Here is a 53,848-nt window from a genome sequence, read left to right on the forward strand (position 1 = left end):
CAGCATGGCCATTGGACTGGTCAACGGCTGACACGACCAACAGCCGCTTGACCTACAACGCCTCCTACCCATCCTGGTAGGGCGGCGGGCACACCTCGCCCTCGCCGCAGGGTCTCTATGCGGCCCCACCCCCGGTTCGCCGGGGGTGTCTTCTTTGAGGGGTTGCCAGAACTCGACCCTCTTTTACCGTGAAGGAATGCCGACCTATTTCCGCGTTCCTTTCCAAGACAAGAACCACGCCAAGGCATTAGGCGCTTGCTGGTGCCTGGATCACGAACTCTGGTATGCGCCGGATGGCTTCCCTGCCATTGATGCAGCGCTGGCCGAGCATTGGCCCCGAATCACGCCCGTGCCGCCCGTGGAAGTCTTTCCGGGCGAGGATCGGGCATTCGGTTCCAGCATCAAGTTGGCGGTAGACCTGACCCCCACCACCTGTTGGTACACCAACGTCCGCTCATGCGTTGAACCGGACGACTGGAAGCGGATCAGCTTGGGCGTGAAGCTGCGGGCGGGCCGCAAGTGCGAGTTGTGCGGGACGGCGGCCAACCGGGAACAGGACATCCACCTGGAAGCTCACGAGCGGTTCGATTACGTGGATGGCACCCAGGTCTTGAAGCGGCTGGTCTGCGCCTGTAGCCGCTGCCACCACGCCATCCATTACGGCCGCGCCGAGGCACTGAACGAGGAACAGGCTGCCCGCGAGCACCTACGCCAGGTCAATGGTTGGGGCGAGGTGACCTTGGACCAGCACCTGCGGGAGGCCAACGCGCTGTGGAAACAACGCTCAGGCCGGCAGTGGGAGCTGGACCTGTCCATCATCGAGAGCGCTGGCATTTCGGTACGGCTGCCTGACGCGGGCCAGCGGGCCGAAAGAGCCCTCCACTTCAACAAGGTGCGCCCTCCCGGCTCCTCGCTTGACGAGTTTCTGGCCGCGCTGGGATTTCCCGGATGAGCCAGTGGGTGCGGAGATCCCACTTCCAAAAGCGCACCCGCCACCTCTACGCGCTGGTCTTCGACCAGGAGCGGGCTGTGTACATCGGCCAGACCGTCAACCCCAAGCAACGTGCAAGCCAACATCGGGCTTCGGCCGGCGGCTGGCTGAGACCCCACCGGATGGTGTTGTTGGAAGCCATCGTTGGCACCTATGTCCAGGCCGAAGAGCGCGAGTATGTGTGGCGCTGGGTGGCCCACATCAAGGGCTGGAGGGTCTATGTCCAGCCGCCCAACGTGATGGTGGATTTGGGTCGGCGCATGGGGCTGCTACGCCGCCTGGAAGCGTGGCGGACCCGCTGGATCGTGGGGTGGCCGGTCAGTCGCGCCTGATCGCCTTCTCGAAGAAGCTGGGTTCCGACTTCTGATTTGGCTTGGGCTGGCGTTCCTCCCAGGTCAACGTGCACCCGAACCGTTTTGCGCAGTCGTGTTGGGCGTACTTGGCCTCGGCGCGGACTTGCGCCTCAGCGCGATCCCTCATCGCGGTGCCGACATGTTCGATTTGAATTACGCGCGGCGGCTCTGGCAACTGGCAATAATGCAGTTCCAGGTCGAAGACGCCGTCGTTGCGATGCTGGATTACGGCTCGGCACATAACGCCCCCTTTGGCTTGGATCGGCAAAAAGAAGGGGGCCTTGCGGCCCCCATCCCCTGGTGTTGCCAGCCGTCAGAACATTCTGAGGACAGTGAACACCGTCAGCAGAAGTCCGACAGGCAGACCGAGTTTCAGTGCGAACTTCCGACTGAATCCTCGACGGCTTTGCCAGCTGGCTGACACGCTCAATAGAACCATATAGGCCTCCTTGTGTCGTGCTGCCCCGGCCCATTGGACGCGCCTTATGGGGCTCAGCCAGTCGGTGAGATTTTGTCTTTAAACGGAGACAGGGCCTCACCAACCACGCGCCGTTGCCCTTAGATTCTCATAACGCGGTGAGCCGGGAAAGCCCTACCCCGGGCTACGGCTGCATCCCCTGCTGGCGGCGCAGCACCTGGTTGTAGTCCTGCTCCATGGTGGGTACACGCACAGTGGCCCGCTCCTGCCATAGGCCTTCCTGCGTAGCGTTCTGCTTCAAGTGATCCACACCGAGCTTGTTGCGGATCTGATCCAGCTCGATCTCAGAGCCGTACATGCGGAAACGCCCTCCCTTGAGCCGGGTGAAAGCCACCAGCGCCGACTGGTTGTCCATCATCTTGGGGTTGGCGAACAGAAACACGTCATCGACGCCCTGCCCCTGGGCGTCGTGGATGGTGCGGCAGTAGCCTGCCGCCAGGTGGTTGTATTCAGCCGTATCCACCGCCAGGGCGAAACTGGGCTGGCCGCTTCGGGCCACCCTCAGGTTCAGTGCCAGAGACCCCTTCTCGGTGCGGCTAAGCCCTTCCACCGTAGCCAAGTCGCCGTTGTTCACGCCTAAAACGCTGTCGTTCTTGGTGAAGCGCACACGCTCGCCCAAGGCCACGCTCATGTCGAACTCACGATCGCCATGTCGCCCCAGGAACGTGTGATCCTCTCCGGCCAGCTCGCTGCGCGCGCGTAGCTCTTGGCGCACCCGAAGCGTCAACGCCTGAATGTCAGCGTGGTCGGAGGCCATCAGAAGCTTGTTGTCGAAGGCATAAGGACTGTTCAACCAGTCGGACACGCAAGCGTCCATGGCTTGGTCGCGGGTGTCGAACCCATCGACGCAGCCGCGGTCCTCCAGCTTCTCGTAGATGGTCCTGCTCTTCTCGAACACCTCGCCCCTGGATTTGGGCCCACGGTTGTCCAAGATGACCCGGCCGCGCTCGTCACGGTCGTAGAGCAGGAATGCGATATCGCGGTCTTCGACGTTTTTCTGGCGCCGGATCTCAGTCAACTCAGCCTGACCCAGCTTCTCGGAGACCAAGGCCATGCCCGATCCGGCGCCAATGGGCTGGAGCTGCTTGGTATCGCCTTGAAGCAGGAGCTTCCCGCCTGCAGCGTCTACATAGCGCATAAGCTCGCGCACTTCCCATGTGGGCACCATTCCCGCCTCGTCGAGCACCACCACTGATTTGCTGGTGAGCGCGGGCATGTTGGCGGACAGCGACTTGCCGCTTTCCAGCCGGGACAACAGCTGCTTGATGTTGACGCTTTCCATCCCTGATTCTTCTTGCAACTTGCTAGCGGCCTTGTTGGACACACACACGCCGATCAGCTGCTGCCCGTTGGCCTCGAACGCCCGCTTGTAAACATCGGAAATCGTGGTCTTGCCGCTACCAGCCACACCCGCCAGTACCGCATGCCCGCCGGAGTCCGAACACAGGTGATACAGCCCGCTGGTTTGCTCCTGGGATAGCGTGAATCCCTTCTCCTGCTGGTAGTCGGCAATCGCTTGGGACAAGACGGTCTTGGGCACATGTACAGTCTGGTCGTTCTTTCGCTCTTCGGCTCGCCGCACCACTTCCTGTTCCCAGTCCACAACTTCTGACCATGCGAAGCGCGTCTCGGTGTAGCGGCGCGAAAGGACTTCGCCCTGATCCATGGCGTGCTGCCGCTCAGGCGCAATCTTGACCATGGTGTCTCGCAGCCGCTGCACGTCCTCCTGAATGTCTCGGGGGCTGTCGCCGGCCCGCGCTCGAAAGACTTCCCACCGAATGTCCGCGTCGGTGACCACTGCTTTGCTCTCGTGGAGCTTGGCCATGATCTGCTCATCAGTACGGCGGGGCGCCTGCACGTCCGCCCGCCCCAGATAGTGTTGGATCTCGACCTCCACGCCTTGGCCCTTGATCGACTCTTGCCACTGGGCAAACAGCTGCTCGGGCTCGGGCTCGTCCTTTGTCTTGCGGGTCTGGCGCCATGCCTGGTCGTGGGACATGCCGGTGGCCATGGCTTCGTAGATCTGGCGCTGCCGTTCGGAGAACAACAGCTCGGTGTCGCGACTGACACCAGCCACGCGCCAGGAGCGGATACCCGTGTCCTGCCCTTCCTTGTTCAGCTGGGCGTCCTGCTCAATTCCGAAGCCCAAACGGCGCATGTTCTCGGCCAGGTGCGACTGGTAGATGGCGTCGGCAGCCTTCTGGTGGCGGTACAGCTCGCTGCTCTCGAAGGTCGCCCACTTGCCATCCTCGCCTTGAGCCACGCCGAACAGAATGTTGTGGGTGTGGAGATGGAACCCGTTCTCCCGTTCGGTGGTGTGGTCACACGACACCCAGATAGGTCCGTTCACACCGATGTAGTTCTTGCTGCCCTTGCCGCGTCGGGTCTCGATGACGCCCGTCAGCATTTCCATGGCCTTGTCGTTGGCCTCGCGGTGCGCTGCCAAGATCGCACCACGCATCTCGGGATCGGAGATAGCGAACATCATGGACACGGATTTTGGGGGACTGAACTTGCAGTCGTACCCCACCTGGTGGCCACCCTCCCACTTCGTGATGGGCTGGCCGTTCTTGTCCAGGCGAGGCTGGCCATTGCGGTCGAGTTTGACCTTCTGCTCGGGTAGAACACCTGCGTTTTGGCACAGGGCAGTCTTCTGGCCGTCAGGGGAGTAGCCGGCGGCCAGATCCAGCATCTGTTCCTTGGTCACGGGCCTATCGATCAGGTCGAAGTAGGCCGCTCCGTGGCCACCCCAGCGCAGAGTGTCCTTCTCCATGCCTTTCTGGCCCACGTAGTAGCTCGTCAGCTGCTTGGTCTGCCACGCATAGTCCAGCATGGCGTCGCCGTACTTGTTGTGGCCTTGCGAGTTCAGGTCTTTGACGTTGAGCATGGCTTTCAGTGTCTCGGTAACACGTGGTTTGGCAACTACATCCGCTGAGCTAGCGCACCAGACTGCTCGCCCGTTCGCGCCACGACCGATCCAACCAACTCAGTGAGCCGGGCCCGGGTGTGGGAAACCAAGATATCCAGCACCTCCGATAGGTCCTCGAAGTACCCCATGTGGTTGTCCAAGCCCATGCTGTCTTCGGCAATCTGGCGTCGGACGACATCCACGGGCCGATACCCGTCACGGTCGGCAAGCTCGGGATCGGCGCCGGCGGCGAGCAGTGCCCGCACCACCCGGTGGTGCGCGGTGACAGCCGCAAGGAACATCGGCGTTCTGCCCTGTTTATCTTGAATGTCCACTGCGCATCTTGCTTTCAACAGACAAGCCACCTTCTCGTCCACGGGCTTGTGCCAGAACGATGAGCCGCTGAACATCGCCTCGTGGAGCGCGGTCCTCCCTGACTTGTTTCGGGCATTGATGTCTGCGCCGTACTCGATCAGGACACGTAGAACCTGCACAGACTGCGACGCACTCACTTCCGGGCCGATGGCGTAGTGGATAGGTCTCCGCCCTTCGATGTCGCTTCCATTGACCGCGACACCCGCATGGCACAACAGCCGCACAGCGCCCTCATGGCCACGTTCACACGCCAAATGAAGCGCGTTACGGCCTTGGATATCCGCAATGGTCAAGTCAGTTCTTTTATCAGCCAGCAGGGCATGTAGATGGTCGAGGTCTGACGCTTTCTGCAACACCGCTAGCAGAAGCGGAATCCGATCGAGGAGATCCGTGGCTCGAAAGCACGCATTGGGATCCGCCCCGTCACGCAGGTGCTGACGGAACTGTGGATACGGCAAGAGATGGCCGGTGGCAGTGAACAGCGACATGGAAGGCCTCGGGGAAGAAGGACCCTTCCATGGAAGCAGTCAGGCCGATTTCGGCAACCCCTGATCTTGCGAACTCAATGGCGAAACAGGTTCTCGATCTCTTCGCCGGAGTACGTCTTGCCCATGGGCTTGTCCGCCCACGTGCTCATCATCTTGTCTTCGGCGCGCTCGGGTTCCAGGCCTGCCGGACGCTGCGTCCACCGAGCGGGCAATTGGCCAGGCCGTCGGTCGGGCAGCTTCTGCCCGGGGAAGTCCAGCAGCAGAACATCCCCTCCCTGCTGGACCAGGGCGCGGATGATGAAGCCCGGATCGTTCCGCTTGGCGGGCGAGAAGCGCCACCACCAGCGCTCAGTCTTGCGGAAGCCCAGTTGGTCGGTGAACTGTGAGGGGTACACCACAGGCTTGCCGTCATTGGACAGACGGGCGCCGGGGCCGTGGTCCATGCGGGCCACGTTGTTGCTGCCCATCAGGCGCGATAGCTCGTCGCGCGTTTCACCCATCTGGATCTGGCAGATCACATGGGTGCCCACCATGCCTTGCAGCGCCTTGGTCAGGTGCTCGCCGTACAGCGATGGGGCGCGCAGCTGCGCCAAGTCCTGGGTGGCCAGCACGCACACGCAGCCCTTGGAACGCCCCTTATCCACGAGTGGCTGGAAGTTGATCTTGCCAATGGACGCCAGCTCATCGAGGAAGAAGCCCAGGAAGCGCCCCTCTTCGTTGTCGGGCAGCTGGGGCGAAATGATGGCGGGCACGGCGACGTTGACCATCGCTGCGATGTACGCCGACACCAAGCCCGCGTCGGGGCCGCTTTGCAGGATGACCTTTTTCGGGCCGTCGTATCCATCCATGGCCCAGTCGGTAATGGAGAACAGCCGCCGGCCCTTCAACCACGTGGCGTTCCACGCGGCTTCTTCCTTCTCTCCTGGCCATGGGGTCTCGGGCGTCAGGTCCTTGCCCACCTCGTAGTCTGGCCAGGCCCGCGCCAGATCGTCGATCACACGGGTGTAGCCCTGCAGGGTGGCCAGCACGTTGAAGCTGGTCTGGGAAGTAGGGTCGGAAATCAGCCCATGGGCCTTGCGGTAGTTCCTGTCCAGCACTGGGGCCATGTCCTTGGCCTTCATGGACACACGCTGCGCCAGATCCGTCCAGGTCCACCGCTGCGGCTTCTCGTTTTGCAACGACAGCACCACGCCAAGCAGGATTTGCCTGGCGGCCTGCGTCCAGAACTTGCCGCTCCCGCTGTCTTCCGGGATCAGGCTGTCGGCAAACGCGGCGGCCTGGGTGGCAGTGCGTACATCGCGGGCCACCCACCACACCCGGCTACGACGGTCGAATGGTGAGCAAACCGATGCGGGAAACTTGCTCGTCAGATCGCCTTTGACATCGTAGATCAGGCACTTCGCCTCGTTGTGCCGGAAGACTTGTCTCAGCAGCGCCAGCAGGATTTGCGTCTTGCCGCTACCCACAGAGCCGTACATCAGAATGTGGCGCGACAGCTGCTTCTTGGACAGCCACAGGTCGGGGTGCAGGTACATGCCGAACGTGTCGGCTTGGCGCTTAGCCTCTGAGGGTGAGCGTCGGCGCGCCTCGCGGACGGCCTCTTTCCCTTCCAAGAGCTTGGGGCCAGAGACTACCCACTGGTTGGCACGCGGGATGAGCCCAGTCCACGCCAAGCCACTACCCGCTGCCAGGCCTACGGCGGTGGCCACGGCCAGCGTAGACCAGTCGGACAGCCACTGCGGATTGTCGATCCGGGAGTAGAAGGCAGGATCCAGCGACAACGCGCGGATGGTATCGCGCACGCCCATCCCCCACCCCGCAACTGGGAGAAAACCTACCGCGCCCCCCAGAAAGCCATAAGCCAAGCCCAGGTCCCAGCGTCGAATTGGGACCGATGGGTCGATGTGCTTGCCCGGCGGGCCGAAGGCGTCGTAGACGGGAGGCTTCATCCCCAGCAGGATGAGCAGCCTGTCAAGTTTGTCCAGAACCGCAATACACTGAACATCAAGCTATCGACCTCTGATTTGAGCCATGAGCGACGAAATCGATGTGAACGACGGGGATAAGCACCCCTGGGGGAATCGGCACGATCTCCATTTCCTCTACCGGAAGTACGATCCATGCATCGTTCGCGTACAGGTCGATCTCCCTGACGGCGGCATAGGAAACGGGACCGCGTTTCACATTGGGGGTGGCACATTTGCTACCGCCGCACATGTTGTGCGGGGCTACGACAACCCCACGCTGTTTCAAGGAAACACGCGCCAAGACGAGACTGGCTGGCCAGTCACAGACATTCTTTATCACCCCGATGATGCAGATGTCGCCATTCTGGTATCGGACTTGTGGCGCGATCTATCGGTCAAACACACCAATGAGGAACGGGGCCATAGCACACCGGCTTCCCACATTGAGATACCTGAGATGTGGGGCGAGTGGATTGAGCAAAGCCTCATCCTGACCCGCGGCATATTCTGTGGTTATCCCGTCGTACCACGTTCTGACGGTGCCTACAAGCTGGCCGCTTCCGCAGAGATCCACACGGACATCAACCGCTACGATACGAGCGATGTTCATTTCGTGGTCTCTTCCACTGCACGAGGTGGCTTCAGTGGCGCACCGTTCATTAGCGAGTTTGACATGCTCCTCGGCATCGTCACGGAAGCCCTGTATGACGATGACTCACACCCGTACATGGCTGTCATTGCTATCGAGTCGATATACCCGATCCTCGAAAGGGAGGACGTGCTTCGAGGCCGACTGGAACACTACCTTGCGAGTTGGTCCGAACTTCATCGCTCGCTAGAGGCCCGCCTTGCTCTAGAAAGGCAGCAACGTTCGCTAAAGAGTACGTCCTAGCTCCAAATCTGCCCAGGCCTGCTCGCACTAATATCTAACTACTACGGGGAGGGTTCGATTTGACCTTAATTTTGATGGGACATGAGATTAGCCGTCGCGATGTCGGCGATAGATTCGTGTACGAACATGATGTCGACCGTCCCTTGGGACTTTTCGCCGTTGCAGATAGTGCGCTTACGAAGAAGCAAGAGCGCGGTGGTGAACCCACCCACTACCGCACGCTTCTGACCGGCCTTCGGAAAATTCACGAAGTTCGCATTCTTGTAATGCGTCCAGACCTGTCGCCAAGTGGATCCTTTGAAGGGCGCTATTTCGACAAGGCATACGAGGCGAGCGCTTTCATTGCGTTTGCAGGCAATGCCAACTCAGCACACCATGCGCTCAACATAATTCGCACGCACCTAGAACACCTGAAATTGAGCTTTCGATTTCCAAGACAACCCGGCGAACCAAAGGGCAACATCATTGTTAGAAGTTGCGAAACCAATCCAATGGAAACGATCGCTGCCGAGTTCGTAGACGATACGTTCTTTGGCGAACATGTCGACCGACTGTTCAACGCCGACTATTTTGCTTCGGTGGTGTCTCACTCAATTCAAGTGGCTTTGAAGTCTGTTTTGGAGTACTGCCATAACGACGATGAAATCCGGGATGCACTTGCCACCTTCGCATTCGGCGCTTGGTGTCCAGTCGAGCTGGTACACAAGCTCTATCATCTGGAACCAAAGCGTAAAGTAGTCGATGGTCGCTACCAACTGATAGCGTCACCGCGGCTCATACCCGAGAGAGAGGTGCTGGTGTTGGGTACTCCCGCCCTCAAAGCCACTCTTCCTATCCAGGCGACGTATGACAACGCATTGGCCGCGGACCAGTCGCCGGCAGAAGAGCTACGCAAACTTCTGGACGGAGCGATTGACCAAAACCATGCGGCCTTCACTGGATTCCCCGTCAATCGCCCCCTGGCGCTATATCGCTTCAAGGAGGGGTTCCTGAAGCGCCCCGGTCAATAACGCAGCGTCCAACGCTCGCCCGCGGCCTCGGCTAGGATCGGCTGCGTCATCCACCAGAACTGGCCAGCCGTCAGATTCGGGCAGTGGCCGGTGGCCTCCACCTCGAAGTACGGGTTGTAGTTGTCCGATGTGTCCGGCTTCCACTGCGGCTTTGCCGGCAACTTCGGCTGCCACGGCCAGCGGAACCGATGGCGCGCCTTACTGCCGGAGCAAGACGCAATAGCCTCGGCCAACCCAGCCTGGTCGCCCTCGATCCATAGCACCGCATTGTCCAGGCCGCGTTCGTTCAACTGGTCCATGACGGCGTACGAGACAGCAGGGCACCCCTCGGAATGTCCTGCCCAGCCCGAGCGCACGTAGCTGGCCGGGTGAAGCACCACCGCCCGCTCCCGGGCCGCGTCGTTGAAGCCGACCATCAGGCCATCCAGCCGGCGACGGGTGCTGCCGTCTCTGGTGTTCTGGTACGCCTCAGACACCGCGTATAGCCCCACACTGGTCATCAGTGAGCCAGGCGTGTTGGAGAACACCGATGCCCGTCCCGAACGGTTGGGATCGGAGCCACGGCCATGGGCCACTTCCGTGCGCAACACCACTTCGGACGTGCGTGGGTCGATGGCCCACAAGCGTTGGGCGGAGCTGGGCAGGCGCATGTCGGCAACGATCAGCAGTGTGGGATCTCGCCCCAGCTTCCGGGAGCAATCCAACGCCTGCTGGGCATGCGCGTGCGTGGCGCGCGACATGCCTTCGATGTGTTCAGGCACCTTCGCCTGGGCGTAGCCGCCCACCACCAGCATGGCAATCAAGGTGGCCCGGATGATCATTGCTGGTACGTCCGTCGCTGGGTTTCGACTTGGGCTGGCGCCTCTTGACGCTGGCGGCGCTCCTGCTGCTGTGCCTCCTGGACCTCGGCGTGGTAAGCGTTCAAAGCCTCCACCCGGGGGGCGGCGTCTTCGGTTCTGCCCTTGCCCATGGCTTGGTGTTCCACTTCGGCCTGCTCGGACCGCTGCTTGACTTGCTCGGCGGGGAGTTGGGACATCTCCTTGTGAAGCTGCGCGATACCGTCCTCGGGAGTGGCGAAGTTCAAAAGCGACAGACGCGTGCGCCGGGGTGCTCCCGCGGCGGCCTGCTCCTGGGCCTCTGGGGAGGCCTGCGGCGTCGGCTGAACTGACGCAGCTTGCTGCGCGCGCTGCTCCTGGGCTTGGGCCTCTTTCATCTTCTGCTGCTGCGCCGCTTGCCGCTGCTCAATTTCCAGTCCAGCGCGGGTCTGGAGGTAGTCCTCCCTGGCCACCACGTTGTTGCCGGCTTTGGCAGCCCAGGCTTCGTAGTCCCCGCCGTAGCGTTGTTCGGCGGCGTGGAAGAACTTCTGAGTGCTCTCCCCACGACGCTGCTCCAACGATAGGTCGAACCACTTGTTGTTGGTCATGGCGTGCTGACCAAAGGAAGGCTCACGGTCGATGCGCCACATGTCGGCCTGGTTGGCCTCCCACATGCGCTGCTCTTTCTCGGTGGGCCGGACCAAGGCGTCGTTCGGGTTCGACTTGTGGGCGTGGTAGGCCTCGCGGTCGTTGCCGCGAAACACCTCCAGACGCTTCCACTGCTGGTCGTCTTTTGGCGCCATTTCATCGAAGCGGCGCAACTGGGTGTCGGGGTCAGCAGCAAACGCCAGGTTGTAAGCCCCTTCGTACTTCTTATAGCGTCGGCCCAAAGACAGATCGTTCTCGTGGTTGTTTGACATGGGGGGCTCCTTAGGATTGGGTTAGGGCAGTGGACTTGGCGGCTTGAATGGCCTTCATGCGACGCCCGAACTCCTTGGTGCCGATGTATTCCATCTTTGCGAAGTCGATGCGGGGATGGCCGGCGCGGTTGATGTACAAAAGCGCGTTGCTCTCTTCCATCAAGTTTCCGGCCAAGTCCGTCTTCTCGATGATCGGGCCTTCCTCGTACTTGCCGCTGCTGTACACGGGGAAGTAGTTCTGCTCTTGCAGCTCCTCCACCGGGATACGCCGCGCCAGGCCCATGTAGTTCTTCAAGCCCTGGATCACGACCTGCAGCCTGGTCGAGCCACGGCGCGCCATGTCGCGGAAGCGCCACGCCGACGGGTGGTTGCGGTCGGTGTAGGCGGACGCGTAGATCATGTCCACCGTGCGGCTGGTATCCACGGTCTCCTGCACGCTGACCGTCAGTTTCCTCTTCATGGTCACGCCCGCGTCCCGCTGGATGTAGTCGTAGGTCTTGGGTGAGGCCTCGAAGATGATCCGCGAGCGGAAGTTGTACAGGAACGCACCCTTGGCATCGTCGCTGGGCAAGATGGTGTCCAGACTCTCGTAGTTCTGGGTGGCATAGACCATTTGCACACCCATTGAGCGGCCCACAGCGACCATCTTCACGTCGGCCGGAGACACCAGGTCCTGGCACTCGTCCTTAATCACCACGACGTAGGACTGGCCCGTCTTCTCCTGCCACTCATCGCCGTACCGCTCGTTGCGCTCACGGGCTGCGTCAAAAACGCGCTTCTCGATGAGCTTCTGGATGACCTTGGCAGTCTTGCCGTAGCGGTCGGACAGGTTCAGGCCCACCTTCTTGCCGTAGAGGCACTGCAGAACGTCCTCGCCCTCTTCGGTGTGCGACCAGGCCTCGTCGCCGTGATCCACACCCCCGATCATGCTGCCGCGCAGCTCGTCGTTTTGCATGAAGCCCTGTAAGTCTTTGTCGATGTTCATCAAGAAAGACTGGCGCTGCTCTTCGGTCTTGCCCTGGAACCAGGGCACGGTGAAGAAGTAGATCGCGTTGGACAGCACGCGGCTCTCGTCGGCCAAGTGGGGATGGATGGACTCGGGCTCGAGCTCCACGCGCTGGTTGAACAGCGCATCGTCCTCGCCTTCCTTCCTGACCTGGAAGCCCAGGTAGTCGAACAGGGCCATGGCCTTGTCGCTGGGACGCCAGATACCATCAGTGCCCTTCACACCCGAGCCCAGCGTGTTGATGATCTTGCTGTATGCAGCAGGAGCCCAGCGGTAGGCGCGCCCTGCTTTGAGCTTGGCCATCAGGGTCCGGGCCAAGGTAGCCTCGGCCTTCAAGCGAGCGTTGACGACCGTGAGATCGGACTTGCTTCGCTCCAACAGGATCTTCTGGGCGACCAACCGCTCGATGCGCAGACCGATCGCGTTAAGCTCCCGCTCGTCCGCCGCACGGCGCACCTTCTCGTGCGCCACCAATGCTTCGAGGATGGCCGAACCGTAGCGGTGCGCTTGCCCTGCCACCTGCACCCAGATCGATCCTTCGTCCTCCATCGACGCGTTGTTCGCCTCGGCAAACGCCTGGGTGAGCGTGAGTGAAGTCAGGCCCTGGAAGGGCGCGAACTTGATGCCTGGCTCGATGATCAGGTCGTACCAGGGGCGGGTGTCGGCGACCAGAGCCCATTTGCCGTCGGCAACCAGTGCACCGATAGGCATTCCGAGCTGGGCCAGTTCCAGCATGAGTTTGCGGATGGCCTGGGTCTTGCCCTTACCAGTCTTGCCGAACAAGAACAGGTGGGTCTTCAGATCCTCCACGGTCATGCCCATGACCTGACCGGGGTCCGGGGCCAGCGACAGGTTGTACCTCGCCTGGACACCCAACGCCGTCCCTAGTGTCAGGAACGGAGTCTTGTCGCGGAAGGCGCTTCGGATCTGCTGCATCCGGAACGAGGAAGTCTTGCCCAGCATGTTGGCCGAGCCGTGGACCGAACCAGCACCGCGCTTGGTCATGAGGTCGAAGAACGCGGTCCGGGCGTTGTAATTTCCGGCGGTGTAGTACAGCGGGTACGCACAAGCCACTACGAACCAGCTAAGGGGCTTGACCCAGTTCAACGACGGGGGAAGCAGGCCCAGGGCGTAGTTCATCCCGAACAGCGTGCCCACCACCATCATCACGTGAGCAACCTTGGAGAACAGGGACGACACTGCAGGGCTCTTGCCACTGGAAGCCAGCCCCTTGGCAAAGGCGACGATGGCTCCGATGGTCACGCCCCCGATGAGCATGGCCTTGCCGCTGAGCTGGAAGGGCACGTCGCCCGACAGGCCCGCAGCCATCAGCGGAACGCCACCGGACAGGGCCAGCACCTTGGCTAGGGTTCCCGCACCTTCTGCTTGGTACAAGGCGTAGGCGTGCAGGGCCAGCAGCGGTCCGGTGACTGCCAAGGCCATGCCCGGGCCCACAACGGGGAACTGCGACATGGCGTAGCCACCCGCAAACAGCACCGGGAAGGCCGCCATAAGAAAGGACGTGGCCGTGCTGTCGTTGCCCCGCACCAGGTCTTCTGGGGCGATGTAGCCGTTGGTAGGCCGTCCATCGCGAGTCAGGTGCCAGTTCAGATCCATCGACACCAGATCTGGCGGCGCCTTGGGGAACCAGTTCTTGAACACCCAGCGCTCGTCGTCCAGCAGGTTCGGCATGAAGAACTGGCCGGCCTTCTCCACAGCCCCGAGCTCGCGCAACTTCTCGTGGTGTTCCGGCTCAACATTGACCAAGGGCTCGCCCACGCGAACCGGGGCCAGGTTGATCAGGTCTTCGCCCTGGGTGATGTAGTCGAACCGCTCTTGGGCCCGGTCATAGACCCAGGAATTGCGGCTGGTCTTGCCGGCGATAGCCTCCTGGCGGCGCAGGATCACATCCCGAATCCCGTAGGCCAGTTTGTTGAACAGGTTCAGCGTGTCTTGGGGAACGGCAGGTACTTGCATGGGGGAAGTCCTTATTTCAGGCGCGCTTCGAGCTCGGCGCCATAGGTGGGGTAGCAGTGGTTGCGGAAGATCAGCTCATCGACCCAGGTGTGTGAGCCGCCATCGTCCAGCTGCTTGTTGAGCTGGACACCGGCCTTGGTGCAGTCGTCCAGCGACCAGGTCTTGGCCACCTTCTCGATGTCAGCCCGCTTGTCAGCACAGCCCTGCTGGAGCGCCGTATAGCGGTCGCGTTTCTGGTCGGTCTTGCGATCGCGCAGATCCGACACCTCGTCAATGCACTTCTGGGCGGAATAGCCAGCGATATCCGCAGCCCACTGCTTCATCAACGTGTCGCGCTTGGCCGCGTACTCGCGGGCTTCCTCAGCAGCGACTTCGGCTTTGTGCTTGGCCCACCTGGCCTCAATACCCGACGCTGCTTTGTTGACGCCTGCCCCCAGTCCATACAGCGCCAGCACCAGGCAGGCGGAGTAGAGGAACGCCCGCACGGCAGCCCACTTTTCTTCTTCGTCCCGCAGCTGGGCTGCTTTCAACTGCCCCACTTCCCACTTGACCATCCGCTTCTCGGGCAAACGGTCTTCGTGGTGGTCGAACCAGGTCCGCACGATCCGCTCGCGCACCTCGATGGGCGCTTGCTTGGGAAGGTCATCCACCTTGGGACCACCGATGAAGAGGTAGCCGTAGAGCTTGAGGACGTACGAGGCAAACCACTTGCCTGGCTTGCCACGACGTAAGTGAGGGAAGAGAAGTCGGAGAATCATTGGGCTTGGGGGAAGTCGGGGGAATGATTTCAAGCTAATGCGGAGGACGATTTCGGCAACCCCTGAACTTGCGAGTTCATAGGCGCTTTTCTAAATCGTCCAACTTGTCCAGTGCGTCGTCCTGCCATGTGGGCGCAGGCTGGACCGCGGGCTTCGTTCTCTGTGGCTTCTTCGCTGCCGGTTTCGGCGCAGGTTTGGCCAAGGCGGCTGGCGTGGGCTCGGGAGCCGGTGCTGACACTTCCTTGGTCTCTGCGATCGGCGCTACTGGCAAGACCGGGGCAGCCGGGGCTTCGACGGGTGGGGGCGCGTCCGGCTCTACCACCAAAGAAACAACGGGCGGTTCATCGGCGACTGGCTCCAGCGCTTGGGCAGGTACCGGCACCGGCGTCGGCAACGACTCCTTGTTACTAGAGCCGTACAGCAGCCAGCTAACAGCGCCGACCGCCAACACGGCCGCGCTACCTACCCAGTACCAACGTCGGCTTGGCGCAGCACCAGAGGCAGCCTCGGGCAACGCTCCAATGGGTGTCAGTGTGGTGGCCGCTGGAGGCGCGGACGCTGCCGCCTGCTCAGGCTGCAGTTCGGGTTCCGGCGCCACCTCGGGGGCAGCTTCGACCTCTACCTCCGGCTCCGGGGAAAGATCGACCGAAGCCATGACCTCTGCGTCGGTGAAGAGTTGGGACGCCTCCTCCGGTACAGCCGGCGCGTCTTCGTGCTCAACGGTGGACACCACTACCGGGTCGGACTCGGACTCAAGTACAGCCTCAGCCACCTCGTCAGCCTCGGGCTCTATGACAGGGGCCGGCTCTGGATCTACCGACGGCGGGCGCGAAAGTAGGCCAGCGTTGCGCAGGCCATCCGCTAGGTTCGGCACTGCGGGACGTGCCGGCGTCGTCGGAGACACCGGAAGGTCGTCCAAGTCGGAGAACAGGTCGTCCATGGCGATTAGCGCTCCTCGCCTTCGCTGCCCACGAAGGTCGGGGCAGCGGCCACGTCGGCGTAGAGAAGGTCAAGTTCCTCTGGCGTGTAGCCCTGGAACGGAGCTGGATCGGCCGGCAGTTTGACGGGCTGCTCCAAGAAGAACGCACGGATGTCTTCGGCAGTCAGATCCTCAAAGGGAGCTGGATGGGCGGTGAGTTGAATGGTGCTGCGCATGGGGAAGTACTCGCGAAAGTGACCGGCCTCGCTGCCGAGGCCGGCCAGTGGTGGTTAGGTGAGATCGGGCACCGGTGTGATGACCAGCTGCGGCTTGCCCTGCCCGCACTTGTCGATGGCCTTGGCCGGCGGGAAGGTGTCGCGGACTGACAGTTCGGCCAGGGGGATCTGGCAAGCGCGCATGTCGCGACCTTCCGCGGCAATCGTTAGCGGCTCCTTGGAGCGCTTCGCCAGGGCCGAGATCTTGTCGAGCACGGCGACGGTCTGCGGATCGCGGGCGGACATGCTGGCCGGGTCGTAAGCGATGACCACGCTGTCCAAGGCTTCTACCCTCTCGCCTGACTGGGCGGTGGCCTCCTTCGTGGCAACAGTGGCCGTCATGCCGGCGGCCTGCGCCTGGGCGGCCAGCTCGCGCGCCTCGTCCATCTGCTTGCGGTAGCTGGCCACCGAGCCGACGGCCGCGCCGACCGCACACGCGGCGACGGCCTTGTCCTTCTTACCCGACAGCAGGGCGACGGCGCCGCCGGTCAGGCAGCCAAGGCCACCCGCCTTCCACAAGCGCTTCTTGTCGGCCTTGGGCTTGTCTGCCTTGGCCGTTTCGGTTGGGGGTGAAGTTGCGTCCTGGGCCATGGCCGGAGCAACGGACGTTGCCAGCATGGCTGCGACGGACAGGGAGACGATCAGGTTTTTCATGTGGGCAGTTCCTTGGGGCGGGGGAGATGGGTCAGCCAAGCGGCGGGGGTGAGCTGGATCGGTACGAGGGTTTGGCACCCATCGCTTGCATGGCTTCGGCTTGGCCGTGTTGCCGGCCGACCTCGACCGCGACCTTCACGGCGTTGATCTGCTGCTCGTTTAAGTCGTTGAGGAAGCGGTGGAACAGGCCGCGAAGTTCTTCCTGGCGCTCGGCGATGAGGGCGACGGCCTCGGCGACTTTGGCCGCCTCGCCTCGCAGGTCAGCGCGCAAGTCAGCGCGCAGTTCAGTTGCAAAGGCGCGCAGCGCTTCGCGCGGATCAGGTGTGTCCAACGCTGTGTCGGCGGCACGCTTCAGGAACGCGGGGAGCGACAGGGCGCGTTCGTCGGCTGCGCTCTGGAAGCGTTCGGCCTCGTCGCCCTTTAACCACACTGAGATTGTTTTGCCTGCCACGTTCGTTCACTCACACAGTTGGATATCGACTCCATCCAAGCTATGAAGCAAATGCGGACTGGCAAGACCCGACTAATGGAACTGCGAACGCAACAGCAAAGCTGTTTCGCGCTGTTTTGCGCCAGAAACCTAATGGAAGACCATTAGGCGCCGAAAGGCAGGCGGCTCAAGGGCTTGCATGGCCTCTCGGGGCCATTTCCGTTAGGGCCGTCAAATCCGATAGGAGCGTGTTGTCCATGCGCTGACCTCTGCTTTGCGCTCGCGTCGTCGCTCTTCCGACAGCCACGCAAACAGTCGTCAGCCGCCCGCTTCTCGCCAATGAGCTCGCGCCGTTGTTTTTCGCGACCAGTGCGCCCCATGCACTCCACAGCAGCAATCATCGTGTCGTTGCTCGCGCTGCCCTTGCCAACCTCGCAAGCCGCGCCACACTCAATGCAGTGCCACTCTTCCTCCAACCAATGACGCCCGTCTGCCCTACTGCGACGCTCGCCGACTTCCAACAAGCCATCGACTCACTCGATGTTCCGCACAGCGCCACCCTGCCCCTCTACGCTCGCCGCCGTGTCCTTGAGGCTGCAGGTGATCGCTGCCCTCTTTGTCGCCAGCCCTACATCCGCGACGTTCCGCGCTCGTTCTCCGCGCCCGTCATTGCCACGTGCGTCCATCCTTTCCTGGGCGGGCCGCTGACTGCCGAGAACGCGTTCGCGTGCTGTCGCCGCTGCCAGCAGTCTCGCGCGTCCTCAGACCTTCTGACCGTCGCTGAACTTCCTGAATGCTTGCGCGAGCAACGCGCCCGCATCCTCCTGCTGTCGCACAACCATCTCGTGCCACTGCCTTCGTCCGTGTCGCTGCCTGCTTACCGGGAAGCCCTGCGAGCCCGCCACGCGATGCCGCGCTCGCGGGTCTACGCCGCCCAAGCCGACGATGGAATTGGCATGCTGGGAGTATCCAGCCGCTACGGCGACAAGCAGTCCAAGGGGCTGGCGAACCTGCTCGCCCGCCTGGCAGGCAAGCCCCTGGCACGCGAGAAGCGGCGGGCCGTCTACCTGTTGACCGACGACGATTTCCGCCGCGTCGTGTGGCAACTCATCGACGCCAACGCTTGGGTCGTGGGCGTGGGACGCCGCACCGAACTGCGCGATTTCCTGGACCACTGGTGGCTGACTTCGGCCAGCGTCAGTGAGCTGCGCCGGGGGACGCCAGGCGGTGTGAGCGTGCCATCACCCGTGCTGGAAGCGCGCCCCGTCAAGCCCAGCACCGAGCGTATGCGGCGCCTGGCCGCACGAAGGAGGGCCGCCCAGGAGCGCGCAGAGGCCGAGCGAGAGTACGAAGAGGCGAACGCCGCCATGGAGGCCGTGCTGTCAGCTCGTCGCCGGCAGAAGGCCTTCCCGACCGACCCGGAGCTGGAGGTGGAAGTGCTGGCCAGGTATGGGCGGGCCAGCCGGCGGTTGAACGCGGCCTTGGGCTACTAGGCCGACTTAGCCAGCGCCGCGTCCGTGGCCACGACCAGCTGACGGATGAAATGGATATGGCGACGCAGGTCGTCCCGAGACACCGCATGCTTGGTCGGCGTGCCGTTGGCAGGTCGCCACGAACGATGGGCAATGTCCCCGCGCTTCTTGGCCAGCCGGTTCAACTCGTTTCGGGCGGCGGCCGGCTCCATCATGTTCCACCGCCAGGACTCGGTGATGTCCACGCCCAGGTACTTCTGGAATAGCGGTCTGACACGGTCGGTCGATGGGGTGTGGAAGTACTTCAAGTCGTTGGCCAGGCTGTCCCGCATGAACTGCGGCAGGTGTCCGTCTCCGGTGCCTGCGATGGCATCCACGGCCTCAACCAGCCGGTCCTCGAAATAGGTTTCGAGTGCCGCCAGCGCCATGACCAAGCTGGCCCGCTTCAAGACTTCGTTCTCTGGCGGTGGCGGCTGGGAGTTCAGTTTGTCGAAGTGGTTGACCAGGTCGACCGCGTCCTGGATGGCGTGGTCGAAGGTCAGGCTGGCTCTCGATGGCATGACTATTCAGGTTCCCCTATCGGCCCGATTGTGGCACCCAGCCAGTGGGTCGGACAAATCAGGCCGCAACCGCCAGCCGCGAGTCCTGGCGTCGTGCTTCTCGCTGGAAGCGCCCGGGCTGCATGTGCTGCTGGACGCTGGGAGGCAGCGCCGACCAGCCCAGGGCTTCCATCAGGTTCTTGCCCGGGCCTCGGACATACACCGGCTTGCCGGTGTTGCGGTCCACGGTACGCATAGGTGGGCGGCAGCCTTCGGCGTTCGCACATGCGCCCTCGGCCAGCAGCCAGCCCGCGATGTTGTTTAGTGCCACGGCGCCCTGCCTGTCCCCTTTCAACAGCTTGTCCCTGTAAAGCACACAGGTGAGCATGAGCGGAGTAATGTCGTCCTCGCCTCGCACATCCACCAGGCCGCAGGTCGTCATCCGAGCGACGGTTTCGTAGTCCATGTCGCTGGCCTTGGTGTGGCTCTTGATGGTGCGCTGCCAATGGTCCTTCCGAACGGAGGCCAAGGCTTCTTCCAGTAGGGGAAGCGAAGCACGCTCGATGGCCTGTTGCATGCGGGAGAAATAAGTTGGATTGAAGTTCATTTCGGGCTCCGGGGAATGAGGGCAGTGGCGAGGCGATAGGCTTCCTCCTTGAACTCGTCCACCCGCCTGACGTACCTGGGATGGTCCTTCCACTCTTCCAGGCAGTCGAACTCCTCGTAGATGGCAATGCCGGAGGTTCGCGAGACGGACCGCGTGGTGTTGACCTCCTGGACCCAGTTGGGAGAGATCGCCCGAATGAGGCGGTAGCGCAGCGTGGGCAGGGCGGTGTCGGCAACCGGGTTCACGATGACGGCATACGTGTGGCCGGAAACAGGATCGGTGTGGTGTTCAAGGATGCGCATGGGGGCCTTACTGAAAGCGGTCGAGGATCCAGTCCCGCGGGGTCTCGAACAGCACAGAGGCAACCCCGATCCCGGCCAGGGCCCAGACCAATGCCTGGATGTTGAACGAGAAGAACGCAATGCCCGCGGCAAGTGTCGGGAACAGGACCCAGCAGACAATGGCGAGAACTAGGAGAGAGGTTTGCGTGGTATTCATGGGGAAGTCTCGATTTGGGGAGGAAGGGAAGTCTGGTGAGACGCTGCAGGCAGGTGTGGGTCAATCGATGTAGAAGCCCAGATGCCCGTGAGCCACCGTCAGCCGCCTGTCGTAGGGAAGACCCACGGCTCGGCAGAAGCAGGCCTGCCACAACTGTCTCAGAGGGTTGTCCGATTCGTTACGAAGGTGTACTCGAACGTCCATGTAGGCGTCTGGATAATCAGCGTCTCGTTGAATACCGTGGCGCGTGCAGAAGCGTGCGGCTGCCTTCTCAACAACGGCTGCGTCTTCGTTGGAGAAAGGGCGGATAACTGAAATGGTCATGTGCGGTCTCCGATCAGGCAACGATGGCAGGCAGGATGGTGGCGGTAAGAACAGCCAGTCCGGTGAGGGCCATGGCCAACAAGCCATTGGTACGCAGGGCAATGAAGCTGTGTTCTTGGGAGTGGGTAATACGGTCAAAGATGCTCATGTCTGGGCTCCGGTGATGATGGGTGGCTTTCTTTGCTTAAACCCCTTGTTTTGTGGGGTTTCATGCTTTGCGATTGCCTATATCCAGTATGTGGAGAAGTCTGATTTCGGCAAGCTGTCAACCCCTCAAAACTGCGAAGCGCTACGAACAACGCGAAATGAAAAAGCCCCGTTCGGGGCTTCGTGCGGAGCGTTTGTGTCCGTGGGTCTTACAGCACTTACAACCCAAGTGCGGAGCAAGGGTCAAGACCCTAGTTCCAGATCCATGCTCTTGCTCTTGATATCGACGGATATCAGCCGGTATCGCGTGCTATCACGCGCCAGCACTCCTGCCCTGATTCCAAACGGTCCAGCGCTTCTTCGATCAAAGCCTGCAGCGCTACGCTTCGATTGCCATTGACTACCCGTTCCAATCGGTCATGAAGCGCCTTGGACGTGCGTAGCAACATCGGCTTGGTGTCTGCCTCGGGGCTGGCCTCCACGTAGATCTTCGGCGGGCCGGGCTCACGCTGAATGCGCACACCCTGGGCTTGGGTGGTGAACGAGACCTTGGCCAGGTCGTCGGCGTCGATGTCATTCCAGCTCACGTGCGGCCTCCTCCACAGTGCGAATGGACCGAATCAGGATTACCACCAACTCCAGCTCCCGATGGTCGCGGATGGCCAGTGCCTGCTCCTCGGGAGTGGCGGTTCGCAGGTCGATCTCTTCCAGCTCGCCGTTGGGGCGGCAGATCAGGGCGCGGGTCACAGGATGGTCCCTTGCTGTGCGTGGTGCAGGACGTTGAATACCTGCTCCCAGGTACGGTCGTACGCCGTCGGCAGAGTGGCTTCCGCTCCAATCGGGTAGCACACATGGATCTGCCCAGCCTCATGCGTGCAGGTGAACTGGATCTTGGCAGCGAGAAGTTGAGCGATGGTTTTCATCGCCAGCAACGGGGAGTCGAACTTGAAGGTCTGGATCTGGTTCATGGGGATAGGGGTAGTTGGGTGATTGCTGCATCCACTGCTGCCCGCAGTAGAGCGATCTCGTTCTGGGCCTTGGCCAGGTGGGGAATGCCCCGCGCGTCTACGACCGTCAGGCCTCGGCCGTAGCAGGTCGGGTACACGTCCCGATCCTTCACCACGGGGCGGTCGAGGAAGTGGGCGGCCACCAGGTCGCGCTGTTGCTTGCGGTCCGATCGGTACCGGCAAGCTACAGGAGCCACAACCAGTCCTCGCTCTTCCAGGTGGCGTAGCCCCCGGCGGTGGATCAGGAAAGATGGCGGGTCCAGCAGCGTCGGAACGACGGCAATGCGTGAGGGATAGGCCTCTTGCAGCCCTGGCGGGTGATCGTGGATGTACACATCAAACCCGCTCACTCGGGCGTTGGTGGGCACGAATGGCAGCTCCACCCCTGCACGCTGGGCTATCTTGCCGAACACCAGCGCAGATCCCTGCGGGTCGTGATCGACTAGGCACGTGCGCAACCCGTCTCGGGCAAATGACGCGGCCAGCTGCAGCGCCAGCATGGTCTTGCCCACTCCTCCCTTGGGGGACACGACGGACACGTGGACCATTAGTCCAGGCTCCGCATGGACTCCTGGATGTAGCTGGTCTGGTTGTCCACGCCGCGCTGGGCCAATGAGCCCACGTCCACGGAAGCGGCCAGGCCGAACAGCAGGCCCAGGAAGGAATACAGGTATAGGTTGGCGTTCGATTTCTTGGTTCGCATAGGGGAAGTCCATTGATATCGGGTGATATCAGCGGATATCACTTGATATCCATGCAATCAGCTAAGCCAATTTCGGCAACCCCTGATGCTGCGAGCGGATACATAGAAGCCGCCAGGCGGCGGCTTGTTGTTCACGTGTGCGACCTCACTTCCTGGCGTGCCACTGCTTCATGACTTCCGAACGCGTGATGATCCGGGCATTGCCTGGGCCGATGGGCTGGGCAGTGTTCAATGGCACCATGACCAAGTTGTCGCGAATGCGGCTAGGCCAACGCACTTGCCATAGCGCCCACCACGTCGGCAGCGTGAATTCCCAGCCTCGCTTCAACCACAAAGACCTATTCCTCTGCGTGCGGTACAGGCCCACGGGCGACGCCCGGTCTTCCATGGTCCGGCTTCCTTGAATGCGGTCTAGCTCGTCCAAGGTACATCCATACCGCTGGCGTAGTTGCTCTTCTGTCAGCTGCAGCCGTTTCTTCCGGTTGCTTTCCGGTGGAGGTTGCTGGGGCGATACGCCCCGCTCAATCAGCACTTGCCGAACCCTTTCCTTGGACAGGCCGACGCCCTCGGCGATCTCTCGTAGGGAGCGCCGCTGTCGTTTCCGCATATCGACAATCCGCCGAACAGTTCGCTCATCCATAGAAGTGCTTGCGCATGTGCGCGTCCAGCCTGGCAATCTGCTTGGTCATATGGGCCTTGGCCAGGTCGTATGCCGTTCCATCGACATAAACGGCATCGTCGAAGACGATGGAGCCGTCGTGCTCCTTCAAGAACGACTGCAGCTTGCGCGGCTTGCCTGAGGCAATCACCTCATGCAGCTTCTTGGTCTGTTGGCGGTCGTAGTCAGGGATAGCGAAGCGGGACATGGGCAGGTTCTCGGGGAGGTTTCTATCAACCTAAGTTCATGGCCGATTTCGGCAACCCCTGGGCCTGCGAGTGGATACAGAAAAGCCGCCTTTCGGCGGCTCTGCTGTTCCTAGTTCAAGGGCACGACGCGTAGGCTTCGCCGTGCTCCAACCAATGCCACCACATCGCCCACCTGTACCGGCACATCGGCTTCTTGAACCATGGCTCAAGTCTTGCCGTTCGACTCCTGGACATAGATCTCCAAGCCACGGCGGTAGAACTTGCCCTGGATGGCGCGGCCGGTCGCCCCACCCAGCACGCTGCTGACGACACGTGCGGAACGGCGGTCGTTGATCTGGTCGGCAGCGGCATAGCCCAGCGCCGCACCCACCACGGTACCCGTGTGGGTCTTCTTGGCTTGGATACGAACCTCACGGACATGGAGGACACGCGCCACCCGGACTTGCTGGGCGGTCTGTGCTTCGTGGGCCTGGTAGGAACGAGCCGACTGCTCCCCCGCCGAAACGCTGGCGATGGGGGCGATGAGAAGCAGGGAAAGGAGGATGGCAGCGCGCATGGGAAGTCCTTCTAGTGAATATCCCAAGCTAATGGGCTTGCTCTTCCCGGCAAGCCCTGCTTCTGCGAGCCATTACAGGCAGCGGATCATTCTTCTCCGGGATACATCAAGGTCAGCACGGGCTCGCCGTTGTCGCCACCAGACACCATCAGCCGCAAACGAACCGTCTCGGGAACGATGCCTTCTCCTTCGACCGGCACCACCAGCACATCGAAGTCCGCCACAGACGCGCCGGCCTTGGCTGCGCCATTGGCTGCCAATCGCGCCATCATCAGCACATCGTGGACGCGGCCTTCGGTGGACTGTCCATTGCCTGGCTTGTGGCCCACCGGCCAGTCCAGTGAGCGCCAGATCGTCTCCGTACAAGCAAGCGGGATCTTGAAGCCGTAGGTGCGGGCGGTTTCGGTCAGGTCCACCAGCACGCCGTCGGCCAGCGCTTGGGCGCGCGTGTAGATGGAAATGGGCTTGCCCCAGAACGCTTCGATCCGCTTCTGGTCCAAGGACACAATCTTCTTATCGTCTTCGCTCATAGTCGTTCAGTGCTTCGTGTTGTTGCCGGCGTGCCTGGCCGGATGGGTGAACCGCTGGAAGTAGCCATCGAGCCAGCAACGGGCGGCGTGGTCGCCCGCGTCAAAGCCGATGCGGTCTGCCCAGAAGTTCACGGGCCAATCCAAGCCGAACGGCACCTGCCTGGCGTACTGCCCGGCCAGGAACCGCAGCTGCTCCATGTCTGCTGCGGTGGAGCCAGAGAAGGGCATGACGCTGCAGGCTGTGGGGGAAGTCCGGCGCACGTAGCCAGGCGAAATTGGGCCTTTCCGGTGCCTCATGGGGTCACCTGCTTGGCTTCCATACGCTTGAACCACGCCAGCCCCAGTTCCTCGATGGGGTCAGCCACCACCTGGAAGTCCAGTGCGGGTTCGACGCGATGCATGCCGTCCACCACCATGTCATCGCCCCAGTAGCCATAGCTTTCGGGCGTCCACACAGCCCCGTCGCCGTCAGCGGCGCGCACCTGTTGGATCGCGTCGGCGATGTTGTCAGCCTCCACCTCAACCGTGGCGGTATGAGGCACGATCCGGTCCAGCCGGAGATTGAAGCGGTAAGTGGCCATCAGTGGACCTCCTTGGTCCAGAACCAAAAGCTCTCGACGAACCGCTCAACGGTACGGGGCTCGACGGGGCCGCTTGCCAGCAGCGTGCCGGCCACCGACTCGATCCGCAGTCGATTCCTCTTCTCGGTGATCACCACGCCCAGGGTCTTGCCCTTTCGCACGATCCGGCCGTCATCGTCTAGGCGGGCGTCGTAGGCGCTCAGTGCTTCTTGCCAGTTCATTGTTGGTTCCCACACGGGGACACGCCCCCGCGATGTTCCCGAATGGGGACCGGCCGCCGGCAGGCGGCGCGCTGTCAATGGAAGAAGCACCAGCGGCTGGTGCGGCCCGCAGACGCAGTCGAGGACACGGGCCGCTGGAGCGACCATTGACAGGACAAGCGCCGGCGGAAGGCATTCCCGCCGAAGAGCGTTGACCAGAATTTTGGGCCAGCGACCAAGCCCGCAGGGCCGATCCGTGATCGGTCGAAAGACGACGGGCGCGATCCGCAGGAGGCCCTATGCCATCTCCATTCCAGGAATGTGGATCAAGGAGGGAACCGAGGCATATTCCAGTGCAGGGACTTCCACTGATCGAGGATCAACTTCCACTTCCGGCTCTTCCAGCAACGGCTCAAACCGGAAGCGTTCAAGCCCGACGATGTCGCACACCTTCTCTGCCGCTGATGCAGCCGAGTACAGGAAGTTCGGATCTTCTTTGGCAATGTTGATCCAGTGATGGATGTACGCTGCGTGCTGACTCGGATCGTGCCCAATCCCCAACTCCACGCCCATGATGTGCGAGGCGGTTTCTGCAATCACCTCTTCGCGTGCGTAGCTCTCCGAACCGAATGCACCTGACAGGTCGCGATCCAATCGGGATGGGTGGCCAGTTGCATGAGCCAGTTCGTGCAGTGCTGTGCTGTAAAAGGCTTCCGGGCTCACGAAACGTTCGGGGTATGGCAATCCGATCTGGTCGGAACGCGGCGAGTAGTGGGGCTGCGCTGCCCCGTACACAATCGGAACGCCCGAGGCCTTCAGCAAGGCCTCGCACCGTTCGATCCGCTGTGCCGGAGTAGTCTCCGGGCGCGGCGGAGGCGGTGGAAGCCCCTCCACCTGGGAGGCATTGAAGACGTTGAAGAAGAACGTCTTGACCTTGTCGTTCTCGGGTCTGACAACAGGTACATTCCCGTGATCGTGAACCGGCGAAGACTTGGCCCCCTTTTCGTCGGGATAGATCGTGTAGCGCAGCTGGATCGACTTCGATCCCCTCTTCACGAACGCGCCAAGCGCCTGCGCTTGCTTGAAGGTCACCCAGCGATTGTCTTCCCAGCCATTGACCATGCTGGCGATCCACAACATGACCCGGTTTCCGCCCCTGTACGCCTTACCCGTTGTCGGGTTGTACGGCAGGTTGTTCACGGTATGGGGATCGCCCGGCTTCAAAAATGGCAGAAAGGGTTTCCCTTGTGCCATCAGGTCAATCAGGAGTTGCGCCTGCTGTTGCGCAAGCTCCGCGTACTTCATTCGTCTTCGGAGCTTTCGTCTGTGATGACCAGATCGCCCCGCTCCAACGAGATCCGTACCTTCTCCACGGCCTGCTCGATATCCAGCAAGTAGTCATCCGCCGTTCCTGGCTGGATCACCACCCCATCAGAGGTACGAACGACACGGTAGCGAAGCGCCGCGTCCAAGGCGTCGCTCAGTGAGATGGCGTCTTCCATGGGAGAACTCCGAGTGAAGGAACTCCCACAATAGGCAGCGCCGTGCCATCCGGAAGATGGCGGTCTGAATAATGCGAAGAGCAGCGCAAACTACAAGCGGCGCTGCGGCTCGCACTGTCGCAATCCGGGCCGAGCGACAGCTACCAGCCCTTCCCTTCGCGTCTTCGCCCGTTGGGCGCGATGCCGCTGCAAGATCGCGCCCAGCTGCTCGGCGATTGCTTGCGTGGGCACAAGACTGACGTAGTCGAATACATCCAGTCCCGCGTCGTCGTGAACGGTGTCGTCCGCCCCCAGCCCAAGCAGCTCCTCCACCAGGTCCACGGCGCCGTACTGGATGTTGAACAGCAGCGGGGTCAGGCCGCTGACATCGCGATGTTCCAAGTCAGCGCCAGCCTCATATAGCAGTGTAGGCACGCCCGGAACGGTGGCAAAGTACAGTGGCGTGCGGCCATGGCCGCCATACCAACGTGCATCGGGGTCGGCACCTGCTGCCAACAGCAGCTGGATCACGCCATAGGACACGTCCGGCTGATGAAGGATGGTGGAGCCTTCCAGATCTGAGCTGTCCGGGTCTATGCCCCTCACTCCCAGGACATGGGCCATGGCCCGCACATCGTCCCTGGCTCGCAGCAGCGCCGTGTAGTTGGGGTGCGTGGGCCCCATGCGTTCCCGAACGAGATCCAGCAGGGCTCGATGTACCTTGGTCATCCGACCATTGTGAAAGGGTTGCCGTTGCGGGCAACCCCGTAGCGCTGGGTCAGATCCAGCCACGCGCAGCCAACGAAGTGTAGCCTTCGGCGGACACCACGAAGTGGTCAAGAAGCCTCACTTCTACGAGGGCGAGTGCTTGCTTGCAGCGAGTTGTGCATGCTCTGTCGGCGGCGCTTGGTTCCAGGGAGCCCGACGGGTGGTTTTGAGCCATGATGATCGCTGCTGCGTTCAGTTCCAGGGCGCGTTTGGCGATTTCCCTTGTGTGCACTTCCGAAGCGTCCAGAGTGCCCGCGAACAGGTCTTCCACCGCGATGACTTTGTGGCGCGTGTTGAGGAAGGCGATTGAAAGCACTTCCCGGCCGTGGCTGGCCAGCCGGTAGCGGAACATCGAGCCGGCGGTGGACGGATCGGAGATTTGGGCTCCATCGCTCCGGATACGAGAGCGCATGAGGGCCTCGGCTTGCTCGATGAGACGGCTCTGTTCGGTCGTGAGCGGCTTGGGGACTCGCATTGCGGTTTCCTCTGGCGCGCCGGATTGGCGTGCGCAGGACCGCCGCCGGGGCCACCAGGCCGGGCCGCACCCGAGCGCTTGCGCTTGCGGGCGAAACAAAAGCTGCGCGGGCGTGGCGACCGCGCCCTTTAGGGGAACAGCGTGTGGAGCAGGCGCACGCCTTGCGGCCTGGACCGACCCGGCAAAGTGTCCGTAGCCCGAGCGCGCGCCAGAGGTACGCATGTTCCCCAAAAAGGAAACGGCGCCTGAGCGCCGCTTCCCCCGTACAGAAGCCCCATGAAGGTTGCCGAGACCCAGCTTCCGACGGGAACTCGATTAACGCAGAACGTACCGCTCTCCTGGCGCTTGCCGCCACTGCCACGACGACAGCCAAGCGGGTGAATGAGGGCCGACCTGACCGATGACGCAGTTGCGAAAATGAACCTGCCCCAAGAGCACTCGGCCCTGAAAGCGCACGGCCGGGACGGCTGCTCCGGGCGCGTAGCAGCTCACGCGATACGTAAGATCCGACCGCAGCCCGACGGCATGCCACCGTCCCTTTGCATTGGCCACGTGTCGTGTCACGCGTCCTGTTTCTATGGCTTCAACCATCATGACGGCGCCGGGAACTGCTTGTCCTTGCGCATCGACCACCCGGCCCCGGAAGTCCGAGGAGAGCTGGCCCGCATTGGCCATGAAGGGTGCAGCCAGGAGAGCGAGGGCCAGTAGGAGTGCAATTTTTTTCATGGGGAAGGGAATGTGGGGAGACCACACCCAACCTAGAAACGATGCCGAATTCGGCAACCCCTCCCAGACGGAGGGGCGGTTGTTCCGCCCCTTGTCTGCTCAGATCTGCGAACCCATCCGTCAGAATGGAATGTCGTTGGATTGCTCCCTTCCCCTCTCTTTGGCCTTGTCTTGCGTCCGTTCCCGCTTCGGACGTGGCGCACTGGCAGGCTTGACCGGCTGCTGCGCCATCTCCTTCCTGGGCACGTTCGCGTACACCAGCGGCTCGATGCCGACCTCCTTCAACGCCGCATAGGCGTCGTCCAGGGCGCGAACGACTTCCTGTGGGTGTGGCCGGTGTTCGATGAAGGGCTTCAACTCCTGGGCCAGCTCGGGTCCGACTTCCCGCGGCAGACCCAGACGTGCCTGGCCAGTCATGACCGCGTATTCGCGACGAAGTGCCATCCGGGCGTTGTCCTGCACGTCCTCCCGCGCGGGAAACTTCTGGGCCATGAGTTCCTTCAACCGTGCGTTGTACTGCTCCATGGTCGGCGTTTTTTTGCGCGGCGCAATCAAGGCATCCAGCCCGGCTTGTCGGGTGGCCTGCTGCTCGAGGGTCAGACCTTTTTGCCTGGGCAGGTTCAAGCCCTTGATCTGGTCAGCGTTGAATACGGTGGCTGGTACTCGCTCTGACAGCTGGCCGTCCTTGCGGATCCATTTCAGGATCTTCGTCCCAACTTCGCCTTTGCGGATATAGCCACCGGCCGCGTTGGCCTGCTCAGTAGACAGCCAGTATGGGCTCTGGAAGCCCTGTGCCTTGGCCGCCATGGCCAGCTGCAGGGCGTTGTCAGCTTCGAAGCAGTAGCCAGATACACCGCGAGGCTCGCCGCCGATCTGTGGCAGTGGCGTGTCAGGGTCTTGCCATCGGAAGAACGGAGGGGCGACGCCCTCCCGCAGGTTGTCGTAGAAGTTCTTGGCTTGCAGCCTCTGGTACTCGTGTCGATCCATCTTTCACCTTCCACTTGATGTGTACGTCATACCCTCGCTCCAACGCGGATCTGGCGTACTTGCAGCACGTCTCGATGGTCGAGTGATGCTTGCCCGGCACGAACCATTCGTCAGCCAGCTGCATGCGGGTTGCGTGCTTTTCGCACACAACCTCGAAGCGATCGGTCGCCATCAGGATTTCGTCGTCGGTGAAGTTCGGATCAGACATGGGACGGGTTCCTCTATGCCCCGTCCAGTCTGCGGCAGGTTGGCCGGCCCGCAAGTTGGCTTCTGCGAACCGATACGGTCTTGCGCCAGCGCAGTGGGCTCGGTAGCGGCGCTATCGCGCCGTGGACGGCCGCCTGCGGCGGCCTGGTGGGATCTGGGAAGGAGCTAAGGCCCTGGCGGCGCTGGCGCGCCGCGGCTACGCCTTGGGCTGGGTGAAGCGTTGCGTGTGTTCCAGGCCGAAGGCCGGCCGCCCTTGGCGGCCATTGTCCTGGCCCCAGGCCAGTGGTCCGCGCCCATAGGGCGCGCTGGGATGAAGCAGACACATCCGCTCCGCTGGCCGGCGGGGCGAAGCCCCCGGCGCTGTGGCTGTTGCTCTTCGCTCTTGGCTTTTCCTCAGATCCGAATGGATCCGTGCGCCCTCCGGCGCACCCTCAACCTTTAGGTTCTAAAGCCTAAAGCTCTAAAGCCTAAAGCCTGTAGCGGATTTCGGTGGGCACCTGGCACCGATTTTCTTCGCTGAATCAACGCATTGCCGCGATATAGCTCAAAATTTAGCGTCATCAATCACCGCCCCATTTGTCACTGATCACCGCCCCTCGGTGTCACTGATCACCGCCCTTGTTCTGGGGAAGTGTCACTGATCACCGCCCCATCCGTCACTGATCACCGCCCCTGGCGTCACTGATCACCGCCCTTCCTTGGTGGACTGGTACGCAGTCTCGGCAAGCGAACTTGACGGATGATTGGGCGGCGTTAGTGTCGTTCATGGACACGCCCCAGCCTTCCCCCGCAACGACTGAACTTCCCCAGACTCCTTCAAGCGAGAAGGCGAAGTTCCCAGAAACCTTCACCCAGGTTCCCCTCTCGTTCCTTCGCAGCGAGTTGTTCAGCGTTGCCAAGTCCGGCATGCGTCGAGATCGAAAGGACACCGAGACCACCAAGCGGATTGCGTTCGAGAGCGGACCCTTGGGCATCGACATCGAATGCGAAGGTCCGCACCTCAACCAGGAGCATTTGCTGGCTTGGCAAGCAGTGATCTATCTAGGCCGCCTCCACAATGGGCTGGCTGGCGATACGTTCATCGTGCCTGCCAATGAGATCCTGAGATTGATGGGAAAGGACTATCGCGATCATGTTCAGCGCAAGTCATTGCGTCGACTCCTCGAAGACCTACAAGGAACTCGCATTTTCTTGAAGTCACATCGCAGCCGCTATGTGGGCAATCTATTGGATGCTACTGGGCAAGACCATGAAACGAAGCTCATGGCCGTTCGCCTGAACCCCGACCTCGCTCAGTTGTTGGACGACGAAACGCTGGACAACGACATCATGCGGATGGCAAGCCTTGGGCGGAACCTGCTTGCCATGTGGCTGCACAACTACTTCGCAAGTTGGTCCTCGTACCGAAACGTGACGGTCCAGGAGCTTCATCGGCTCTGCGGAACCAACTTGGATCTCAGGCGATTTCGCTATCGCCTGAAGGAAGCTGGCGAAACTTTAAAGGCCTGCAAGGCCTGCAAGCGTTCCTACATCACCAACTTCCGCGTGGGCGACGATGACGTGGTCTACGTTGAAAAGAAGCCCACCAAGGTCAAGCTATTGAAGCCAGACGACAAGGCCAAGTCGAATGCTGGCTATCACCATGCCCAGCGGGACGGCGCCCGCAAGGCAGCGGCGTCCCGAGCAGTGGTTAACCTGTAAGAGGAACGGCGACCTGAGGCGCCGTTTTGATTGCCTTAGAAGGACTTCGTCAGCTCATTCGTCGTTTCCTTCTGCCATCTGACGCGCAAGCTTCCGGATCTGCGACCTGACATTGAGCCGTTGGCGTGGATCGCCATCCGCCCTACAAGTCGTCAGGACGCGAGACCGTCCGTGCTGTCCAATGACCAATCGAAGATGCCCCGATGCATGCTTGGAAACAGAAACGATAGCCAGGCCTTCATTGCGAACCATCGTCTCCACGCAGCGCCTCCACTTGCGCTCATGCGACATGACGCACCTCCTTCCGCAACGCCGTGGTGGTGCGCTTTGAGCGACCGGAGAGCAACTTCGCGCCACCCCGGACGGTCTCCATCCGCGGCCTAGCTTGGCGATAGGCCTGAGTCGGCTGCGGATCGGCCTTGCCTTTCTGCGCGCAACGGATCCGGCGACGCGCGATGGCCATGTACTGCGCGTCCAGCTCGAAGCCGATGAAGTTCCGGCCCGTCCTGGCAGCAGCCACGCCCGTAGTGCCCGAGCCCATGGTCAGGTCCAGCACGGTGTGCTCCGGATTGGAGTAGGTCTTGATCAACCACTCCATCAACGCCACGGGCTTTTGCGTGGGGTGCCAGCCGCGCTCCCAGGAGAAAAACTGGACGGAACGCGGATACCGCGTGCTGGTGTTTTCGGCGGCGTTGCGCGGCATTCCCGCCATGCCGCCAGCTTGCCCGCCCGTGAACTTGCCGGTCGAAGTGGAAAACGGCTTGCCGGCGATCATCTGCGGGTTGTAACGAGCCTGCTTGCGGCAGAACACCAGGATGTCTTCATGCACCTTCATGGGCTGGCGCTTGGCCAGCAGCGGATTGGTGCCGTTGGACTTCTCCCACACGATCGTGTGGCGCAGGTGCTTCAACCCATAAGGGTTGGACTGGGCCAGAACGAAGGTGAAAGGAGATTGCGCGGTGAAGACAAACACGCACTCGGGCGTGCCCACGCGATACAGCTCACGCCACATGGTGGCCAGGTCGATGACCGTGTCCCACTTGCAGCCCGTGGTGCCATAGGGCAGGTCGGTCAGCACCAGATCGACGGAAGCGTCCGGCAGCTTTTTCAGCTGGGCGAGGCAATCGCCCTTGGTCAGTTGGATGGAAGAGCCACCGCGGCGGGTGGAACGAGGGGCAAAGCGAGAAGTAATCTCCACGAGTCAGGGCCTTAGATCGACCCTCCGCGCTGTGGGCGGAGGGGGTCCCTTCGCCTTTCAGCGAGGGGAGCGATCTAGGCAATCGCGGAATGGGCATTCGCCCTTGCTGGTGAACTGGCCAGCCGCCTTAGCGCCTCGTCATTAGCCGCCCTTACGGGTTCCGGACATGCCTACCTTGCGGTGTGGGCGCGGCGCCCCATGCGTCGCATTGGTTTCCCTGTGGGTCGCCAACGGGGAAAATGTTACGCCTGTTCAGGATCGGATTTCTACCACCCCGCGAGCACCTCGTTCCGGAGGAGCGAAAGCCCGTTGTTCTGTAATAGGGTCAGGGTATTTTTTCAGCCGGAAAACAGATGCCAATCATGGACTTACACCACATGAGGCGTGTTCATAGCCCGTTTAGCTTGGCCCTCAAAAGAGGGCCAGTTGCGGCAAGGCCAGACGGTCCTGCTCAGCCAAGAGCCACAGGACCTGGGCCCGGGCCCGGCCGATGTGGTTGCGCACCGCGTCCAAGGCCTGGAACAAGCCGTTCTCGGGGCCAGATTGGCGATGGGCGATCCCAAGGTCGTAGTTCGATAGTGCGTCCAGCCGGCGCTCCCGCAGATCGTCGTAGCGGCGGATGTAGCGCCGCAGCTCGTCCTGGTACTCGTCCAGCACACCAGGGATCTGTTCGCGACGGGTGTTCTCGTTCTCGGACAGCTCAGGCCACAGCAGTGAGTTGAGGTGAGCCCAAGGCTCGATCTCGTCGGCGGGACCGTAGTAGCCCACGATCTTGTCCAGCAGGGCGCTATTGGCGTTGGCCCGTAGGTTTGAAACGTCTTGCTCGAAGGTCATGGTGCGTCTCCTGGGTGGGAGACCCGACGGGCTCGGGCGAGCCAGGGCGGGTGCACCGCAGGGGGCAGTGGAACCTGTGCGGACGCAGCGTCCGCACCCTTTAGGGGGAACAGGTGTAGCGGACCAGGCGCAAGCCTTGCGCCCGAACGCGACCGGGCCAGCGATAGGGTCGAAACCCAGAGGGAACCAGGATCAGTAAGCGCGCCGATAGAACAGCGCCATGGCCAGCGCTACCAGCCAGCCAATGCCGGTCCAACCCAGGAACACGTTGATCATGGAAATCCGAGTGCTGTGACCTGCACCGCGGTGGGCGCCAACCATCGACGGCAAGAGGTACATCCCGCCCGCCCAAGCGAGGAAAAGGCCCGCCCAGAAGTCGTTGTAGCCGGCCTTGGTGGTCAGGCCCAACAGGCCGCCCACCCAGACGAACCAGACGAGAAAGAAGTAGTAGCAGAGGAAGAAGATGTGCTTCATGGGGAAGTAGACGGTGGATGACATCACCAACATCCGTGATGGGTCATCCCCGTCAAGTCCCCAGGTGCGAACGATTACTGGGACCCGCTAAGATGGCGTCGCCACCCCAAGCCTTCGCAGCGATGACTGAACGCCACTTGGTAGATCGCCTTCCCCACTTGGCTGGTTGGGACGATATGGATGCCCAAGAACGGCTGGCAGCTGTTCTTGGAGCGGGACTGGATGACGTAATCGATATCGGCGGGTTCGACTTGGATGACCTCGCCGTGCTCGCCGTCAATGATGACTGGGCCGAAGGTGACGAAGCCACGGACGAAGAGGTGCAGTCCTATGCCAATGAATTTTTCATCACCAATCCTGACGATAAGGACAGCTTGTATTACCGGACCGAAGGACTCGAAGAAATCGAATCGACCTCGGTGAGGCAGGATCTATGCGAGTTCTTCCCTGAGCTGGAGTTGAGCTACGAGAGTTTCGACACGTGGCTTAGCGAGTCCATTGCCGAGTTGAAGCGGTCACTACTGAGCCAAGTTGCCGGCCGTGGGACAAGTACGACCGACCCCGGAAAAATGTAAGCCTTCCCTACTCTTCCGGACCGCCCTTCCCGAAGTAGGCGTGCGCCGCCTCGTAGGATGGCCGCACCAGTCGATCCATGGCCTCGGGATCCAGTGGTGACAGCGACATGGCTACGCCAAGCGCGAGTTGGGCGAACACCAAGACGTTGTCCACCGCGTGTATCAGCTCGTCCCACTCAATGGTGATGTCACCCCAAGCCTCGTGTTGGGTGTAGATCGCCAACACTTCCTTGCCACCGTGGACCAGGCCAGACAGGTCCTTGTAGTGGCTCTTGACCGTCCGCAGCAGCTTCTCTTCATCCCAGCCCAGGTGCAGGGCGGCTTCCTTCGCGACATCGGCCACGTAGATCTGGTTCTTGCCCCGATTGGGCATCTTTCCCTTGCGACGGAAGCGGGCGATCTCCCTATCACTGGCCGCCTTGGCAAAGAACGCCGCTCGCAATACGTACTCCATCTGGGCCCGCTGCATGATCAGCGCGGCCACCCAGGACTTCTCAGGCTGATTGATGAGCAAGGCGTAGATGGCCTCGGCTGTGTCCATCGAAGCGAGCACAAGGGGCAGGACGGTCGCCGTACGCTCAGAGCCGATATGGCCCATGTCAGACAGGGTGCTGCGCGTCTGGTGCAGGACCTTCAACGCATCGCTTGTGCGCTGGCGCAGGTTCTTGGAGTCGGCCATGGTTCCCCCTTTGAGGGGAGTGTGCCGCATTTATGAGACGCCTTCCGCCACAAGCGAAGCGGCGGAAGGCGCCTGCGAGTGAACAATGCCAGACTCACTCTCCTCATCGACCGCGAAAGAACGCAGCGCCGACGAATGCCAAGGCCAACGCCCCGCAGGAGGCCGTCAGATTGTTGAAAAGGCTTTTCCGCCGTTCGGCGCGCAACCATTGCTCTTGCCGCTGACGGCGCAATTCCTCCTCAAAACCCGCCTGGCGCTTGTCGCGCTCAGTTTCGGTCTCAGCCTTGCCAGCCAACTCTGAGTAGACGCGTCCCGTTGCCTCGGCCTGTGCCTTTGCAACCCCTTCTTCCGCGGTGGCGAAATCGGACAAGGTGGCATAACCCTTGCCCAACCCGGGGTCGCCTAGGCGCGAGAACAAGGTGCCGAGAGGGTCGGTACCAGAGCGCTTATCTGCGCCACCTTGCTTGTTGTTATTCGATTTTGGCGGGCGTGCGTAGTCGCCGCCATTCTTCAATGTCGTCATGAAAGTTCCCTCGTAGCCCCAACCAGGGGAACCGAGAGGTTCCATGCGACCTGGTCAGGTCAATGCAGGTTGTGGGTCAGTCGTGCCATCAATGCGTCGTGGCGACTTCGGAAACTGATCATTGCATTCACCAGTGCTTCTTTTCGGGTGGGGCTGTTATCGCGAACGGCGTGGCCCACCAACCCCGCCGACTTGAATGCCAAGTCTACACTTATGGACGTCGTCACAACAGTGTTGGTGAACTGCGGCCCCGTCCCAATCGTCGGGAGCGGTGAATCATCTGCCATGTAAAGCTTGAGTAGGATGTTCCCACCGTGCAGCAATCCGTTCAGTCCAGCCCATAACCCGTTGGGCATCCTATCTTCTCTTTCAACATACGCTGCGAGGTCTATTTCCAGGCCTTCCTCTCTAAGCTTTCCCTCTAAGGCTTGAGCGATGGCAGAAATGCTCATCGTATTTTTGAGATCCAGAAAATCGTCTAAATTTTCACCGTTGAAGGGATTACTCGATGGGACCCTTTGCCCATCCTTGTGCTTCCGACGCCGAAGTTTATCGTTGCGCAGGAACTCTGTGACTTGAGCTTCTTCGGCGTTGAAGTAGATCCATCCAGCACGTATGAAGGTCTCAATCTGGGGGCGGAGCAAGGCAGGGCCTACTGCACAGAACTCGACAGGATCATCTCTGAGGAGCTTCAGCATGGCGCGGCTGTAATCCAACGACGCATGCATGAGAACGCACATCAGGTATGGCTTGGTGTCGGCAAGCATGTATGGCGCACCCGCTATCCATCGCTTGTAGATATCCACTGTATGGAGAGCGTCATCCAGATACCGTTTGATGTCGCCGGGTGTTACGTTCCGGCTGGTCGGTTTCGACTTTGTTGTCATGCATACCCCCTGGTTGGGGACAAGTATGCATCAACAAGAAGATCGATCCGGCTTACACGTCAGACTCCATCTCCTGGCCTGGAAGCTGCTGCAGGGCGGGATGGTCTAGGATGGCTCGCGCGTACTTTGCCGTCACGGCTGAGCACTGCGTCGGTGGAAACCGCCCCGTCCTTCCTGGACGGCGAGCTTCACGGCCACACCTGACGAATGTCGGCGGTGGTTGTTCCGATCTGGCTACGCAGGCGGTATGGTCAGGATCCCCAAACACGGGGGATGTGGCCATCGGCTTGCCTCCGCGGTCCTTGTCAGAAAAGTCTTCAGGAATGCGTCAGCGTCGTGCGCTTCACCGCGCTTGCTGCTATGGCGGACGGAGACAATGTATCCCCGGCAAGAGCGGCGACCGCCAGGTCGCGGATGGGTCAAAGACCCGAGCAAACGCTTCTCATCGATAGGTTCATGAGACTGCGTGTGGTGTCGCAGGCACAGGGGTTGCCGAAATCGGCTTTGCTGCTTGCATGGGTGAACCTTCCCCGGTTCTCTATCAATGAAAGCCATTCTTGCTGCACTACTTCTGTGTTGCGTCCTGCCTGCGGGGGCCATGACGGTCTCGCCCATGAGCCAGGCCCTTGAATCAAGCGCCGCCACGGGCTCCATCCGGATCCAGAACGACGCCAAGGGTCGTAAGCGCTACCAGATCGTCGTGGACCTCATGTCCGTCGGTCCGACGGGCGAGAAGGTCCTGACACCGTCCAACGACCTGACGTTCTTCCCCTCGTCTCTCATCGAGCTGGAGCCAGGCAAGGTCCAGACGTTGCGCTGGAAGCGGAGCAACCCTGGCTCTGCGCAAGAACAGGCCTATCAGATCCGGATTACCGAACTGCCCCTGGATAGCGCCGACGCTGTACCAGGCGGACAGGGCGTGAGCGTTCCCATCCCGCTGCGCATGATCAACACCTGGGTGTTCGCACCACCCGGGGCCCAGCCCAGCTTGAAGGTCCAGCGGGAAAACGGGTTTCTGGTGTTCCACAACGCCGGTACTGCCACAGCGCCGGTCTCCAAGGTTTCTTACGGAGGCCAGTCCGTTCCGGGTACGCACTTCGTGCTGCCGGGCGAGCGCTTGTCATTGAAGGTGGAAGCCTCGTCTGCTGGGCAAGTCAGCTTCCTTGGACGAGGTGGAGTGCCGCAAACGCTTTCCGTGGAGTAAGCCATGAAGCGCTCCGCGTGGCTTCTTCTGGCGTTGCTGCTCGCCTTCCCCGCCTGGGCCGAAGAAACCTTGGTGCTGGTGGTCGTTGACGGCAAGCCAGTGAGCGAAGAGCCGCGGATGCTTGATCCGGAAGCGTTGGCGTTCACGCCTACCGAGTGGCACGCATGGGGCGTTGTCGTCCCCAAGGTGTTGCGTTCGCGCCACCAGGTGTTAGCCCAGGAGCTGGGCGTAGCCGTGGAGTACGACGCCTTGGCGGCCGAAGTCCGAATCGTCATCCCCGCCTCCCTGCGCCCCGGCAAGAAGCTGGGCTACGCGCCCCAACTGCCCGAAGCCGTGTCACCCGCCCCCAAGGGGGTGATGGTGGATTACGACGTCGCGGCTGTCGTCCATGGCGACACTCGCAGGCTGTCGCTGGGCCACGTGGCGCGGTCGGGCGTGGCGGGTGGCGTGCTGACCACCACGGGTCAAGCGAACTGGGTGGATGGCCAGGGTGAGTACATCCGTGGCACCACGACGTGGCAGAGGGACAACTTGAAGAGCCGCACGTCGCTGCAGCTGGGAGACGTGGGGGTGGCCAGCAACGGCTTGAACAACCCAACTGTTCTGGGTGGCGTGCGCGTGGGCACCGATCGCCGGCTGACCCGCTACGGCGGAGGCTACGACATCCCATTGATTGGCGGCCTGGCTGATACCCGTTCCACGGCCGAAGTTCTGGTCAACGAACATCAGCGGGCAACGGGACAGGTTCCGCCCGGCCCCTATGAGCTCTCGCCCGGCATCGCCGTTCCGGGCCTCAACCACCTGGAAGTCATCCAGCGCGATGAGTTCGGCCGCGAGCAGTCCTTCTCGCGGTCTTTCTATACCCACCCTGACTTGCTACGTCAGGGCAACAAGGAATGGGACGTGGCCGCAGGCGCCGTGCGCACCAACCCAACGGAAGACCATTACGACGGCTGGGCCGTCCAGGGCTCTGGCCGATTGGGTGTGTTCGATCGCTGGACGGTCGGCGCCACCACCCAGGCCGGCAAGGCCGGGGAGGAAGGTGGGCGCAACCTCACGCTGCAGAACACCGTATCGCTGGGTGAGGCAGGCCTTGTCCAGGCCGATGTGTCGGCCAGCCAGCACGACGATGGCGCACGCGGCACTGCTTACCGCGTGGCCTATGAGCGCCGTAGCCCCAACTGGTCGGTGTCGGCTTCGCACCTGCGTAAGTCGGACGACTACTGGGAAATCTCCCAGCTGCAAGACAGCCCCTTCCGGTTCCAGTCGCAGACCACAGCAGCGTTGGCCATCCACCCGAAGGGCGGACCGTGGCGGGCTACATTCTCGTACTCCGATATTCGCTACAACGACGACCGCCGACTGCAGCAGGTCGCGGCCATGGCGTCGTTGCGAAAACAGCGTGCCACGTGGCTGGTGGGAGGCATCCACGACCTCCGAACGGGCGACAACCAACTGTTCCTGGGCGTCCAACTGCGCACCGATCGCGGCAACGTCATGGCCACAGCCAAGGCCGCTCCGAACGTTGGCCCAAGCCTCGACGCCGTGTACAGCGGCAGGACTGAGCTTGCAGGCCGGGATGTGCGCTATCAGGTAGGCGGCACGCTGGCCAGCTCTTCCCAAGTGTATGCCCGCGTAGACACCAAGGTGGCCGGCGGTGACCTGACGCTGGATGCTCGCCAACATCGAGGACAGCCCCTCCTGCTCCACGGGCGCTACGCCAACTCCGTGTGGGTCGGCGAGGGCGGCGTCCTCAATGGGCGCGGCTACAACCCCATGGGCTCGTTCGCACTGGTGGAAGTACCAGCACAGGCCGGGATCGATGTCCGCGGTAGCACCCGGCCCACTACGACCAACCGCAAGGGCTATGCGCTCGTCTCGGGCTTGAACGGCCTGACCCCCTCTACCGTGGTGATGGACGCCAACCAGCTTCCGATCGATCAACAGATTGAGGACAGCCAGCAAACGGTCGTCCCCCTACGCAAGGGCGGCGCCAAGGTGGTGTTCCCCCTGACCACGCAGACGGCACGCCAGTGGGAAGTGCGGATGGGCGAGACCTACGCGCCGGAAGGCGCGCGGGTGGTGTCCGACCAGGGCGAAGTCTTTCTACTGGGTGCGCGTGGCGTGCTGGTGTTGAAGCAGCCTGGCACGACAGCGACGTTGGAGCACGAAGGCACGAACTGCGAACTGGTACTGCCCAAAGAAGGAGGCATCGTCGTCTGCCAGCCTTGACGAGGCCTACTTCTTTGCTTGACTGAAACCAACCATCGGACTGAACAGTTCCGATGCCTCTCCCCCTCAACAGGACCTCCCCCGATGAAGAAGTTCTACCCGCTTATCCTTGCTCTTCTGGCTGCACTCGTCACGGCTCCGGCCTTCGCCAACTCTGCAACTGGGACTGTGACAGCCAACGTGCCATCCACGTGCGAAATCACGTCTGTGGACAACGTTCACGCCGAGCTGTCCCAGCACAGCTCTCAGATCCAGGCCGGCGGCAACATTCAGGTCATCTGCAACAAGGATGCTGGATACAGCATCACGACTTCAACCGTGGACGCCAACGGCCGCTTCGAGATCGCGGCCATCTCAGGCACCAGTGGCGCAACCATGGAAGTCGAACTGCGCGAAGCCGTGACTGGCAACTCTTGGTCAAACACTGACATTGTTGGCGGCACCGGTACCGGCTATACCCAGTTCATCGGATTCCAGCTGGTCTACAACCCCAGTGGCGGCCCCATCCCGGCCTACGGCTTCTACACCGGCCCGCTGACCTTCGATCTGACTTCGACGTTCTGACGCGAACGTTCAGCCCTCTTCGCTTTGCCAGACTGTGCGAACGGGGAAGTCTCATAGTCTGGTGGACTCCCGGAGCAATCCGGGGGTCCTTTTGTTAACGCGGATAAAGCTGCGTGGCCGCATCCGCCAGACGCTTGGCTCGAACCGAAATCGCGTCCTCGTCCCAGGACTCCCGCGCCATCAAGTCGCCATTGAGGCTCAACACGGTGTTGGCGATCAGCAGCTGCTTCTTGGTAGCGAAGTCCTTGTTCTGGGCCTCGCGATTGACCGACAGGTTGAGCAACGTCAGGTTGCCCAACGTGGGAATGGCTTTGGCGCGGCGGCGGATAGCCTGGTGGTGATCCGACAAGACGCCACCCACCAGCTCCTGTTGTTCGGCCGCTTGGCTCTCGGCAAACGTGGTCTTACTGCCGTCCGGCAAGGGCCAATGCTCGTACCACGATCTGGGCAGGATGTGGTCGATGTCCAGGTTGGACAGATCGGGGATGGAGGGCTCTTCCGTGCGCTTGGTCAGGCGCAACCAGCCCTCCAGCTCCGTGAGCAGCATTCGGCACCGGCCCGCGTCCAGATTGCCGTAGTACGTGGGTGCCGTCTGGAAAGCGTGGACGAACTCGTCATCCTCGGGCCAGCGTGCCGCCGGACTGTTGGGCGATGAGGCCAGCAGATCCTTCAAGGCTGCACGCGTAGGCTCGCCCTTGATCCACTGGCGCAGTACCGACATGAACCAGTTGTTGTAGTTCTTTGGCGTCAGGCCACAGACAGCGCGGCGAACGATGTACGACACGATGTCGTTGAACATCGCGGTCTTCTCGCTGTCGGACACGTCGGCTGTCGATATGCGCAAGGCCAACGGGTGGGTGGTCGTGGTGTCGAACGGCTGGAGCCGTCGCCCGAACCGGGCCACCGGCAAGTCTCCCTTGCCTTGGATCAGTTGCAGGTAGTGCTTGCCATAGGTGTCCAGCATGTCCAACTGCTCGGTGGTGGACAGCCCCTGAGCGAAGTTCTTGAAATCGACGTACAGGCGGGCCAGGTCGCCCTCCTGTCCGGTCTGGGCACGGATGGCCGAGAAGATCAGCCATTCCAACCGCGGCTTGGTAATACGCCCTCGCCGTTCCGCGACCTTCCAGGTGTCTTTCTCGAACTGCTTCCACTTGGCTTCATACAGCGCCGCCGGATCTTCCTTGCTGCTGTCCACCGTCATGAACAGGTGGTTGCGGATCAGATCCGTGGCGTGGAGTTCGGCGCCCCGCCCGTTCAACGTCTCGAAGATGACTTGGGCATCGTCGCCCTTCTCCAACTGGATCAGGACCACCTTCAGGTCAGTCAGCACCGCCATGACCAAGGCTTCAACTGCGTGCGCGCCACCGTTGGCCTCGATCCAGGCCTTGGCCCATTCGGCGAAGTTCCAGATGGCGTTGAGCGCGGGCGGGTGGACGATCCCGATACGCCGGAAGGTGCCGGCCTGGGTGAAGTGGGCGGGATACCGCGCCTGCAGGGTGGCCAGCTTTTCGGCCGTCATGGCCGACACGAAGGCCGTCTGGTCGGAGAAGGTCGGCCAGACCTTGAACACCTCCACCTCGGCGTTGGCCATGGTGGTGGGATTGGGGTTGTCCAGGACCGCGGCCAGGTACGAGTCATAGTCGGTGATCTTCAACTCGCGGGTGGCCAGTCGGATACCGGCCAGCACGTACTGCAGCGTGGTCAAGCGTTGCTGACCATCGATGATGTGGAGCGTGTCCACGCCCCGGAGGCCCACTTTCTCCTGGGGCTCGACCACGATGGCCCCCAGGAAGTGTGGTGCTGGCTGGATATTGGCCAAACGCTCTTCGGCCTTGTCCTTGATATCAGCCCAGAGCAACGGCCACTGCTTCTCCAAGGTCCAGACATAGGCCCGCTGGTAGAACGGCACCTTGTACTGCTTCCGATCCTGAAACACCTGCTGGATCGTCCAAGTCTCCGACTTCATTCCCCACTCCGATTGCCCCCTGACAACTGGATTATGCCCCGAGGTCGCCGTCAACGATGAGACCAACCCGGGGTCGCAGGCCTTGAGATAGGCCCGGCGCAGAGTCCGCAGGACGGGCATGGCCCGAGTGTCCCCTTCCCGGTATCCTCAGCCTGTTCACCGCTCCATGGCCACCTCCCCCATACCCGTAACCGGCTTGTCCGGGCCAGGACGGCGAACTACCACTTGGGGAGCGCTCTACGGTATGGCCGACAATCAATCCACGGACATCAAGATCGAGGCCAAGCCCGACTTCTTGAAGTCGCTGGCATCCAACGTCAGCCCGATCACGGCAGTCTCGGAGCTGATCTGGAACGGTTTTGACGCAGGCGCACAGCACGTCAAGGTCATTCTGGAACCGAACGAACTCAATGGACTCCACGCCATTCGGGTGTCAGATGATGGCGACGGCATAGACCGAGGCAAGGTCGATGCGTTGTTCGGCGGCTTGGGCGACTCGTGGAAGGCGAAATCCCACCGCTACAAGGGTCGGACGCTCCACGGTAAAAACGGCAAGGGTCGTTTCCGTGCCTTTGCCCTGGGTGAGAGTGTCGAGTGGCGGACCACTTACCTTGATGGAAAGGCATTCAAGGCCTACACGATTACTGGCCGCGCAAGCCAACTGACAGGATTCAGCGCCTCGCAACCAACGGATGCTGAGACCACGATCCTCGGTACCGAGGTCGTCATCGAGAACCTTGACTCCAATTTTCCGTCGCTGACGAGCGACAGGGCAGCGCTGGAAATCACCAAGCAGTTCGCTGCCTACCTGACGGAAAGCCCGGGTCTGACGCTGTACTACAACGGGGAGAAGATCGATCCGGCTTCCGTCCAGAACTACAAGGAAGATTTCCACCTAGGCGAAGTCGAACTCCAAAGCGGGAAGCGCGTTCCAGTGTCTGTCACGATCGTCGAATGGTCGGTCCAGACAGACCGCGTGTTCGAGCTTTGCGACAAGGCGGGCGTTTCCCTCCATGAGGTCACGATCGGACCCCAGATCAAGGCGCCGGGGTACAACTTCACGGTGTACGTGAAGTCGGACCATTTCCGCGACTTGGACAAGGAGGGAGCCCTCGTCCTGTCCGACCTCAACCAAGATGTGGCTGACATCCTTGGCGCCGTCAAGATCAAGGTGCGCGAGCATTTCCGGCGTCGCATCCTCCAGCACCGTAGCGAAACGATCCAGCGCTGGAAAGACGAGAAGATTTATCCCTACGAGGACAAGGCCGAGGTCAACGCCTCCGAACAGATCGAGCGCCAGGTCTTCGATATACTCGCAGTGAATGTCGAGGACTATCTACCCTCTTTCGATGAGGCTCCCTCCAAGTCCAAGAAGTTCACGTTCCGGCTACTGTCCCAGGCCATTCGCGAGAACCCGGATTCGGTTCGCACGATCATGGACGAAGTGCTCAACCTGAGGAAGGATGAGCAGGACGACTTGGCGACCCTTCTTCAAAAGACGACCTTGTCCAAGATCATCACGTCGGCCAGGATCGTGGCAGATCGCTTGAACTTCGTTGAAGCTCTGAGCGATTTGCTGTTCAACAAGGAGAGTAAGAAGAAGCTCTTGGAGCGGGACCAACTACACAAGGCCCTGGAAGTTGAATCTTGGATCTTCAAGGAGGACTTCAATCTGGCGGGATCCGAGAGAACGCTGGAGGACGCTCTTGCCATCCATATCGGCAAGCTCGGCAAGCGCGAGGACGACGCCGACGAATCGAACGACCCGGTCCTGCGCGAAGACGACAAGGGCGGGCGGATCGACTTGATGCTGGCACGTTCCATCCAACCAACCCAAGGCAGCCACGAATACCTGGTAGTTGAGTTGAAGCGCCCCAAGCAAAAAATCAACTCAGAAGTGCTTTCTCAGATTGAGAGCTACGCGTTTGCCGTAGCCAAGGACTCACGTTTCGACCAGAAGCGGACCAAATGGACGTTTATGGTGGTCTCCAATGAGATGGACGAGTACGCCAAGCTCAAGTGCCGACAAAAGGATAGGCCTGAGGGTGTCGTCTTCCAAAGCGACGATTCAAGCATCACGGTTTGGGCTAAGACGTGGTCTGAAATCCTGAACGACGCGCGGGCGCGCCTAAACTTTTTCAGTCGGCAACTCGACTATCAGGCTGACTCCGATAGTGAGCTTGCTTACCTAAAACGCGCGCACTCGAAGTACATTCCTGACGACCTGGCTGAACTCGCGACGGGTGCAAGCGCCGGAGCGGGTGCGGGCGGTACCACCTGACGATTGCTGCTGCCTGTTGCCCGACGACCTTTCCGGAAGCAGGAGCGACCCAAGAATGTACCCACGGGGTGGAACCGCGACCGACAAGTCGCATGGACGGGTCGATGGCCCGAACTAACGCTTTTAATCGATAGGTTCATGAGATTGCGTGTGGCGTCGCAGGCTCAGGGGTTGCCGAAATTGGCTTTCGATCCATGCTGGGAACACCTTCCCCAGTCCTACCGCGGCCATGTCTCAGAACAAAACGGAAGAACAAACCTTTGACGTTGAACAGAAACTGTTCGCCAGCTCGAGTTTGAGCTCTTGTCTGTTAGTCCACATTGTATTGGGTCTGCTTGGCATCACAGGTTTGACCGCTTTGCTTATTTCACTGCTTGTCGGTGCGGCCACAGGCTCCATAGTAGCTCTGTATGTTTGCACTCTGTGTCGCCCCCCGATGGGTGCGTTTGAACTTCGGACCTGGTTCTGGGACCACATTCCAACAATCAACCACTGGCTGGTCCGCCATGACCGCTACAAGTTTGATCGTGACCCATGCTACCCGGCCAACATTATTCTCAGTCCGAACGCTGCTGTGACCGCTCACTTGGTGAAGTCCGGCGTGGACCCAAATTATCGCGGACTGAATGAGGACACCGAATGCATCACCGCATTGCATGTAGCACGTACCGTTGAACAAGCACGTGTACTACTGGACGCAGGCGCAGACTTGAACGCAAGAGACAAGTATGGCCGAACCCCTCTCTTTCGTATCTTCACTTTAATCCGTCTGGACGATCTGAACGCGCTGGGCGGTCCTTCGCAAGAGAATGAAAGAAGGGTTGCCAAGGCGAACCACGAACAAGACAGCGCCATTGCCCAGCTGTTGCTGGACCACGGTGCTGACCCGTTCGCCAAGGACCACGAAGGCCGCATGTCGATGATCGATGTTGTGTGCGAAGCGCGCCGGAACGCGCTTTCCTCAATCGCTCAACAGGCAAGGCCTCAGGGATGCGCGAGCGATCTACCTGAACCACGGAGGGCGATGTGATGGGGCTTCTTCTGGCTGCCGCCTTGGGCACCGGAAAGTTCACGATTTCCATCACGATTGAGGACCGCTGCGCCATCCAGGAGCGTTCGGTTCGGTGCAATGCGTCCGCCCCCTATCGCGTTGAACAGGATCTTGCCCCTATTCTGGTCAATGATGGTTCCGCCCCCGCCCGAGTTGCGGAAGACACCGCGCGCGTGATGGTCGTGTACTAACGCTAGCCGGCGTTTGCCTTGTAGAGCGTGCGTTGCCCACCTGGCTTTACTTGCTTGGCCGTTGGCTTTGCCAGGCCTGGGATCAAACAATCTGCCGGGCTGTGCCCACGCTTGACCTTTTCGGCCAGCCATCGCGGCTGGCTGCCACGGCCTGACCAAGTGTTCCGTGGGTTGCCCGGGTCGCGATACTTGGGCGCAACCTTGCCTGGCTTGCGCTTCCTTCGCTTTGCGATGGCCTTCTCTGCTGTGGGAGTATCCAGCACCTGTTCGATCGTATAGCCATTCTTGGCCGCCAACAGAGCGAGCTCACGGCGGACCTGTGCGACTGGGCGGCGCTTGGCCAGTTCCTTCAGTCTACGTTCCGCAGCCTTGATGAGCTGTGTGAGTTCTGCGAGGGAATAGTGTTCGAGCGCGACTTTCAACGAATATGTTCCTTGTGGACGGATGGCCAATCTGGAAGGTCAGCGGGTTTCCTTCGCTGCTTGGCCTAACGTAGCTGACAGGTTCCTACTCGCTTTGCAGCCTTCCTGAAAGCGAGAACAGCCCAAGAATGGACCATGTCGACCGTTCCTCGACTGAATGACACCCCGCTTACATGCAGGACATTGATCACCCGCCTTGGTGCTGGTCGGTAGCTTTTGGGCCCGCGGCCTGGGCTGGGCTGTTGTGGCCGTAACTTGGTCCACCTTGCGCTTGAAGGTACACGCGGGAAAGCGGCTGCACCCGTGGAAGTCGCCGTAAGGGCCTGACCGCAGCTGCAAGACCCCACGGCCGCACTCAGGGCAAGGTTCCAGGGCCTCGCCATCGATAGGCTCGATCTTGATGTGTTCCTTCTTGGCCAGCTCCACCAGAAACCGCGAGGGCTGGCCCAGCGTTGTGTAGAGCCGAACCTGCTTGCGGGCGCGGGTCATGGCCACATAGAACAGGCGGCGCTCCTCGGCAAACGGGAAAGGATCTGGCGCTGGCATGGCCAGCTGCAGGGCAGGGTCGTCCTGGATTTGGCTGGGGAAGCCGCGGGTGCCTTCGACAACATTGAGGACGAACACGTACTCGGCCTCCAAGCCCTTGGAGCCGTGGGCGGTGCGGAACTCGATCTTCAACGTGTCGCCGAACCTGCGTTGCCAGGACTCCAACGCGGTGGGCTTGTCATCGCGGTAGCGCCCCAGGAGCATGACGGTGATGTGCGGCCCCTTAGCCGGCGTCAGCTTTCCGTTGGCCGCCAGCTCGTGCATATGGGCCAGTTGCTTCTCGACGTAGCCGGCAATGCTGTCCTGGTCCGCGAAGCCATAAGCCAGCATGGGCGTCTTGGTCAGCGGATTGGTTGTCTTGACCTTCTTTTTGATCTGCGCCGGGTTGGCTTGGACGAACTGGCTGGACACATCGCATAGGTCCTGCGGGCACCGGAACGTGGTGCTGAGCGACAGCCGCGTGGCGTGGTCGAAGGTCTTCTCGAACTCCGTCATCACCGTGATGTCCGAGCCTGCATAGCGGTTGATGCCCTGCCAGTCGTCACCCACCACGCACAAGTGAGCGGGCGGGTCGGATTGTGCCGCCAGGGCCTTCAACAGCCGGATACGGGCCCGGGAACTATCCTGGAACTCGTCGGCCAGAATGAGGGTATATGGGCTCTTGTAGGCTCCGGACTCCACGTGCCCAGCGGCCAGGATCAGCATGTCCTCGAAGTCGATGAAGTTGCCCCGCTGCAGCCTCCGCTCCCACTCCCCAGCAATCCGCTCATAGATGGACAGGTACATGCGCAGGCGTGCGCCGAACCCGTCTTTGGACTGGACGGTGAGCGCGGTCAGCAGGTCCTGGTGGGTCAGGCCATTGTTCTTGACGTGCTGCTGAAACACCCGGAATGACCGGGCCAGGTCTTGTTCGTGGACGGGTGGCAGACCTGTGACTTCCTTGCTCGGGTCGAAGGTGGGCTGCACGCCCCGCTCAATCAGCACTTGCTCCAAGGCCGGGATGGCCTCGCCGGTCAGCAGACCATGCGATGTGGTCTCGAACAGTGCCGTTCCCTTTTCGACGTGTAGGGCGCGCTTCCATCTCACGCCTGAGAGGTAGTCTTGGAAGTGTTTGGGTGCCTGGCCCTTTTCGTTCAGCGCGAAATGCTCGTGGTAGAGCTTGGCGTCGGGATAGTAGAAGTCGGGGAAGTATTGCCGGTGCTGGTGGTCGGCCGTCTCGTGCTCGTAGGGGCGCTCGTAGTCGTAGTTCACGCCGTTGTAGAACAGCCAGTCGGCGATCGTGCGTTCTTCCTTGCTCTTGACCACCTCCCCTCGGGCCGTGCGAAAGCCCCGCACGCCGTTGGCGTAGGCTTCGGGCTCGTCGGGCTGGTCCCACCTGCCAACGTCGCGGGCATACACCGTCCGGAACAGGTCCCAATCGCGCTTGAATGTCTTGTCCTGCTCGGACAGCATTCGGATGATCTCGCCGACCTCCCGCACGTCGGCTCCGGGATTGCTGGGGTCCACCCACGGGGCAAGTGACGGCTTCTTGCCAGTGGCCTTGCCGATCACATCAATGCCGAAGGCGTGGAAGGTACCGGACCTGACCTTCTCGACCCCGGGCACGCCTTTTAACTGCTCGGCAATCCGCTGTCCCACTTCGTCGGCGGTGGCACGGTTGAACGCCAACAAGAGGATCTGCTCGGGCGTGGCCAGGCCTTCGTGCAGCACATAGCCGGTCTTGGCCACCATCGTGGACGTTTTGCCAGAGCCTGCGGCGGCCACGACCATGACCGCGTCGTCCATGCACACGCAGGCATGGATCTGCTCGTCGGTAAGTGGGTTCTTCTCTACCGTGTCGAAGAACTCCTTGCGCACGATCTTCTGAAGCGCCAGGTGTCGGGCGTTCCGCTTGTCGAACTTTTTCTGCAACGTCTCTTCGGGCGAGGTGTCGCCCACGGCCTGCTTCCAGGTCTTGCAAGCGTGCTTAGGTGCTGGGTACTTTGCTAGCAGTCTTCGTACACTTCCGTTCGGGATCCATCGCCCAGCGGGCAGAGCCCCAGACAGCTGGCTATTCCACTGTCTGTGTGCCTCCTTGAACTCGTCGTCCTCACGCTTTTGCTTGGCCAGCCGCTCGGCCTCGACCGCAGGATCAAGCTTTGGCGGTGGAGGAGCTACAGCAGCACCGGAAGTCTTGCTGCCGAATATCGACCAAGCAAGCCAGATCGTGCCGAACTGTATAACGGACAGCCATAGAGCGAACACCTGCAGAAGGGTCCAGACCACCCAGAACCCGACGATCCAGCCTCGCTTGCGACCGCCCAGAGCAATCGACACGAAAATGATGACCTGCCAAGCCAGTATCCCCTCGATCATTCGCTACCCCAATCCGTCGCTCCCCTTGTCCCTGGGGCCATCTTGCCATGGGACCCGCGGGTAGGACCTAGCGCCGCCGCCCTAGCCCGGGGCTACCACCCTGGACAACAGGGCTGCCGCCGCGACGCCTGCGCTCGCCTTCATCCGGTCCCAAGGCGCGCTCCATGCGCTCCTTGGCATTGCGCGGCGGGGGACGTGGCGGAACGACCGGAGGCAGCTTGGCAATTTCCTTGCGTGTCATGGGCCCATTCCGCTTCTGGCTACCGTGGACCTTATTCTTGCGGGTCGCCTTCTTCTGGCGGTCCTTGTGGATCTGGGCCTGGTGTCGGATCCGTGGGATCACACCCTTGACCAGCTTCTCGGCCTTGGGGCGGCCATACCCGAACACGCGCATGGCGTCGTTGACCATGCGCTCGAACAACGCCTTCTCGTCGTCCTGCAAACCCGTCATTCCTGGATCGTCCCCTTGCCGCGATACTGCTTGGCCAGGTCGCTGGCGCACAGCGGCGTGCCCTTCGGGTGCGCATTGGCCACAGCGAACGCGGCCACCTTGGTGGCCTGCTCCAACGCCTGCTTGGTAATGCCGTCCTCGGACCAGTCCTCGGGTAATGCGGCTATCGCCGCCAGCGCCTCCTTGCCGGACAGGTACTGCATGCAGGTCAGCAATGACCATTGGGCACCGGTAGCTTCGCGAAGGAGACGTCCAGCGTCCTCTTCGGTCATGCGGTCGGCCAGCACGGCCGACAGGGCGACAGTTGCCAGCTTGACCTTGATCAAGGCTGGGAGCTTCTTCTTCGGCGGATTGCGGTTGTGGTCCCTCACGGGTGGAGGTTCTCCGGCAAGCCCGAACTCAACAGTTCGCTACCCTCCAAATAATGTCGCAGAACCGATTCGGGCTGCTGACCATGAAATAGGGCCCGGAAGATCACACCCGACAGCAACATCATTTCCTCCCCAGCGAGTGAGAACATTAGCCCCTTGCCCCGATGAACGATCGGCTCAACGCCGTCGATCTTCGCTCGCCCAAGCTCTTTTCGTGTTGCGTAGCGCACATCCATCCCCGCCATTTCACACACTTCGATCAGCCGCGGAATGGAAACGGCGATGCAGACGTTCATGCGCCCAAAGACCAGATCCATCATGATTTCGTTGGCTAGGCCCATGGAGAACACCGGCGGCGCCAAGGGGACGTGCATGCAATCTGCCAGTCGAATGATGTGGTAGTCCTGCTCCACATCCCCCTCAAGATTCAATGCCATGAGGAACATCATATGTCCGCTGGTGGCCAACTCGCCTGCGTAGGCACCCATGAAGATGGGGCCTTGCACATCATAGGCCCAGCTCTGCTTTTCCTTGGCCGTCTCAGTGAGTTTGGCTAGAGCCTCGTCCCAGTTCTTGATAGGAAAGAAGGGCTCCGGGATCCGCACTACCTCTCCAGTGTCTGGATCCTTCGCTTGGCCGGTAGACATGAGATCCCGCAAGTGAGTCATGCGCGCCTTCTGGCGCAGCACACGCCCCATCTGCTTGACAGTCTTCGGGCTCTCCGTCTTCTCGACGATCTCGCGGAAGGTTTCGCATCCAGAGGCCTCGTAGAACATCGCAAGGTCCATGACGTGCTTGTTGTGTTGCCCTTCCTTGACCTCGATGTACGACGTGCGCCGGTCCGCCGACACGCTCATGATGTCGCCCACCTGGACAAAGGAAGTCAGATCGGTGATGAGCGGCATGCAGCCAAGGTCCTGCTCTCGAAGCTCCCGGGCCACACGAAGGACACACTCGAAATTCGACTGGGTCAGATCCGGCTGCCTCTGGGACTTGTAGATCCGGCGGGCATAGCACAACTGGCCACCCAGCATTCCCCACGCGATGGTGTCAGCGATCGCCCGAAACAACAGCTGCTCGGAGACATCCAGCGGCACCCCAGTGGAAATACGGGAGGCCATCTTCTCTTGGGCGGAAAACATCCCTTCGTGGGCTAGCTCGTAAAACTTGCGCCGAAAGTCCGCGTCAGTCTTGAGCCGGTCGGAGTCCAGTTCGCCCCACAGTTCCCGGCTACCAGCACACGCGAGTTCCACCAACTCCCTGGCCAATGGCTCCAAGTCAGGCCGCAGCGTCCTGAGCCTGAGCCGTTTCTCGATGCTCTCTGGAATCTTGGGTTCGCTCATGTCATTCCCTGACTGGTAGGTCGCGCCAGAATTCAGGCCCTGGCTTTTTGCCCCCGATGGGCCGAAGAAAAGCCAAGTCAGACGATATCTATATTCCGCTGCCCTCGCCTAACAATCAGACATGTGGCTGGATCTGCAGCGACTTGCTCTACTATCTGAGCTTCTGACAGAAGCCCTGTATCCAAGACCCTGTGATCGCACATATCGCAGCGTCTGTGGCCATCAGACTCTACCTGCAGCTGATTCAGCCGCACGTTGAGATGGCACGACAAAGCCTTGATTACCTTGCCAGCGTGCGTCATTAGCGTCTTCGTTTCTGGATTGAACTTCATGGCCTGGCTTATCCAATCCACTCATCTGCATCTTTGGCAGGGTCAAAAAGGATCTCGAAATCCTCTCCGTTCCAGATAGCTGGCGCGCACGCCAAACGAGGGTGATATCCCTGATTGCCCCACACAGCGACGATATCCTCAATCAAGTCCTCTAGCCACACGGCTTCGCCCGGCACAAGGTCATCCGGGATCAGGTAGGCCGCAAATGGATTGGGGAAGTTATACGGGTAGTAGTCACGGAACTCCATGACCATGTTCTGGCCATAACCGCGTATGTCACCAAGAAGTTCGATCTTGCCGGTCAATGGGTCTTGGTCCACTCCCACCATGAAGTGCACATCAGGGCTCGGCTGCACCGCTTTGATGAGCGGGAAGAACCCTTCATCGACTGCGGCGTTGATTGCGCGCTTCGTTCTTGCCGTCCGGATCACTGGACAGTTCTCATAACCAGACCGGGCTGCTGGCCCTTCGGTCAACTCGACGCCCCACCTTCGAGCTTTCATTCCCCCCCCTTTATTCGTCGCGCCTACTTCTGCGCTTTCAGTTGTGCCGATTTCGGATCGTAGATGTAGTCCGTGATAGAGCCATCCCGAATACGGCTTACAGCCTCGTCAATTGCCTGCAACGGTACCAGGAACCACTCGCGCGGCTTCACCGGCCTGCCGAACCGATCTTCAATAGTCAGTTCCAGCTGCGCGGGCGCAAAAATCTTGTGGAAGAGGTTTTCCAGCTTCGTGCGATTGATATGGGCCAGCTTGTAGGTAGCCACGATGTCCACGCCCGCCAGTAGATAGGTAGCATCGTCCTTGGCCGCGGCAATGCGTGTTTCCACCTTCCCGCCCGTCACACCGATCTTGTGGATCAGCTCGCGGTGCTGGGCCACGAACGGATGATCCGACCTGCTTTGCAGCACGTAGATGGTCCCGCTTTCGATATCGTCTGGCTCCAATGTGTCGCCGAACAGCGGCCCGTTGTCCGCGTCAGTAATGCGCCGTCCCGTTTCGTCCTTGTATAGCGCCCGCTGTAATGAGCGCTGCAGCAGGTTGCTCTCCGTGCCGTTGGAGTAGATGACGCGCATGCGGGCATCGGCTTCCCCGTTCGGGGCACGGATGGGCTCGCCGACCTCGGCGACATAGGCCATCTGCCCGCCCAGGATGAAGAAGTTGCCTTGCAGCACGCTGGCGTCACGCCCGAACCGCAACGTCCTTCGCCTTCCATCCTTGAGGTCGTTTTCCACGCTCTCGAAAAGCGGCTGGAACTTCTCGAAGTCCTCGCAGCGCGTGCGGTTGGCGATCTCTTCTGCCGCCTTGCGTTCGGCAAAGGACGCCACATGGCGCAACTGGGTGATGTCGCCCTCCCCAGCCGGCGCATCGATCCCCAGCTCAGCCAGCAAGGCATCCTCGTCCAGCTCGTCCGGGTTGACGGTTGCGGCCACCTGTCCGTCCAGCAGCCCGGCCGTGTCCATGGGAGCCAGCAAATCGCGCGCCTCGGGGATACCGCGCAGACGATCCAGGCGCACGGCATAAATCCGCTCAAAAATATCGCGGTCCTCGCCGTGCTGGGGCGCGCGACCATGGGCTTCCACGAACCGCAGGATGTCCTCAAAGCCAGCGATCAGCCGCTCCTGCTGCGCCGTATGCGTGCTGGCCTTGGTGGGCGCTGCTTCGACGCCCAAGGCTTCCAGCAGGTCATCGTCGTCCATGTCAGCCATTGGCCTGGGCCCCCTTGGCCTTCTCTTCAGCACGATACTTGGCAAAGGCCGCTACGCCTTCGGCCA

General features: G+C 61.3%; 63 protein-coding genes (1 of these 63 cut by a window edge). 14 read left to right on the plus strand and 49 right to left on the minus strand.

All coding sequences use genetic code 11. The features are described from left to right. The first annotated feature begins 196 nt into the window (after positions 1 to 196). The 3 genes from FKV24_RS00595 to FKV24_RS00605 all read left to right on the plus strand — a co-directional run bounded on the left by FKV24_RS00595 (position 197) and on the right by FKV24_RS00605 (position 1,765). Complete coding sequence (locus FKV24_RS00595; RefSeq protein ID WP_141480788.1) at positions 197 to 952, plus strand: DUF5710 domain-containing protein; 756 nt, start codon at positions 197 to 199, stop codon at positions 950 to 952. After that, positions 949 to 1,323, plus strand: coding sequence for a GIY-YIG nuclease family protein (locus FKV24_RS00600; protein ID WP_141480789.1), 375 nt, complete (start codon positions 949 to 951; stop codon positions 1,321 to 1,323). Before FKV24_RS00595 ends, FKV24_RS00600 begins: the two co-directional genes overlap by 4 nt. A 160-nt stretch (positions 1,324 to 1,483) precedes the next feature. Then, on the plus strand, positions 1,484 to 1,765 hold the full coding sequence (locus FKV24_RS00605; protein WP_141480790.1) for a hypothetical protein: 282 nt from the start codon (positions 1,484 to 1,486) through the stop codon (positions 1,763 to 1,765). A gap of 181 nt (positions 1,766 to 1,946) precedes the next feature. On the opposite strand, the gene mobF is transcribed toward FKV24_RS00605, so the two are convergent. From mobF to FKV24_RS00620, 3 genes are all read right to left on the minus strand, one after another. Continuing rightward, positions 1,947 to 4,709 carry a MobF family relaxase gene (gene mobF, locus FKV24_RS00610; protein ID WP_141480791.1) on the minus strand — a complete coding sequence of 921 codons (2,763 nt, stop codon included), beginning with the start codon at positions 4,707 to 4,709 and terminating at the stop codon, positions 1,947 to 1,949. Positions 4,710 to 4,744: 35 nt separating this feature from the next. Then, positions 4,745 to 5,593 (minus strand): ankyrin repeat domain-containing protein, encoded by an 849-nt coding sequence (locus FKV24_RS00615; RefSeq protein WP_141480792.1) that lies wholly within the window; start codon positions 5,591 to 5,593, stop codon positions 4,745 to 4,747. Positions 5,594 to 5,667: 74 nt separating this feature from the next. Then, positions 5,668 to 7,542 carry a type IV secretion system DNA-binding domain-containing protein gene (locus FKV24_RS00620; RefSeq protein ID WP_141480793.1) on the minus strand — a complete coding sequence of 625 codons (1,875 nt, stop codon included), beginning with the start codon at positions 7,540 to 7,542 and terminating at the stop codon, positions 5,668 to 5,670. An 82-nt stretch (positions 7,543 to 7,624) separates the two neighbouring features. On the opposite strand from FKV24_RS00620, the gene FKV24_RS00625 reads away from it, so the two are divergent. Together FKV24_RS00625 and FKV24_RS00630 are read left to right on the plus strand one after the other, a co-directional pair. After that, positions 7,625 to 8,452 carry a trypsin-like peptidase domain-containing protein gene (locus FKV24_RS00625; protein ID WP_141480794.1) on the plus strand — a complete coding sequence of 276 codons (828 nt, stop codon included), beginning with the start codon at positions 7,625 to 7,627 and terminating at the stop codon, positions 8,450 to 8,452. Between the two features lie 116 nt (positions 8,453 to 8,568). Next, on the plus strand, positions 8,569 to 9,462 hold the full coding sequence (locus FKV24_RS00630) for a hypothetical protein (protein ID WP_141480795.1): 894 nt from the start codon (positions 8,569 to 8,571) through the stop codon (positions 9,460 to 9,462). Here FKV24_RS00630 and FKV24_RS00635 read toward each other — a convergent pair. From FKV24_RS00635 to FKV24_RS00670, 8 genes are all read right to left on the minus strand, one after another. Then, positions 9,456 to 10,283, minus strand: coding sequence for a murein L,D-transpeptidase catalytic domain-containing protein (locus tag FKV24_RS00635; RefSeq protein ID WP_141480796.1), 828 nt, complete (start codon positions 10,281 to 10,283; stop codon positions 9,456 to 9,458). The genes FKV24_RS00630 and FKV24_RS00635 overlap by 7 nt on opposite strands. Next, positions 10,280 to 11,197, minus strand: a complete 918-nt coding sequence (locus tag FKV24_RS00640) for a hypothetical protein (protein WP_141480797.1) — start codon at positions 11,195 to 11,197, stop codon at positions 10,280 to 10,282. The genes FKV24_RS00635 and FKV24_RS00640 overlap by 4 nt, the downstream gene beginning before the upstream one ends. Positions 11,198 to 11,207: 10 nt before the next feature. Further along, positions 11,208 to 14,180 (minus strand): TraM recognition domain-containing protein, encoded by a 2,973-nt coding sequence (locus tag FKV24_RS00645; RefSeq protein ID WP_141480798.1) that lies wholly within the window; start codon positions 14,178 to 14,180, stop codon positions 11,208 to 11,210. A gap of 11 nt (positions 14,181 to 14,191) precedes the next feature. Then, on the minus strand, positions 14,192 to 14,938 hold the full coding sequence (locus FKV24_RS00650) for a hypothetical protein (RefSeq protein ID WP_141480799.1): 747 nt from the start codon (positions 14,936 to 14,938) through the stop codon (positions 14,192 to 14,194). Positions 14,939 to 15,014: 76 nt separating this feature from the next. Further along, positions 15,015 to 15,878, minus strand: coding sequence for a hypothetical protein (locus FKV24_RS00655; RefSeq protein ID WP_141480800.1), 864 nt, complete (start codon positions 15,876 to 15,878; stop codon positions 15,015 to 15,017). Positions 15,879 to 15,883: 5 nt separating this feature from the next. Next, positions 15,884 to 16,093, minus strand: coding sequence for a hypothetical protein (locus tag FKV24_RS00660; protein ID WP_141480801.1), 210 nt, complete (start codon positions 16,091 to 16,093; stop codon positions 15,884 to 15,886). Positions 16,094 to 16,147: 54 nt separating this feature from the next. Beyond that, positions 16,148 to 16,786, minus strand: a complete 639-nt coding sequence (locus FKV24_RS00665) for a hypothetical protein (protein WP_141480802.1) — start codon at positions 16,784 to 16,786, stop codon at positions 16,148 to 16,150. Positions 16,787 to 16,817: 31 nt separating this feature from the next. Next, positions 16,818 to 17,237, minus strand: coding sequence for a hypothetical protein (locus FKV24_RS00670; RefSeq protein ID WP_141480803.1), 420 nt, complete (start codon positions 17,235 to 17,237; stop codon positions 16,818 to 16,820). Between the two features lie 332 nt (positions 17,238 to 17,569). Here FKV24_RS00670 and FKV24_RS00675 point away from each other — a divergent pair, with 332 nt between their 5' ends. Continuing rightward, positions 17,570 to 18,709: an HNH endonuclease gene (locus FKV24_RS00675; protein WP_141480804.1), complete on the plus strand. Its 1,140-nt coding sequence runs from the start codon at positions 17,570 to 17,572 to the stop codon at positions 18,707 to 18,709. Here the strand turns inward: FKV24_RS00675 and FKV24_RS00680 are convergent. The 23 genes from FKV24_RS00680 to FKV24_RS00770 all read right to left on the minus strand — a co-directional run bounded on the left by FKV24_RS00680 (position 18,706) and on the right by FKV24_RS00770 (position 29,684). After that, positions 18,706 to 19,248 (minus strand): HEPN domain-containing protein, encoded by a 543-nt coding sequence (locus tag FKV24_RS00680; protein WP_141480805.1) that lies wholly within the window; start codon positions 19,246 to 19,248, stop codon positions 18,706 to 18,708. The genes FKV24_RS00675 and FKV24_RS00680 overlap by 4 nt on opposite strands. A gap of 58 nt (positions 19,249 to 19,306) precedes the next feature. Beyond that, on the minus strand, positions 19,307 to 19,834 hold the full coding sequence (locus FKV24_RS00685; RefSeq protein ID WP_141480806.1) for a hypothetical protein: 528 nt from the start codon (positions 19,832 to 19,834) through the stop codon (positions 19,307 to 19,309). Continuing rightward, on the minus strand, positions 19,831 to 20,136 hold the full coding sequence (locus FKV24_RS00690; protein WP_141480807.1) for a hypothetical protein: 306 nt from the start codon (positions 20,134 to 20,136) through the stop codon (positions 19,831 to 19,833). Before FKV24_RS00690 ends, FKV24_RS00685 begins: the two co-directional genes overlap by 4 nt. Before the next feature lie 7 nt (positions 20,137 to 20,143). Then, the gene (locus FKV24_RS00695; protein ID WP_141480808.1) at positions 20,144 to 20,332 is read right to left on the minus strand and encodes a hypothetical protein; all 189 of its coding nucleotides are present in this window, start codon (positions 20,330 to 20,332) and stop codon (positions 20,144 to 20,146) included. A 60-nt stretch (positions 20,333 to 20,392) separates the two neighbouring features. Continuing rightward, positions 20,393 to 20,656: a hypothetical protein gene (locus FKV24_RS00700; protein ID WP_141480809.1), complete on the minus strand. Its 264-nt coding sequence runs from the start codon at positions 20,654 to 20,656 to the stop codon at positions 20,393 to 20,395. A gap of 13 nt (positions 20,657 to 20,669) precedes the next feature. Continuing rightward, positions 20,670 to 20,804, minus strand: coding sequence for a hypothetical protein (locus FKV24_RS20000; RefSeq protein WP_283016191.1), 135 nt, complete (start codon positions 20,802 to 20,804; stop codon positions 20,670 to 20,672). Positions 20,805 to 21,096: 292 nt separating this feature from the next. Continuing rightward, positions 21,097 to 21,390 (minus strand): hypothetical protein, encoded by a 294-nt coding sequence (locus FKV24_RS00705; RefSeq protein ID WP_141480810.1) that lies wholly within the window; start codon positions 21,388 to 21,390, stop codon positions 21,097 to 21,099. Beyond that, positions 21,377 to 21,550 (minus strand): hypothetical protein, encoded by a 174-nt coding sequence (locus tag FKV24_RS19080; protein ID WP_170288155.1) that lies wholly within the window; start codon positions 21,548 to 21,550, stop codon positions 21,377 to 21,379. Before FKV24_RS19080 ends, FKV24_RS00705 begins: the two co-directional genes overlap by 14 nt. After that, a complete protein-coding gene (locus FKV24_RS00710) occupies positions 21,547 to 21,771 on the minus strand; it encodes a hypothetical protein (protein ID WP_141480811.1) in 225 nt (74 codons plus the stop codon). Before FKV24_RS00710 ends, FKV24_RS19080 begins: the two co-directional genes overlap by 4 nt. Next, positions 21,768 to 22,358: a nucleotide-binding protein gene (locus tag FKV24_RS00715; RefSeq protein ID WP_211371740.1), complete on the minus strand. Its 591-nt coding sequence runs from the start codon at positions 22,356 to 22,358 to the stop codon at positions 21,768 to 21,770. Before FKV24_RS00715 ends, FKV24_RS00710 begins: the two co-directional genes overlap by 4 nt. Beyond that, on the minus strand, positions 22,358 to 22,513 hold the full coding sequence (locus tag FKV24_RS19085) for a hypothetical protein (RefSeq protein ID WP_170288157.1): 156 nt from the start codon (positions 22,511 to 22,513) through the stop codon (positions 22,358 to 22,360). The genes FKV24_RS00715 and FKV24_RS19085 overlap by 1 nt, the downstream gene beginning before the upstream one ends. A 632-nt stretch (positions 22,514 to 23,145) precedes the next feature. Then, on the minus strand, positions 23,146 to 23,379 hold the full coding sequence (locus FKV24_RS00720; protein WP_141480813.1) for a hypothetical protein: 234 nt from the start codon (positions 23,377 to 23,379) through the stop codon (positions 23,146 to 23,148). Between the two features lie 206 nt (positions 23,380 to 23,585). Continuing rightward, entirely contained in the window at positions 23,586 to 23,936 is a 351-nt protein-coding gene (locus FKV24_RS00725; protein WP_141480814.1) for a glycine zipper 2TM domain-containing protein, read from the minus strand. A gap of 86 nt (positions 23,937 to 24,022) precedes the next feature. Then, the gene (locus tag FKV24_RS00730; protein ID WP_141480815.1) at positions 24,023 to 24,466 is read right to left on the minus strand and encodes a DUF6573 family protein; all 444 of its coding nucleotides are present in this window, start codon (positions 24,464 to 24,466) and stop codon (positions 24,023 to 24,025) included. Positions 24,467 to 24,472: 6 nt separating this feature from the next. Continuing rightward, positions 24,473 to 24,664, minus strand: a complete 192-nt coding sequence (locus tag FKV24_RS00735; protein WP_141480816.1) for a hypothetical protein — start codon at positions 24,662 to 24,664, stop codon at positions 24,473 to 24,475. A 95-nt stretch (positions 24,665 to 24,759) separates the two neighbouring features. Then, complete coding sequence (locus FKV24_RS00740; RefSeq protein ID WP_141480817.1) at positions 24,760 to 25,047, minus strand: hypothetical protein; 288 nt, start codon at positions 25,045 to 25,047, stop codon at positions 24,760 to 24,762. Beyond that, positions 25,047 to 25,268, minus strand: coding sequence for a hypothetical protein (locus FKV24_RS00745; RefSeq protein ID WP_141480818.1), 222 nt, complete (start codon positions 25,266 to 25,268; stop codon positions 25,047 to 25,049). The genes FKV24_RS00740 and FKV24_RS00745 overlap by 1 nt, the downstream gene beginning before the upstream one ends. Positions 25,269 to 25,544: 276 nt before the next feature. Continuing rightward, positions 25,545 to 26,552 carry an ArdC family protein gene (locus FKV24_RS00750; protein WP_141480819.1) on the minus strand — a complete coding sequence of 336 codons (1,008 nt, stop codon included), beginning with the start codon at positions 26,550 to 26,552 and terminating at the stop codon, positions 25,545 to 25,547. Further along, on the minus strand, positions 26,549 to 26,749 hold the full coding sequence (locus tag FKV24_RS00755) for a hypothetical protein (protein WP_141480820.1): 201 nt from the start codon (positions 26,747 to 26,749) through the stop codon (positions 26,549 to 26,551). Before FKV24_RS00755 ends, FKV24_RS00750 begins: the two co-directional genes overlap by 4 nt. 90 nt (positions 26,750 to 26,839) lie before the next feature. Continuing rightward, entirely contained in the window at positions 26,840 to 27,457 is a 618-nt protein-coding gene (locus FKV24_RS00760) for an ankyrin repeat domain-containing protein (protein ID WP_141480821.1), read from the minus strand. 49 nt (positions 27,458 to 27,506) lie between these two features. Then, positions 27,507 to 27,971 (minus strand): JAB domain-containing protein, encoded by a 465-nt coding sequence (locus tag FKV24_RS00765; protein ID WP_170288158.1) that lies wholly within the window; start codon positions 27,969 to 27,971, stop codon positions 27,507 to 27,509. 315 nt (positions 27,972 to 28,286) lie between these two features. Beyond that, on the minus strand, positions 28,287 to 28,697 hold the full coding sequence (locus FKV24_RS20155) for a carboxypeptidase-like regulatory domain-containing protein (RefSeq protein WP_425481554.1): 411 nt from the start codon (positions 28,695 to 28,697) through the stop codon (positions 28,287 to 28,289). 120 nt (positions 28,698 to 28,817) lie between these two features. Continuing rightward, entirely contained in the window at positions 28,818 to 29,684 is an 867-nt protein-coding gene (locus tag FKV24_RS00770; protein ID WP_141480823.1) for an ArdC-like ssDNA-binding domain-containing protein, read from the minus strand. Positions 29,685 to 30,656: 972 nt separating this feature from the next. Here FKV24_RS00770 and FKV24_RS00775 point away from each other — a divergent pair. After that, the gene (locus FKV24_RS00775) at positions 30,657 to 31,592 is read left to right on the plus strand and encodes a hypothetical protein (protein WP_141480824.1); all 936 of its coding nucleotides are present in this window, start codon (positions 30,657 to 30,659) and stop codon (positions 31,590 to 31,592) included. Positions 31,593 to 31,872: 280 nt separating this feature from the next. On the opposite strand, the gene FKV24_RS00780 is transcribed toward FKV24_RS00775, so the two are convergent. From FKV24_RS00780 to FKV24_RS00790, 3 genes are all read right to left on the minus strand, one after another. Continuing rightward, positions 31,873 to 32,790 carry a DNA-methyltransferase gene (locus FKV24_RS00780; protein ID WP_211371741.1) on the minus strand — a complete coding sequence of 306 codons (918 nt, stop codon included), beginning with the start codon at positions 32,788 to 32,790 and terminating at the stop codon, positions 31,873 to 31,875. Positions 32,791 to 33,201: 411 nt separating this feature from the next. Then, a complete protein-coding gene (locus FKV24_RS00785; RefSeq protein ID WP_141480825.1) occupies positions 33,202 to 33,624 on the minus strand; it encodes a hypothetical protein in 423 nt (140 codons plus the stop codon). 192 nt (positions 33,625 to 33,816) lie between these two features. Then, positions 33,817 to 34,122, minus strand: coding sequence for a superinfection immunity protein (locus FKV24_RS00790; RefSeq protein ID WP_170288159.1), 306 nt, complete (start codon positions 34,120 to 34,122; stop codon positions 33,817 to 33,819). A gap of 98 nt (positions 34,123 to 34,220) precedes the next feature. On the opposite strand from FKV24_RS00790, the gene FKV24_RS00795 reads away from it, so the two are divergent. Then, entirely contained in the window at positions 34,221 to 34,673 is a 453-nt protein-coding gene (locus tag FKV24_RS00795; RefSeq protein ID WP_141480827.1) for a hypothetical protein, read from the plus strand. Between the two features lie 7 nt (positions 34,674 to 34,680). Here FKV24_RS00795 and FKV24_RS00800 read toward each other — a convergent pair whose 3' ends face one another. The 3 genes from FKV24_RS00800 to FKV24_RS00810 form a co-directional block, all read right to left on the minus strand. Continuing rightward, complete coding sequence (locus tag FKV24_RS00800; RefSeq protein ID WP_141480828.1) at positions 34,681 to 35,352, minus strand: hypothetical protein; 672 nt, start codon at positions 35,350 to 35,352, stop codon at positions 34,681 to 34,683. 103 nt (positions 35,353 to 35,455) lie between these two features. After that, positions 35,456 to 35,875, minus strand: coding sequence for a hypothetical protein (locus FKV24_RS00805; protein WP_141480829.1), 420 nt, complete (start codon positions 35,873 to 35,875; stop codon positions 35,456 to 35,458). 59 nt (positions 35,876 to 35,934) lie between these two features. Further along, positions 35,935 to 36,762, minus strand: a complete 828-nt coding sequence (locus tag FKV24_RS00810; protein ID WP_141480830.1) for a hypothetical protein — start codon at positions 36,760 to 36,762, stop codon at positions 35,935 to 35,937. 613 nt (positions 36,763 to 37,375) lie between these two features. On the opposite strand from FKV24_RS00810, the gene FKV24_RS00815 reads away from it, so the two are divergent. From FKV24_RS00815 to FKV24_RS00825, 3 genes are all read left to right on the plus strand, one after another. Further along, positions 37,376 to 37,966 (plus strand): fimbrial biogenesis chaperone, encoded by a 591-nt coding sequence (locus FKV24_RS00815; protein ID WP_141480831.1) that lies wholly within the window; start codon positions 37,376 to 37,378, stop codon positions 37,964 to 37,966. 3 nt (positions 37,967 to 37,969) lie between these two features. Beyond that, positions 37,970 to 40,198: a fimbria/pilus outer membrane usher protein gene (locus FKV24_RS00820; protein ID WP_141480832.1), complete on the plus strand. Its 2,229-nt coding sequence runs from the start codon at positions 37,970 to 37,972 to the stop codon at positions 40,196 to 40,198. An 84-nt stretch (positions 40,199 to 40,282) separates the two neighbouring features. Beyond that, the gene (locus FKV24_RS00825; protein ID WP_141480833.1) at positions 40,283 to 40,762 is read left to right on the plus strand and encodes a Csu type fimbrial protein; all 480 of its coding nucleotides are present in this window, start codon (positions 40,283 to 40,285) and stop codon (positions 40,760 to 40,762) included. A gap of 94 nt (positions 40,763 to 40,856) precedes the next feature. Here the strand turns inward: FKV24_RS00825 and FKV24_RS00830 are convergent, their stop codons facing one another. After that, positions 40,857 to 42,728 carry a DUF262 domain-containing protein gene (locus FKV24_RS00830; protein ID WP_141480834.1) on the minus strand — a complete coding sequence of 624 codons (1,872 nt, stop codon included), beginning with the start codon at positions 42,726 to 42,728 and terminating at the stop codon, positions 40,857 to 40,859. Positions 42,729 to 42,972: 244 nt separating this feature from the next. Here FKV24_RS00830 and FKV24_RS00835 point away from each other — a divergent pair, with 244 nt between their 5' ends. The 3 genes from FKV24_RS00835 to FKV24_RS00845 all read left to right on the plus strand — a co-directional run bounded on the left by FKV24_RS00835 (position 42,973) and on the right by FKV24_RS00845 (position 46,251). Beyond that, complete coding sequence (locus tag FKV24_RS00835) at positions 42,973 to 45,009, plus strand: ATP-binding protein (RefSeq protein ID WP_170288160.1); 2,037 nt, start codon at positions 42,973 to 42,975, stop codon at positions 45,007 to 45,009. Between the two features lie 229 nt (positions 45,010 to 45,238). After that, on the plus strand, positions 45,239 to 46,039 hold the full coding sequence (locus FKV24_RS00840; protein WP_141480836.1) for an ankyrin repeat domain-containing protein: 801 nt from the start codon (positions 45,239 to 45,241) through the stop codon (positions 46,037 to 46,039). Further along, entirely contained in the window at positions 46,039 to 46,251 is a 213-nt protein-coding gene (locus tag FKV24_RS00845; RefSeq protein WP_141480837.1) for a hypothetical protein, read from the plus strand. The genes FKV24_RS00840 and FKV24_RS00845 overlap by 1 nt, the downstream gene beginning before the upstream one ends. Before the next feature lie 2 nt (positions 46,252 to 46,253). On the opposite strand, the gene FKV24_RS00850 is transcribed toward FKV24_RS00845, so the two are convergent. From FKV24_RS00850 to FKV24_RS00885, 8 genes are all read right to left on the minus strand, one after another. Beyond that, positions 46,254 to 46,673, minus strand: a complete 420-nt coding sequence (locus FKV24_RS00850; protein WP_141480838.1) for an H-NS histone family protein — start codon at positions 46,671 to 46,673, stop codon at positions 46,254 to 46,256. Between the two features lie 39 nt (positions 46,674 to 46,712). Further along, positions 46,713 to 49,574: a UvrD-helicase domain-containing protein gene (locus tag FKV24_RS00855; protein ID WP_141480839.1), complete on the minus strand. Its 2,862-nt coding sequence runs from the start codon at positions 49,572 to 49,574 to the stop codon at positions 46,713 to 46,715. Positions 49,575 to 49,641: 67 nt separating this feature from the next. Then, on the minus strand, positions 49,642 to 50,025 hold the full coding sequence (locus tag FKV24_RS00860; protein ID WP_141480840.1) for a hypothetical protein: 384 nt from the start codon (positions 50,023 to 50,025) through the stop codon (positions 49,642 to 49,644). Further along, the gene (locus FKV24_RS00865) at positions 50,022 to 50,351 is read right to left on the minus strand and encodes a hypothetical protein (protein ID WP_141480841.1); all 330 of its coding nucleotides are present in this window, start codon (positions 50,349 to 50,351) and stop codon (positions 50,022 to 50,024) included. The genes FKV24_RS00860 and FKV24_RS00865 overlap by 4 nt, the downstream gene beginning before the upstream one ends. A gap of 41 nt (positions 50,352 to 50,392) precedes the next feature. Further along, on the minus strand, positions 50,393 to 51,739 hold the full coding sequence (locus FKV24_RS00870) for a hypothetical protein (protein WP_141480842.1): 1,347 nt from the start codon (positions 51,737 to 51,739) through the stop codon (positions 50,393 to 50,395). Between the two features lie 340 nt (positions 51,740 to 52,079). Continuing rightward, on the minus strand, positions 52,080 to 52,574 hold the full coding sequence (locus tag FKV24_RS00875) for a hypothetical protein (RefSeq protein ID WP_141480843.1): 495 nt from the start codon (positions 52,572 to 52,574) through the stop codon (positions 52,080 to 52,082). 23 nt (positions 52,575 to 52,597) lie between these two features. Beyond that, the gene (locus FKV24_RS00880) at positions 52,598 to 53,782 is read right to left on the minus strand and encodes a GIY-YIG nuclease family protein (RefSeq protein ID WP_141480844.1); all 1,185 of its coding nucleotides are present in this window, start codon (positions 53,780 to 53,782) and stop codon (positions 52,598 to 52,600) included. Beyond that, positions 53,775 to 53,848 carry the final stretch of a DEAD/DEAH box helicase gene (locus FKV24_RS00885; RefSeq protein ID WP_141480845.1) on the minus strand. 2,020 nt of this gene lie beyond the right edge of the window, so only the last 74 of its 2,094 coding nucleotides appear in the window; its start codon lies beyond the right edge, outside the window; it ends in the stop codon at positions 53,775 to 53,777. Before FKV24_RS00885 ends, FKV24_RS00880 begins: the two co-directional genes overlap by 8 nt.

Source organism: Marilutibacter maris (assembly GCF_006546735.2).
Lineage (GTDB): Bacteria > Pseudomonadota > Gammaproteobacteria > Xanthomonadales > Xanthomonadaceae > Marilutibacter > Marilutibacter maris.

Excerpts from the sequence above, each read along its gene's own strand:
- FKV24_RS00835 (WP_170288160.1), top strand. The coding sequence starts at position 42,973 with ATGGCCGACAATCAATCCACGGACATCAAGATCGAGGCCAAGCCCGAC.
- FKV24_RS00715 (WP_211371740.1), bottom strand. The coding sequence starts at position 22,358 with ATGGTCCACGTGTCCGTCGTGTCCCCCAAGGGAGGAGTGGGCAAGACC.
- FKV24_RS00755 (WP_141480820.1), bottom strand. The coding sequence starts at position 26,749 with ATGGAAGACGCCATCTCACTGAGCGACGCCTTGGACGCGGCGCTTCGC.
- FKV24_RS00635 (WP_141480796.1), bottom strand. The coding sequence starts at position 10,283 with ATGATCATCCGGGCCACCTTGATTGCCATGCTGGTGGTGGGCGGCTAC.
- FKV24_RS00825 (WP_141480833.1), top strand. The coding sequence starts at position 40,283 with ATGAAGAAGTTCTACCCGCTTATCCTTGCTCTTCTGGCTGCACTCGTC.
- FKV24_RS00770 (WP_141480823.1), bottom strand. The coding sequence starts at position 29,684 with ATGGATCGACACGAGTACCAGAGGCTGCAAGCCAAGAACTTCTACGAC.
- FKV24_RS00800 (WP_141480828.1), bottom strand. The coding sequence starts at position 35,352 with ATGGCCGACTCCAAGAACCTGCGCCAGCGCACAAGCGATGCGTTGAAG.
- FKV24_RS00870 (WP_141480842.1), bottom strand. The coding sequence starts at position 51,739 with ATGAGCGAACCCAAGATTCCAGAGAGCATCGAGAAACGGCTCAGGCTC.
- FKV24_RS00795 (WP_141480827.1), top strand. The coding sequence starts at position 34,221 with ATGACTGAACGCCACTTGGTAGATCGCCTTCCCCACTTGGCTGGTTGG.
- FKV24_RS00745 (WP_141480818.1), bottom strand. The coding sequence starts at position 25,268 with ATGAACTGGCAAGAAGCACTGAGCGCCTACGACGCCCGCCTAGACGAT.
- FKV24_RS00750 (WP_141480819.1), bottom strand. The coding sequence starts at position 26,552 with ATGAAGTACGCGGAGCTTGCGCAACAGCAGGCGCAACTCCTGATTGAC.
- FKV24_RS00820 (WP_141480832.1), top strand. The coding sequence starts at position 37,970 with ATGAAGCGCTCCGCGTGGCTTCTTCTGGCGTTGCTGCTCGCCTTCCCC.
- FKV24_RS00700 (WP_141480809.1), bottom strand. The coding sequence starts at position 20,656 with ATGACCATTTCAGTTATCCGCCCTTTCTCCAACGAAGACGCAGCCGTT.
- FKV24_RS00740 (WP_141480817.1), bottom strand. The coding sequence starts at position 25,047 with ATGGCCACTTACCGCTTCAATCTCCGGCTGGACCGGATCGTGCCTCAT.
- FKV24_RS00725 (WP_141480814.1), bottom strand. The coding sequence starts at position 23,936 with ATGCGCGCTGCCATCCTCCTTTCCCTGCTTCTCATCGCCCCCATCGCC.
- FKV24_RS00655 (WP_141480800.1), bottom strand. The coding sequence starts at position 15,878 with ATGGACGACCTGTTCTCCGACTTGGACGACCTTCCGGTGTCTCCGACG.
- FKV24_RS00640 (WP_141480797.1), bottom strand. The coding sequence starts at position 11,197 with ATGTCAAACAACCACGAGAACGATCTGTCTTTGGGCCGACGCTATAAG.
- FKV24_RS00805 (WP_141480829.1), bottom strand. The coding sequence starts at position 35,875 with ATGACGACATTGAAGAATGGCGGCGACTACGCACGCCCGCCAAAATCG.
- FKV24_RS00830 (WP_141480834.1), bottom strand. The coding sequence starts at position 42,728 with ATGAAGTCGGAGACTTGGACGATCCAGCAGGTGTTTCAGGATCGGAAG.
- FKV24_RS00650 (WP_141480799.1), bottom strand. The coding sequence starts at position 14,938 with ATGATTCTCCGACTTCTCTTCCCTCACTTACGTCGTGGCAAGCCAGGC.
- FKV24_RS00735 (WP_141480816.1), bottom strand. The coding sequence starts at position 24,664 with ATGGAGCAGCTGCGGTTCCTGGCCGGGCAGTACGCCAGGCAGGTGCCG.
- FKV24_RS00875 (WP_141480843.1), bottom strand. The coding sequence starts at position 52,574 with ATGAAAGCTCGAAGGTGGGGCGTCGAGTTGACCGAAGGGCCAGCAGCC.
- FKV24_RS00680 (WP_141480805.1), bottom strand. The coding sequence starts at position 19,248 with ATGCCATCGAGAGCCAGCCTGACCTTCGACCACGCCATCCAGGACGCG.
- FKV24_RS00845 (WP_141480837.1), top strand. The coding sequence starts at position 46,039 with ATGGGGCTTCTTCTGGCTGCCGCCTTGGGCACCGGAAAGTTCACGATT.
- FKV24_RS00815 (WP_141480831.1), top strand. The coding sequence starts at position 37,376 with ATGAGCCAGGCCCTTGAATCAAGCGCCGCCACGGGCTCCATCCGGATC.
- FKV24_RS00600 (WP_141480789.1), top strand. The coding sequence starts at position 949 with ATGAGCCAGTGGGTGCGGAGATCCCACTTCCAAAAGCGCACCCGCCAC.
- FKV24_RS00710 (WP_141480811.1), bottom strand. The coding sequence starts at position 21,771 with ATGAACCAGATCCAGACCTTCAAGTTCGACTCCCCGTTGCTGGCGATG.
- FKV24_RS19085 (WP_170288157.1), bottom strand. The coding sequence starts at position 22,513 with ATGCGAACCAAGAAATCGAACGCCAACCTATACCTGTATTCCTTCCTG.
- FKV24_RS00785 (WP_141480825.1), bottom strand. The coding sequence starts at position 33,624 with ATGACCTTCGAGCAAGACGTTTCAAACCTACGGGCCAACGCCAATAGC.
- FKV24_RS00720 (WP_141480813.1), bottom strand. The coding sequence starts at position 23,379 with ATGTCCCGCTTCGCTATCCCTGACTACGACCGCCAACAGACCAAGAAG.
- FKV24_RS00645 (WP_141480798.1), bottom strand. The coding sequence starts at position 14,180 with ATGCAAGTACCTGCCGTTCCCCAAGACACGCTGAACCTGTTCAACAAA.
- FKV24_RS00860 (WP_141480840.1), bottom strand. The coding sequence starts at position 50,025 with ATGACGGGTTTGCAGGACGACGAGAAGGCGTTGTTCGAGCGCATGGTC.
- FKV24_RS00685 (WP_141480806.1), bottom strand. The coding sequence starts at position 19,834 with ATGAACTTCAATCCAACTTATTTCTCCCGCATGCAACAGGCCATCGAG.
- FKV24_RS00660 (WP_141480801.1), bottom strand. The coding sequence starts at position 16,093 with ATGCGCAGCACCATTCAACTCACCGCCCATCCAGCTCCCTTTGAGGAT.
- FKV24_RS00695 (WP_141480808.1), bottom strand. The coding sequence starts at position 20,332 with ATGAATACCACGCAAACCTCTCTCCTAGTTCTCGCCATTGTCTGCTGG.
- FKV24_RS00665 (WP_141480802.1), bottom strand. The coding sequence starts at position 16,786 with ATGAAAAACCTGATCGTCTCCCTGTCCGTCGCAGCCATGCTGGCAACG.
- FKV24_RS00690 (WP_141480807.1), bottom strand. The coding sequence starts at position 20,136 with ATGCGCATCCTTGAACACCACACCGATCCTGTTTCCGGCCACACGTAT.
- FKV24_RS00605 (WP_141480790.1), top strand. The coding sequence starts at position 1,484 with ATGTTCGATTTGAATTACGCGCGGCGGCTCTGGCAACTGGCAATAATG.
- FKV24_RS00855 (WP_141480839.1), bottom strand. The coding sequence starts at position 49,574 with ATGATCGAGGGGATACTGGCTTGGCAGGTCATCATTTTCGTGTCGATT.
- FKV24_RS00765 (WP_170288158.1), bottom strand. The coding sequence starts at position 27,971 with ATGCGAGTCCCCAAGCCGCTCACGACCGAACAGAGCCGTCTCATCGAG.
- mobF (WP_141480791.1), bottom strand. The coding sequence starts at position 4,709 with ATGCTCAACGTCAAAGACCTGAACTCGCAAGGCCACAACAAGTACGGC.
- FKV24_RS00810 (WP_141480830.1), bottom strand. The coding sequence starts at position 36,762 with ATGACAACAAAGTCGAAACCGACCAGCCGGAACGTAACACCCGGCGAC.
- FKV24_RS00625 (WP_141480794.1), top strand. The coding sequence starts at position 7,625 with ATGAGCGACGAAATCGATGTGAACGACGGGGATAAGCACCCCTGGGGG.
- FKV24_RS00775 (WP_141480824.1), top strand. The coding sequence starts at position 30,657 with ATGGACACGCCCCAGCCTTCCCCCGCAACGACTGAACTTCCCCAGACT.
- FKV24_RS00790 (WP_170288159.1), bottom strand. The coding sequence starts at position 34,122 with ATGTCATCCACCGTCTACTTCCCCATGAAGCACATCTTCTTCCTCTGC.
- FKV24_RS20155 (WP_425481554.1), bottom strand. The coding sequence starts at position 28,697 with ATGAAAAAAATTGCACTCCTACTGGCCCTCGCTCTCCTGGCTGCACCC.
- FKV24_RS00615 (WP_141480792.1), bottom strand. The coding sequence starts at position 5,593 with ATGTCGCTGTTCACTGCCACCGGCCATCTCTTGCCGTATCCACAGTTC.
- FKV24_RS00730 (WP_141480815.1), bottom strand. The coding sequence starts at position 24,466 with ATGAGCGAAGACGATAAGAAGATTGTGTCCTTGGACCAGAAGCGGATC.
- FKV24_RS00840 (WP_141480836.1), top strand. The coding sequence starts at position 45,239 with ATGTCTCAGAACAAAACGGAAGAACAAACCTTTGACGTTGAACAGAAA.
- FKV24_RS00595 (WP_141480788.1), top strand. The coding sequence starts at position 197 with ATGCCGACCTATTTCCGCGTTCCTTTCCAAGACAAGAACCACGCCAAG.
- FKV24_RS20000 (WP_283016191.1), bottom strand. The coding sequence starts at position 20,804 with ATGAGCATCTTTGACCGTATTACCCACTCCCAAGAACACAGCTTCATT.
- FKV24_RS00880 (WP_141480844.1), bottom strand. The coding sequence starts at position 53,782 with ATGGCTGACATGGACGACGATGACCTGCTGGAAGCCTTGGGCGTCGAA.
- FKV24_RS00620 (WP_141480793.1), bottom strand. The coding sequence starts at position 7,542 with ATGAAGCCTCCCGTCTACGACGCCTTCGGCCCGCCGGGCAAGCACATC.
- FKV24_RS00760 (WP_141480821.1), bottom strand. The coding sequence starts at position 27,457 with ATGACCAAGGTACATCGAGCCCTGCTGGATCTCGTTCGGGAACGCATG.